Annotated in this window: 43 protein-coding genes, 1 tRNA gene and 1 pseudogene (1 of these 45 running past the window's edge); 31 read left to right on the top strand and 14 right to left on the bottom strand. The window is 58.6% G+C overall.

Features of this window, described 5'->3' with window-relative positions; translation table 11 throughout:
- On the top strand, positions 1 to 2420 hold the 3' portion of the coding sequence (gene pepN / locus LVD10_RS16170; RefSeq protein ID WP_233005742.1) for an aminopeptidase N. It extends 250 nt beyond the left edge of the window; 2420 of the gene's 2670 nt are visible here — the last part of the coding sequence; the start codon falls outside the window, past its left edge; the stop codon is at positions 2418 to 2420.
- Positions 2421 to 2470: 50 nt separating this feature from the next.
- Here the strand turns inward: pepN and LVD10_RS16165 are convergent, their stop codons facing one another.
- Positions 2471 to 3019 carry a histidine phosphatase family protein gene (locus LVD10_RS16165; RefSeq protein ID WP_233005741.1) on the bottom strand — a complete coding sequence of 183 codons (549 nt, stop codon included), beginning with the start codon at positions 3017 to 3019 and terminating at the stop codon, positions 2471 to 2473.
- Positions 3020 to 3073: 54 nt separating this feature from the next.
- The gene (locus LVD10_RS16160; RefSeq protein ID WP_233005740.1) at positions 3074 to 4648 is read right to left on the bottom strand and encodes a carboxylesterase/lipase family protein; all 1575 of its coding nucleotides are present in this window, start codon (positions 4646 to 4648) and stop codon (positions 3074 to 3076) included.
- A 263-nt stretch (positions 4649 to 4911) separates the two neighbouring features.
- Here LVD10_RS16160 and LVD10_RS16155 point away from each other — a divergent pair, with 263 nt between their 5' ends.
- The 8 genes from LVD10_RS16155 to LVD10_RS16120 all read left to right on the top strand — a co-directional run bounded on the left by LVD10_RS16155 (position 4912) and on the right by LVD10_RS16120 (position 18864).
- Positions 4912 to 7800: a BapA/Bap/LapF family prefix-like domain-containing protein gene (locus LVD10_RS16155; protein WP_237064292.1), complete on the top strand. Its 2889-nt coding sequence runs from the start codon at positions 4912 to 4914 to the stop codon at positions 7798 to 7800.
- 347 nt (positions 7801 to 8147) lie between these two features.
- Positions 8148 to 9374 (top strand): TolC family outer membrane protein, encoded by a 1227-nt coding sequence (locus LVD10_RS16150; RefSeq protein ID WP_233005738.1) that lies wholly within the window; start codon positions 8148 to 8150, stop codon positions 9372 to 9374.
- Positions 9371 to 11566: a type I secretion system permease/ATPase gene (locus LVD10_RS16145; RefSeq protein ID WP_233005737.1), complete on the top strand. Its 2196-nt coding sequence runs from the start codon at positions 9371 to 9373 to the stop codon at positions 11564 to 11566. Before LVD10_RS16150 ends, LVD10_RS16145 begins: the two co-directional genes overlap by 4 nt.
- Entirely contained in the window at positions 11566 to 12828 is a 1263-nt protein-coding gene (locus LVD10_RS16140; RefSeq protein ID WP_233005736.1) for an HlyD family type I secretion periplasmic adaptor subunit, read from the top strand. The genes LVD10_RS16145 and LVD10_RS16140 overlap by 1 nt, the downstream gene beginning before the upstream one ends.
- Positions 12829 to 12881: 53 nt before the next feature.
- Positions 12882 to 13790, top strand: a complete 909-nt coding sequence (locus LVD10_RS16135) for a transglutaminase-like domain-containing protein (RefSeq protein WP_233005735.1) — start codon at positions 12882 to 12884, stop codon at positions 13788 to 13790.
- An 18-nt stretch (positions 13791 to 13808) separates the two neighbouring features.
- Positions 13809 to 15782 carry an acylphosphatase gene (locus LVD10_RS16130; RefSeq protein WP_237064291.1) on the top strand — a complete coding sequence of 658 codons (1974 nt, stop codon included), beginning with the start codon at positions 13809 to 13811 and terminating at the stop codon, positions 15780 to 15782.
- Between the two features lie 392 nt (positions 15783 to 16174).
- A complete protein-coding gene (locus LVD10_RS16125; protein WP_237064289.1) occupies positions 16175 to 18154 on the top strand; it encodes an acylphosphatase in 1980 nt (659 codons plus the stop codon).
- A 29-nt stretch (positions 18155 to 18183) separates the two neighbouring features.
- Positions 18184 to 18864, top strand: a complete 681-nt coding sequence (locus LVD10_RS16120; protein WP_237064287.1) for a TIGR02466 family protein — start codon at positions 18184 to 18186, stop codon at positions 18862 to 18864.
- Between the two features lie 31 nt (positions 18865 to 18895).
- On the opposite strand, the gene LVD10_RS16115 is transcribed toward LVD10_RS16120, so the two are convergent.
- On the bottom strand, positions 18896 to 23650 hold the full coding sequence (locus LVD10_RS16115) for a CapA family protein (RefSeq protein WP_237064284.1): 4755 nt from the start codon (positions 23648 to 23650) through the stop codon (positions 18896 to 18898).
- A gap of 703 nt (positions 23651 to 24353) precedes the next feature.
- On the opposite strand from LVD10_RS16115, the gene LVD10_RS16110 reads away from it, so the two are divergent.
- Positions 24354 to 25610: an MFS transporter gene (locus LVD10_RS16110; protein ID WP_237064282.1), complete on the top strand. Its 1257-nt coding sequence runs from the start codon at positions 24354 to 24356 to the stop codon at positions 25608 to 25610.
- 90 nt (positions 25611 to 25700) lie between these two features.
- Here the strand turns inward: LVD10_RS16110 and LVD10_RS16105 are convergent, their stop codons facing one another.
- Together LVD10_RS16105 and LVD10_RS16100 are read right to left on the bottom strand one after the other, a co-directional pair.
- A complete protein-coding gene (locus LVD10_RS16105; protein ID WP_237064280.1) occupies positions 25701 to 27731 on the bottom strand; it encodes an NADPH-dependent 2,4-dienoyl-CoA reductase in 2031 nt (676 codons plus the stop codon).
- A gap of 209 nt (positions 27732 to 27940) precedes the next feature.
- Complete coding sequence (locus LVD10_RS16100) at positions 27941 to 28834, bottom strand: LysR family transcriptional regulator (RefSeq protein WP_237064278.1); 894 nt, start codon at positions 28832 to 28834, stop codon at positions 27941 to 27943.
- 125 nt (positions 28835 to 28959) lie between these two features.
- Between LVD10_RS16100 and LVD10_RS16095 the strand changes: the two genes are divergently transcribed.
- The 8 genes from LVD10_RS16095 (at position 28960) to LVD10_RS16060 (ending at position 36124) form a co-directional block, all read left to right on the top strand.
- Positions 28960 to 29631: a histidine phosphatase family protein gene (locus LVD10_RS16095; RefSeq protein ID WP_233005727.1), complete on the top strand. Its 672-nt coding sequence runs from the start codon at positions 28960 to 28962 to the stop codon at positions 29629 to 29631.
- A gap of 40 nt (positions 29632 to 29671) precedes the next feature.
- Complete coding sequence (locus LVD10_RS16090) at positions 29672 to 30886, top strand: acyl-CoA dehydrogenase family protein (protein ID WP_237064276.1); 1215 nt, start codon at positions 29672 to 29674, stop codon at positions 30884 to 30886.
- 61 nt (positions 30887 to 30947) lie between these two features.
- Positions 30948 to 32006 (top strand): phosphotransferase, encoded by a 1059-nt coding sequence (locus LVD10_RS16085; protein WP_233005725.1) that lies wholly within the window; start codon positions 30948 to 30950, stop codon positions 32004 to 32006.
- A gap of 24 nt (positions 32007 to 32030) precedes the next feature.
- Positions 32031 to 32807, top strand: a complete 777-nt coding sequence (locus LVD10_RS16080) for an SDR family oxidoreductase (protein WP_233005724.1) — start codon at positions 32031 to 32033, stop codon at positions 32805 to 32807.
- Between the two features lies 1 nt (position 32808).
- Positions 32809 to 33594 carry an SDR family NAD(P)-dependent oxidoreductase gene (locus LVD10_RS16075; RefSeq protein ID WP_233005723.1) on the top strand — a complete coding sequence of 262 codons (786 nt, stop codon included), beginning with the start codon at positions 32809 to 32811 and terminating at the stop codon, positions 33592 to 33594.
- 73 nt (positions 33595 to 33667) lie between these two features.
- Complete coding sequence (locus LVD10_RS16070; RefSeq protein WP_233005722.1) at positions 33668 to 34132, top strand: MaoC family dehydratase; 465 nt, start codon at positions 33668 to 33670, stop codon at positions 34130 to 34132.
- 14 nt (positions 34133 to 34146) lie between these two features.
- The gene (locus LVD10_RS16065) at positions 34147 to 35070 is read left to right on the top strand and encodes an SDR family NAD(P)-dependent oxidoreductase (RefSeq protein WP_237064274.1); all 924 of its coding nucleotides are present in this window, start codon (positions 34147 to 34149) and stop codon (positions 35068 to 35070) included.
- Positions 35071 to 35146: 76 nt separating this feature from the next.
- The gene (locus tag LVD10_RS16060; protein ID WP_233005720.1) at positions 35147 to 36124 is read left to right on the top strand and encodes an NADPH:quinone oxidoreductase family protein; all 978 of its coding nucleotides are present in this window, start codon (positions 35147 to 35149) and stop codon (positions 36122 to 36124) included.
- A 43-nt stretch (positions 36125 to 36167) separates the two neighbouring features.
- On the opposite strand, the gene LVD10_RS16055 is transcribed toward LVD10_RS16060, so the two are convergent.
- The 4 genes from LVD10_RS16055 to dinB form a co-directional block, all read right to left on the bottom strand.
- Positions 36168 to 36614 carry a hypothetical protein gene (locus LVD10_RS16055; protein WP_237064272.1) on the bottom strand — a complete coding sequence of 149 codons (447 nt, stop codon included), beginning with the start codon at positions 36612 to 36614 and terminating at the stop codon, positions 36168 to 36170.
- Positions 36611 to 37147, bottom strand: a complete 537-nt coding sequence (locus tag LVD10_RS16050; protein ID WP_233005718.1) for an RNA polymerase sigma factor — start codon at positions 37145 to 37147, stop codon at positions 36611 to 36613. Before LVD10_RS16050 ends, LVD10_RS16055 begins: the two co-directional genes overlap by 4 nt.
- 90 nt (positions 37148 to 37237) lie before the next feature.
- The gene (locus LVD10_RS16045; RefSeq protein WP_233005717.1) at positions 37238 to 37534 is read right to left on the bottom strand and encodes a DUF6116 family protein; all 297 of its coding nucleotides are present in this window, start codon (positions 37532 to 37534) and stop codon (positions 37238 to 37240) included.
- 121 nt (positions 37535 to 37655) lie between these two features.
- Complete coding sequence (gene dinB, locus LVD10_RS16040; RefSeq protein ID WP_233005716.1) at positions 37656 to 38744, bottom strand: DNA polymerase IV; 1089 nt, start codon at positions 38742 to 38744, stop codon at positions 37656 to 37658.
- Between the two features lie 86 nt (positions 38745 to 38830).
- Here dinB and LVD10_RS16035 point away from each other — a divergent pair, with 86 nt between their 5' ends.
- Complete coding sequence (locus LVD10_RS16035) at positions 38831 to 39355, top strand: peroxidase-related enzyme (protein WP_233005715.1); 525 nt, start codon at positions 38831 to 38833, stop codon at positions 39353 to 39355.
- Positions 39356 to 39460: 105 nt separating this feature from the next.
- Here LVD10_RS16035 and LVD10_RS16030 read toward each other — a convergent pair whose 3' ends face one another.
- The 5 genes and pseudogenes from LVD10_RS16030 to mutS all read right to left on the bottom strand — a co-directional run bounded on the left by LVD10_RS16030 (position 39461) and on the right by mutS (position 45833).
- Positions 39461 to 41536 (bottom strand): NHL repeat-containing protein, encoded by a 2076-nt coding sequence (locus LVD10_RS16030; protein ID WP_237064270.1) that lies wholly within the window; start codon positions 41534 to 41536, stop codon positions 39461 to 39463.
- 48 nt (positions 41537 to 41584) lie between these two features.
- A pseudogene (locus tag LVD10_RS18065) lies at positions 41585 to 41899 on the bottom strand (InlB B-repeat-containing protein); the annotation flags it as partial.
- A 413-nt stretch (positions 41900 to 42312) separates the two neighbouring features.
- Positions 42313 to 42480: a DUF1328 family protein gene (locus tag LVD10_RS16025; protein ID WP_233005713.1), complete on the bottom strand. Its 168-nt coding sequence runs from the start codon at positions 42478 to 42480 to the stop codon at positions 42313 to 42315.
- A 263-nt stretch (positions 42481 to 42743) separates the two neighbouring features.
- Complete coding sequence (gene fdxA, locus LVD10_RS16020) at positions 42744 to 43067, bottom strand: ferredoxin FdxA (RefSeq protein ID WP_233005712.1); 324 nt, start codon at positions 43065 to 43067, stop codon at positions 42744 to 42746.
- A gap of 123 nt (positions 43068 to 43190) precedes the next feature.
- Complete coding sequence (gene mutS, locus LVD10_RS16015; protein WP_237064268.1) at positions 43191 to 45833, bottom strand: DNA mismatch repair protein MutS; 2643 nt, start codon at positions 45831 to 45833, stop codon at positions 43191 to 43193.
- 91 nt (positions 45834 to 45924) lie between these two features.
- Between mutS and LVD10_RS16010 the strand changes: the two genes are divergently transcribed.
- The 12 genes from LVD10_RS16010 to LVD10_RS15955 all read left to right on the top strand — a co-directional run bounded on the left by LVD10_RS16010 (position 45925) and on the right by LVD10_RS15955 (position 57211).
- Positions 45925 to 46434: a CinA family protein gene (locus LVD10_RS16010; RefSeq protein ID WP_237064266.1), complete on the top strand. Its 510-nt coding sequence runs from the start codon at positions 45925 to 45927 to the stop codon at positions 46432 to 46434.
- A gap of 75 nt (positions 46435 to 46509) precedes the next feature.
- Complete coding sequence (gene recA / locus LVD10_RS16005; RefSeq protein WP_233005709.1) at positions 46510 to 47544, top strand: recombinase RecA; 1035 nt, start codon at positions 46510 to 46512, stop codon at positions 47542 to 47544.
- Between the two features lie 43 nt (positions 47545 to 47587).
- Positions 47588 to 48067, top strand: coding sequence for a regulatory protein RecX (locus tag LVD10_RS16000; protein WP_233005708.1), 480 nt, complete (start codon positions 47588 to 47590; stop codon positions 48065 to 48067).
- Positions 48068 to 48107: 40 nt separating this feature from the next.
- Positions 48108 to 49586, top strand: coding sequence for a glycerol kinase GlpK (gene glpK / locus LVD10_RS15995; RefSeq protein WP_237064264.1), 1479 nt, complete (start codon positions 48108 to 48110; stop codon positions 49584 to 49586).
- 99 nt (positions 49587 to 49685) lie between these two features.
- The gene (locus LVD10_RS15990; RefSeq protein ID WP_237064262.1) at positions 49686 to 50705 is read left to right on the top strand and encodes a class I fructose-bisphosphate aldolase; all 1020 of its coding nucleotides are present in this window, start codon (positions 49686 to 49688) and stop codon (positions 50703 to 50705) included.
- A 145-nt stretch (positions 50706 to 50850) separates the two neighbouring features.
- Positions 50851 to 51690: an alpha/beta hydrolase gene (locus tag LVD10_RS15985; RefSeq protein WP_237064260.1), complete on the top strand. Its 840-nt coding sequence runs from the start codon at positions 50851 to 50853 to the stop codon at positions 51688 to 51690.
- Positions 51691 to 51803: 113 nt separating this feature from the next.
- Complete coding sequence (locus tag LVD10_RS15980; RefSeq protein WP_233005704.1) at positions 51804 to 51989, top strand: Trm112 family protein; 186 nt, start codon at positions 51804 to 51806, stop codon at positions 51987 to 51989.
- A 3-nt stretch (positions 51990 to 51992) separates the two neighbouring features.
- On the top strand, positions 51993 to 52352 hold the full coding sequence (locus LVD10_RS15975; RefSeq protein WP_233005703.1) for a histidine triad nucleotide-binding protein: 360 nt from the start codon (positions 51993 to 51995) through the stop codon (positions 52350 to 52352).
- A 59-nt stretch (positions 52353 to 52411) separates the two neighbouring features.
- Positions 52412 to 55027 carry an alanine--tRNA ligase gene (gene alaS / locus LVD10_RS15970; protein ID WP_233005702.1) on the top strand — a complete coding sequence of 872 codons (2616 nt, stop codon included), beginning with the start codon at positions 52412 to 52414 and terminating at the stop codon, positions 55025 to 55027.
- A 149-nt stretch (positions 55028 to 55176) separates the two neighbouring features.
- Positions 55177 to 56415: an aspartate kinase gene (locus tag LVD10_RS15965; RefSeq protein WP_233005701.1), complete on the top strand. Its 1239-nt coding sequence runs from the start codon at positions 55177 to 55179 to the stop codon at positions 56413 to 56415.
- Positions 56416 to 56633: 218 nt separating this feature from the next.
- Positions 56634 to 56828 carry a carbon storage regulator CsrA gene (csrA, locus tag LVD10_RS15960; protein WP_091516387.1) on the top strand — a complete coding sequence of 65 codons (195 nt, stop codon included), beginning with the start codon at positions 56634 to 56636 and terminating at the stop codon, positions 56826 to 56828.
- A 293-nt stretch (positions 56829 to 57121) separates the two neighbouring features.
- Positions 57122 to 57211, top strand: a tRNA-Ser gene (locus tag LVD10_RS15955).
- Positions 57212 to 57671 lie beyond the last annotated feature (460 nt).

Genomic DNA, 57671 nt, shown 5'->3' with positions numbered 1-57671 from the left:
ACGGCGAACCCGTCACCTCAGACCGGTACCGGGCCTCGCCCGAGGGACTGTCCGTTGATATCGACCGTCCGGAGTTCGTGGTGGAGATCAGTAACCGCATCAACCCCGAGGACAATACCTCCCTGGAAGGGCTGTATCTCTCCAATGGCATGTACTGCACCCAGTGTGAGGCGGAGGGCTTCCGCAAAATCACCTATTATCCGGACCGTCCCGATGTTATGTCGCGATTCACCACCACAATCGTGGCGTCGCGCGATTACCCGGTGCTGCTCTCCAATGGCAATGAAGTCGAGCGGGGGATGCTGGAAGATGGCCGGCACTTTGTCACCTGGGAGGACCCGTTCGCGAAGCCGTCCTACCTCTTTGCCCTGGTAGCGGGCGACCTGCAACATGTTGAGGACACCTTTACCACTGCCAGCGGCCGTAAAGTCAAGCTGCAGATCTTTACCGAGGCGAAGAATATCGGCAAGTGCGACCACGCCATGCGCTCGCTCAAGAAGGCTATGCGCTGGGATGAAGAGGTCTACGGACGTGAATATGACCTGGACATTTTCATGGTCGTGGCGGTGGACCACTTCAACATGGGGGCGATGGAAAACAAGGGCCTCAATATTTTCAATTCCGCATGTGTTTTGGCGAGCCCGGAAACCGCTACCGACGCCGCCTTCCAGCGCATTGAATCGATCGTTGCCCACGAGTATTTCCACAACTGGTCCGGCAACCGGGTAACCTGTCGTGACTGGTTCCAGCTGAGCCTGAAGGAAGGTTTTACGGTATTCCGCGATGCGGAATTTTCAGCCGACATGAACTCCCGCGCGGTGAAGCGGATCGAGGATGTTTCCATGCTGCGTACGGCCCAGTTCGCCGAGGACGATGGGCCCATGGCGCATCCGGTGCGGCCGGATTCCTATATGGAGATCTCCAATTTCTACACCCTGACCGTCTATGAAAAAGGCGCTGAGGTCGTGCGCATGATCCATACCCTGCTGGGGCCGGATGCTTTCCGTCGTGGCAGCGATCTGTACTTTGAACGTCACGACGGCCAGGCGGTGACATGCGAGGACTTTGTCCGGGCCATGGAGGATGCCAATGGCGTCGACCTGCAGCAGTTCCGTCGCTGGTACAGCCAGGGTGGGACGCCGGTGCTGGAGGTCTCTGATGCTTACGATCCCGGCACAGGTGATTATGCCCTGACGGTACGCCAGTCCTGCCCCGCCACACCTGGCCAGCCGAACAAGAAACCGTTCCATATTCCATTGAAAGTGGCCCTGCTTGACGGCGAGGGTAACGATATGCCCCTGGACCAGGCTGGCAACTCCGAACTGGTGCTGCAGGTCAGTGAGGCTGAACAGACCTTCCGCTTCAGTGGCCTGGCAGAAAAGCCTTTGCCGTCTTTGCTGCGCGGGTTCTCTGCACCGGTAAAACTCCGTTACGGCTACACCGCGGAGCAATTACTGTTCCTGATGCGTTGTGAATCGGATGAGTTCAACCGCTGGGACGCGGGCCAGCGCCTTGCTTTTTCTGCGCTGGAGTCACTGCAGGAAGATTATCGTGCCGGGCGTGAGATGGAGCTCTCTCCGGAGCTGGTATCGGCTTATCGCAGTGTGTTGGAGAACCGGGAGCTGGATCCTGCGCTGGTGGCAGAGATGCTGTCCCTGCCCAGCGCACAGGTCCTGGCGGAGCAGGCAGAGGAGATTGATGCCGAGGCCATTATTGTCGCCCGGGAATTTACCGAGGTTGCATTGGGAGACGCCCTGCACCAGGAACTGCTGGCAACCTATCACGCATTTACCCGGCAGGGACCTTACCGCCCGGAAGCGGAGGACATTGCCGCGCGGCGGCTGAAGAATACCTGCCTCGCCTTCCTGGCTGCCACTGGCAAGGCCGAATACCTGGCGCTGGCCCAGGACCAGTTTGAGGGCGCCGGTAATATGACCGACAGCGCGGCGGCCCTGGCGGCCCTCGTCAATCGCGGATCTGATGAGCAGATGAATGAGGCGCTGGAGAGTTTCTACCAGCGGTGGCAGGAGGATACCCAGGTAGTGGAGTTGTGGTTCGCGCTGCAGAGCAGCAGTGCGAGGTATGGCACCCTGGAGAATGTCGAGGAGCTCATGCAACATCCTGCATTTGAGTTCAAAAACCCCAACAAGGTGCGTTCGGTGTTAGGCGGTTTTGCCAATCGAAATTTCACCCAGTTCCACAAGGCTGACGGCAGTGGCTTTGCATTCCTTGCCGACCAGGTCATTGCCATGGACAAGCTCAACCCGCAGATCTCTGCCCGGTTGGTGACGCCGCTGACCCGCTGGAAAAAATATCGTAAGGATATTGGCAGCCAGATGCATACGGCCCTCAAGTCCGTGATGGAAAGTGGCCAATTGTCAGCGGACCTCTACGAGGTGGTCAGCAAGAGCCTGGCCTGAGGCGGAACGGAATGAACCGGGGCTGTGAGAGAGGCCCCGGCCCGAGTTGCTCACAGCATCCGACTGTCCCGTTCACGACCCAGCCGCACCAGTTCCAGCCGGCCATTGGCAGCTACGAGCTCGGTAACCGATGTGTAATCAGGACGGAACTGGCAGATTTCGGGCGCATCGCGGGTGTATGCGACCACTGAATTGATGACCATGAAGTGGCAGAACACCGCGGTGTCCCGGTCGAGGCCCTGCAGGTAGCTGATAATCTCCTCGCGCCAGTGCAGCTGGTGCTGTTCCAGCTGTTGCCACTTTGCATCGAGCAGTGAGCGGATCCAGGGGCCACGCTCGGCCAGCGGCAGGTCGCGGGGAGAGGGGATTTCATTGACCGCCGGTTCAATAACGATGTCCCGTTCCAACCTGCGGGCCAGTGGTTCAGCGGTCTGCCGGGCGCGACTTTTGGGACTGCTGACCAGTGCCATGGCTGGATCCCAGTCCATGGCCCCCGCCAGCTCCGCAGCCTGGCGGTGTCCCAATTCTGTCAGCGCCGGGTCCCTTACTCCGGCGACCTTGGCGGCTTCCCCGTGCCTTATCAGCAGAATCCTTGTCACTGTACTCCCCCTTGCTACTGCATGATTGCCGGCGGCACCTGAAGACCGGGCTGGTCAGAGGTAGCGCCCGATCAGGTCGTCACCGATATCCTGCCATATCTGCGTCAGGGTTTCCCGGTCGAGGGCATGGCCCGCCGGGTGATATCCCAGGCGCCGGCTGTAACCCTCCTCGAAAGCGGGCCAGTCGGGGCCGGGGCTGCCGCTTTCCGCGAAGCTTAGCCAGGCTTCGCGGACAACACGGCTGAGCGCGTCGGCGTTCTGCTCACCACCGTAAAGTTCGCGCAGGCTGTCCTCCCCGTGGGTGCCGAATACATACCCCAGCTCCGCTGCGTGGCAGGCTCCCAGCAAGGGCTGCGCCGCCAGTGGCTGGGCAAAGTGGTAGTGATAACGCCGGCCACCGTGTGCGTCCAGCAGCCGCAGCCCCGGCAAGGTGAATACCATATCGGTCAGCATCAGGTTCCAGGTACGGCTCCATTCCGGCCAGGGGCTGCCTGTCAACGAGCGGGCGCGGCCGTGGTAGTGGTCCAGCAGGGCATTCAGTTCCGCTTCCGGCAGTAACCACTCGAGATGCCGGAAAACCTGGTTCCGGTCGAGAGTGAAACTGGCTGGGTTGGTGACACTGAACAGGTTCCATTCCTCGACATTACTGCCCACCAGCAGGGGAATTTCTGTGGCGTGGCCCTGGCGTAAGGCGTCCATGGGCGATATCGATATCAACTCTCCGTCCAGGACCGGTTTGAATGGCAATTGGCCCCATTCCCGCTCAATACGCGGGTTTGCCAGAATGTCCTTTTGGGCTCGCAACAGGTCCGTGGTGCTGGCCTGCGCAGGAGATATGCCGCCGTTGCCACGCAGCACCTCCACAAATGCCTCACCCAGCGAATTTGCTCGTGCGCGGGTCTGGAAGACAGAAGGGCTGCCGCTCTGGATTACTGCCCGCTGGAACAGCCCTTTAGCTGAAGGGATGGCCATCAGCGCGGCGATACTCATGGCGCCGGCGGACTCACCGAACAGCGTCATATTGTCGGCATCGCCGCCGAATGCGGCGATGTTGTGCTTTACCCAGCGGATGGCGGCTAGTTGGTCCAGTAGGCCCTCGTTGCCGGTGGCATCGACATCGCAGCATTCTGCCAGGCGCAGAAAGCCAAGTGCACCCAGACGGTAATTCAGTGTCACCACAATGGCACGGCCACTACCTGCCAGGTGGCAGCCGTCATATATCCGCTGGCAGCCGGACCCCATATAGAAGGAGCCGCCGTGGATCCAGATCATCACGGGAAGCTTGCTATTCGCTGATGCCGGCGGGGCAAAGATATTCAGGTAGAGGCAGTCTTCGCTTTCCGGCAACTCCCCATTCGGCCCGCGAATTTCCATCAACACTGAAGGATTCTGTGCCGAGGGCATTCCAAAACTGAACGCTTTCAGCGGCGATTTCCACCTGGGAATTGGTTCCGGTGGTTGCCATCTCAGGTTGCCAACTGGAGGGCGGGCATAGGGGATGCCAAGGAAGCGTCTCACGCCAGTGGTTTCGTAAATCTTTCCCAGAATGGGCCCCGCTGGCGCATCGATTATTGGCGTGTCCCTTAAACCGCCAATCACGGTTCCGCGGGGGTGCTGCTCCGCTGTCATCAAATTTTCCCTCTTCCCTGATTGCCCCGCCATACGGGCTCTTCCGAGTATAGCCGGCGCCTGAATTGCTCTTGAAATGTGACGGCGTACTGTCCATAAACAAAGGACTGCTCAAAATTTATTCGTGTTGGGTGGTTTTTGGGCGATTTGATTTTTCAGGGATTAGGCACCCGCCAGGACTGATAAAACAGCTAAATGCAGCAGGGCGTCACTCCGCTGTTCGTGTGGAAGGGATTCACGATGGTAAGTAGTCAGGTGACAGCATGATTGGAAAAATTTACGACAGGGAAACCGGGTCGGTCAGGGAGGCGCCACTCAATGATCTGGCGCTATCTTCGATTGGGATTGTCAGCCTGCCATTTGGCGCTGACGAGATTGTTTCATACGCCAGGGACGGCAGTGACCTGATCATTATCCTGGAGTCGGGTGAGCAGGTCGTTATCGCCAACTTCTACCAGGTCGATGAAGATGGTGAGCAGAGCCATCTGGTGCTGGAAGGTGGCGAAGAGCCGGTGATGTTGGCCATGCTCGGCGGATCCGGATATCCGATTGCTGCCGCAGCAGCACCGGCAGCTGCAACTGCGGGTGTCAGTTCCTGGCTGATCCCCGGCCTGGTGGGGCTCGGCGCGATCGCCATAGCCCTGGACGATGATGACGGCCGTGACGGTTTCAGCCAAACCGGTAATCTCACCCCGTCCGGCAGGCCCATCCCTCCATTCAGCCCTCCTGGCCCCCCACCGGATAGTGATGCTGATGCCGACTCTGATGCGGATGCTGATGCCGACACGGATGCCGATGCGGATGCTGACGCGGACACAGATGCCGACGCGGATGCCGATGCGGACGCGGATGCCGATGCCGATGCGGACGCGGATGCCGATGCCGACGCCGATGCCGATGCGGATGCCGATGCGGATGCCGATGCCGATGCGGATGCGGATGCCGATGCGGATGCCGATGCGGATGCCGATGCGGATGCCGACGCCGACGCGGATGCTGATGCAGATGCCGACGCGGATGCCGATGCGGATGCTGATGCCGACGCCGATGCGGATGCCGATGCCGATGCCGATGCGGATGCCGATGCTGATGCGGATGCCGACGCCGATGCGGATGCCGATGCCGACGCCGATGCGGATGCCGATGCGGATGCCGATGCCGATGCGGATGCCGATGCGGATGCTGATGCCGACGCCGACGCCGACGCCGACGCGGATGCTGATGCGGATGCTGATGCGGATGCGGATGCTGATGCTGATGCAGATGCCGACGCGGATGCCGACGCGGATGCCGATGCGGATGCCGATGCGGATGCGGATGCTGATGCCGACGCCGACGCCGACGCCGACGCCGACGCCGATGCCGATGCCGATGCCGATGCGGATGCCGATGCAGATGCGGATGCCGATGCCGACGCGGATGCGGATGCGGATGCTGATGCCGACGCCGACGCCGACGCCGACGCTGATGCGGATGCCGATGCCGATGCTGATGCCGACGCCGACGCCGACGCTGATGCGGATGCGGATGCCGATGCCGACGCCGATGCGGATGCCGATGCCGACGCCGATGCGGATGCCGATGCCGACGCCGATGCGGATGCGGATGCCGATGCCGATGCGGATGCCGATGCGGATGCCGATGCGGATGCCGACGCCGATGCGGATGCGGATGCGGATGCGGATGCCGACGCCGATGCCGATGCCGATGCGGATGCGGATGCGGATGCCGATGCCGACGCGGATGCCGATGCCGATTGCGATATCAACGTCAACATAGATATCGACATCGATTGCGACTGCGATGCCGACGCGGATTCAGACGCAGATGCGGACGCAGACTCTGATGCTGACGGCTACCGAGGCCTTGGAAACCTGGGCGAATTCTGTGACCCAGACTGTGACATTAAAGATGTCGATGTAGACGTTGATATTGAGAAGGACGGCTGTGACATCAATGTCAATATCGATATAGATATCGAGTGTGACGCAGACGCTGATTCGGATGCCGACGCGGACGCGGACGCGGATGCGGATGCGGACGCGGATGCGGATGCGGACGCGGATGCGGATGCGGATGCGGATGCGGATGCTGATGCCGACGCCGACGCCGACGCCGACGCCGACGCCGACGCCGACGGAGATGCGGACGGTGATGCCGACGGGGATGCCGACGGGGATGCCGATGGTGACGCCGACGGAGACGCCGACGGGGATGCGGACGGTGATGCCGACGGGGATGCCGACGGGGATGCCGACGGGGATGCCGACGGAGACGCCGATGGTGACGCCGACGGGGATGCCGACGGTGACGCCGACGGGGATGCCGACGGGGATGCCGACGGAGACGCCGATGGTGATGCCGATGGTGATGCCGATGGTGATGCCGATGGTGATGCCGACGGGGATGCCGACGGGGATGCCGACGGGGATGCCGACGGGGATGCCGACGGTGATGCCGACGGAGACGCCGATGGTGATGCCGACGGGGATGCCGACGGAGACGCCGACGGAGACGCCGATGGTGACGCCGACGGGGATGCCGATGGTGATGCCGATGGTGATGCCGATGGTGATGCCGATGGTGATGCCGATGGTGATGCCGATGGTGATGCCGACGGGGACGCCGATGGTGACGCCGACGGAGACGCCGATGGTGATGCCGATGGTGATGCCGACGGGGATGCCGACGGGGATGCCGACGGGGATGCCGACGGTGATGCCGACGGGGATGCCGACGGTGATGCCGACGGGGATGCCGACGGAGACGCCGACGGAGACGCCGACGGAGACGCCGATGGTGACGCCGATGGCGACCAGGACATTGAAGTAAGTCTCAGCGACGTCATCCCCATGGGGGACGATGAGGCTGCGATGAGCAGTGATCCTGGAGAGTCAAGCGAGAGTGGATCCGGAATGTCGCCTGACGATGAGATGGGATCCGGTCTTGACCTCGATGACCTCGTCAGCGACAGCGAATCCGGGGGAGACTCGCTCTTCTCGGGCGCTGATACCGATGATGACACTGCGGAAGGATCTGCTTCCTCGGGTAGTGGAGGTGGTCTCCAGGATGGAATGGATACCACGATGCATGCCCAGGACACTGATCCCATGCAGGACATGTGGCAACAGAACGGAGCAGACGACGTCTGATCCCAAGGAGGCTTAGCAACTGAGAAACACCGGGCCTACAGGCCCGGTGTTTCTTTTTTCGACTAGAATATTGGAAGGAAAAAATTCAACTAGTGGTCCCGGGTATAAAATGTCCGTACCGGATATCGCTAACGCCAGAGCAAGTGAATATAGTGGATTCAATGCAGCGACTATGGATAGTCACGCTGGCATCTCTCACCACCATGTGGGTGCAGCAAGCTCAATCCCAGTCCGGGGCTGACCCGGCTGACCGACCCGCCCGAATAAGTGAATCGGCTGTCCAGCAGGAAGTAGCCACTCCTCCGTCTGTGATCAGTCACTCCCAATACGCACCGCAACAATTGAGTATGACTGATGCAGTGCACCAGGCCATCGACTGGCATCCGGCCATTGCGGAGAGCGTGGGAGAACTATACCGGCGACAGGAAGGCATACGTGTCGCCCGTTCGGGATATTTCCCGCAGCTGAGTGCGGGCGTGGTGGCAGGCCAGGACAGTGAGAATGACGGCGATGGCAATGGCCACGCCTTACAGCTGTACGTCTCACAGGTGATTTATGACTTCGGCAAGATCTCCAGCGGTGTGGACCTGGCAAAAGCCGAAGTGAGTCGCTCCAGGGCAGAAGTACTCCAGGCAATTGACCAGGTTGCCCGGGATACTGCAAGCGCAGCGGTGGAAGTCCAGCGATACCAGGCTCTTCTGGAAATAGCAGACGAACAGATAGCCGGGGTATCGTCAATAGCCTCATTGGTGCGAATGCGAAGTGAGCGGGGCGCCAGCTCTCGTTCAGATGTTTTGCAGGCTCAGTCGCGTATTGAAGCCGCACGTGCATCGAAGCAGCAGGTCAGCGCTGACCTGGCCCGCTGGCGTAGTACACTGCAGAATCTCGTCAACGCCGGCGCACCTGTGCGAGTCACGATGGGCACGCCAGAAACCGTCAGGAATGCCTGTGAGGGTCCACCCGGAGAGGTGCTTGCGTCACCGAGAGTCCTGATCGCGGAGGCGTCACGTGCGGAGGCAATGGCCCGGCTTCAGGAATCCAAAGCTGACGTCTGGCCCACTCTATCCCTTGACGCGAGCTATAACCGCTACCTGGACCAGACTTATGTCGATACCAATGTACTCGACGAGAATGAGTCTGCGGTGTTCCTCAATCTTTCCATGCCCATATATCAAGGTGGGCGGCTGTCTGCAAGTAAAGAATCAGCATCCTATGCATTGAGCTCAGCTGACGCGGCAAAGGATGCTGCCCGTGAGTCTGTCACCCGGGAGTACCGGGCCGCACAGGCTCAGGCCAATGGGCTAGGACGCAGCCTGGGGATACTGGATGCGCGTGAGGATGCAATCAGCGAGACCAGGGATCTCTATAGAAAGCAGTACTCTTCTCTTGGAACCCGAACCTTACTTGAGCTACTAAATTCAGAGGAAGAGCTGCAGCAGGCGCGCCGGGATCGTGTTGAGACCCGCTTCGATCTCAAAGCGCTTGAGATCGAATGCCTCTATAACACGGGTGATATTCGCAGGGCGTTTGGGATTGAAGGGCGAGCGGTTCAGGGAGTGGAGGTGTTGCCTTGAACAACGAGACCATCCTGGAGCAGGGCCAGGCGGAGACTGGCGCTACCAATGCGGAGATGGACTATCAACCATGGCTGGAAGCCATTGTCGCCGTATCACGTCATTACCGGCTGGATTTTTCTGAGGAAAACATCCGGATAGCTTCTGACTGGGGGGTGGCAGAAAGTGTCGAGCTCGTCTTGAGGCAGATGGCACGGCAAGCAGGCCTTACAATCAAGTTTTCCCAGTTTGGTCAGTTCGAGCTTACTCCCTGGCGCTTGCCGGTCGTTGTCCAGCTGGTTGGTGGCCAGGTTGGCGTTATCGAGACAATGGGGAAAAACGGGAAACTGGGCATTCTATGGAGTGGTGACCAGGGGCTTGAAAGCAGCGTTAATATCAAAGAAATCGCCGAAAAAATCCGTCATCTGGTAATACTTCGTCCGCGGAAGACAATCAGTGATATTCGTGTCGACGATTATATCAAGCCGGACAACCGACACTGGTTCCGGAAAATCATATTGCGCGACCTGAGGCCCTATGGTCACGTAATGCTGGCGACTACGGTAGCCAATACGCTTACCTTGTCCGGGATACTCTTTGCCAAGCAGGTATATGACAGGGTTATCCCGGCAGAATCCATGTCGACCTTATATGTGCTCTTCAGCGGGGTACTTCTAGCGATCGTCTTTGATTTTACCATGCGCGTAATGCGGGTAAGAATTACCGATCTGCTTGGTAAGCGGGCTGACATTCGGATATCCGATCAGGTATTCGGTCATGCGGTGAGGTTGAGGAATTCTGCTAAACCAAAGTCGACGGGCACATTTATTTCCCAGCTCCGTGAACTGGAGCGTGTACGAGATATGGTCACATCGACAACAATTCTGGCTATCGCGGATATGCCATTCTTTTTCCTTTTCCTGTTAGTGCTTTGGGTCATTGCAGGCCCCCTTGTCCTGATTCCCCTGCTCGCCATGCTCCTGCTTGTGATACCGGGGGTTCTCGTCCAGAAGAAGCTTGCCAGGTTATCGGGAGAAGCAATGCGGGAATCCTCGCTGAGAAATGGCATGCTCGTCGAAACTGTGCAGGGAATGGAGGATATAAAAACTCTCCAGGCAGAACATCGGTTCCAGCGTCAATGGAATCACTTCAATGCGGTAACGGCCGACTCGAACCTGAAACTACGCTACCTGACCAGTAAACTGGTTACCTGGACTCACAATGTACAGTCCTCCGTCTTTGCGCTGACTGTACTTTTCGGGGCATCCATGGTTATGAGTGGTGAAATGACCACGGGTGCACTTGTTGCTGCCTCGATACTCAGTTCGAGAATGATGTCCCCAATGGCTAATATCACCCAGGTACTGAGCCGGTGGCAAATGGCTAAGTATGCTCTTGAAGGTATCGACAACATAATGAACCTACCCGTCGATCAGCCAGAGGGGAGCAAGCGAGTGCATAAAGCTTCTATCCGCGGTGACTATGATTTCCGCAATGCGGAATTCAAGTACGATCCCGGGGATAATGAACCGGCCCTTTTTGTATCGTCACTTCATATTAACCCTGGTGAAAAAATTGCTGTACTCGGAAAGAATGGCGCTGGTAAGTCGACACTGCTACAGGCGTTATCGGGTATGCTCGAGGCAAGTTCGGGCACCGCAAATCTTGACGGGGTGGAAATAGCTCATATAGATCCCGCCGATGTCAGGCGGGACGTGGGACTTCTGGCACAGGGCTCCGGGCTTTTCCATGGCACTTTACGGGAAAACCTTACACTGGGTGCCCCCAATGCAACTGACGATGAAATTATATGGGCCCTGAAGATGTCGGGGGCCATGGATACAGTAAGGAACATGCCCAAAGGGATGGACCATATGGTCCTGGAAGGTGGTGCAGGACTTTCTGGGGGGCAAAAACAGGCTCTCCTGTTGTCGAGGCTCCTGATCCGGCAGCCTTCGGTCCTGCTTCTGGACGAGCCCACGGCATCACTGGATGAGGCCGCTGAGCGGCGTTTTATTGATAACCTTTCGCGCTGGTCTAACAAGCGAACTCTGGTCCTGGCAACCCACAGGTCCAGTACGCTCAAGTTGGTGGATCGAATCCTGGTCATCGATCGGGGAAGGATAGTGATGGACGGGCCCAAAGATGAAGTGATGGAAAGACTCTCCAAACCTGACCGACAGGGTGAGAAGAATCGTGAGCAGGTAACGTGATGGACAGGGAAGAGAAGAGCCAGTGGCTGTCGCGTAACGCCGGTGAAAATGCCCGTGTCAAATCCATTCCACTCCTGGATGCCGACTACCAGGCCGGTGAGAACCAGTATGATGAGCACGATGAGTCAACCCTGGTTAATTCGACTCGGGTGGTCTGGGTATTCTTCCTCCTGATCGCTGCATTGATTGGCTGGTCATACTTTGCAACGGTAGATGAAGTATCGTCCGGCATTGGTAAGGTGGTCCCGACCTCCCGTGAACAGGTGATCCAATCCCTCGAGGGTGGAATCCTTGCGGATCTCAAGGTAAGTGAGGGAGATATTGTCGAGCGGGGACAAGTCCTGGCCCAGCTTGATCCTACCAAAGTACGCTCTAACGTCGAGGAAAGTTCTGCGCGCTATCGTGCAGCGATCGCTAGCGTGGCGCGTCTTACAGCAGAAGTCAATGGAACCAAGCTGGAGTTTCCGGAGGAACTTGATACCTATGATGAACTGAAGGCGAAGGAAAAGAAGCTCTTTAATACGAGAAAAAAAGGGCTTGAAGAATCGCTTCGTGGTGTCAGGGAATCATTGGATTTGGTTGAAAAGGAGCTTTCCATAACGCGTTCCCTGGTCAGTTCAGGTGCGGCGAGCAATGTCGAGGTTTTACGCCTTAGCCGGCAGAAGTCTGAACTGCAACTCAAAATGCGGGAAATCCGCTCGGAATATATGGTCCGGGCGCGTGAGGAACTTGCGACAGTTAGCGCCGAGGCCGAAGCGCTTTCCTCAGTGATCGAGGGTAGGTCTGACTCGCTTACCAGATTGACCCTGAGGTCGCCAGTTCGTGGAATTGTCAAGAATATTGAAGTTACTACTATTGGCGGTGTGCTGCCGCCAAATGGCCGCCTGATGGAGATCGTGCCTCTCGATGACAAGCTTTTGATTGAAGCGCGTATTTCTCCTCGTGATATTGCATTTATACATCCGGGACAGTCGGCCAAGGTAAAGATCACGGCATACGATTACTCTATTTATGGCGGTCTGGAGGGAAAGGTGACGACGATTTCACCCGATACAATCCAGGACGAAATAAACAGGAATGAATATTATTACCGTGTCTACATCCTCACTCAATCTGATGCCCTGATCAATCAAGACGGTAATCGATTCCCGATTGTGCCGGGTATGGTTGCTTCAGTTGATGTCAAGACTGGCTCCAAGACAATTTTTGACTACCTGGTTAAACCCATAAATAAGGCAAGTGAGGCTCTACGGGAGCGCTAAACAGTCAAGTTGGCAGAGTTATACAGGGGGCCATTTTGCAGGAGCGTAGCTTGATGGATATGAAGTTCTTCATCCTGGCAGGTGTATTCCTCCTGTTGATGTGGTTTGTGGTTAATGCGTCCTGGGGGCAGCCCCGTAAGGTGACGCTTACGGCTGAAGTTGTGGTCGATAATCGTTCTGACATCGATATCCGGGGTTACACGCATCGCATTTCCGTCCCGCTAAGGGATCATATGCAACAACGGCTATTGGACATCCGCTATGACTATCCAGAGCAGTTGAAGCGTAAGCATCATAAACTAGGCAATGGTGAATATGTTGAAATGGAATGGGACATCCCCGCAGGTTCACGGTCCGTTCGAACGGTTCAGTTTGACCTGGAAATCACCAGTTACGATTTTCACAAGATCGCTCCGACTCAGGAAGCAACGCCACCTGATGAGTATCTTAAGCCCAGAAAATATATTGAGTCCGATGCCGAACCTATTCGTAAACTTGCCACACATATCCGAAGGGCGTTTGACTCTGATGAGGATCGACTGAGGGCCGCATACCTGACTCCCCAGCAGCTACTCGAGTACGATGTGCAGTCGACCAAGGGCGCGCTCTACGCAGTCAATGAAGGGGAAGGGGATTGCACTGAGTATGCTGCCTTGTTCGTTGCCCTCGCACGGGCGATGGGATATCCAGCCCGGACAACTTCTGAATTCCTTATGACATCAAAACGTGAATTCAATCAGCCAAACCACCACGCTGCCGAGGTCTATATCGGGGGGCGTTGGATACCGGTAGATCCAAACCTTGCCCTGGATTCACGTTTTGGTTACGGCTTTGGTGTGGGTGGCAAGGAAAAGATTGTGCTCAACCGGGATTTTACCTGGGTCTGGTCAAACCTTTGGCCACGGGAGCTGAGGGGGAAAAGAGACCAGGTTGATGTAGATATTCACTGGAGCGTAAAGTAATCGTTCGAGGATGCCAAGATGTTTGATCATGTCCCTGCAGGTGCCGATGAGTTGTTTAAGACTGAAAATGACTTTTCAGGATCACCGTTTATCGAGAGAGAAGGTGATATCGCAACTGCACTGATCAGTGCGGAAGCGGAACGACAGAATTTTGAGGTAAGGCGCTATAAGAAGTTGGTCTATGATGTATTGCACAAAAATAACCGGGTCACTTTTCTCCAGAATAGCCCTGAAAATTCAGCTGTTTATAGCTACTGCGCCAGGCAGAAGGATGTCGCCAAGGAGATAATGGCGCGAAAGGGAGTGCCGGTTCCGTCGGGTGAGGTATTTGATGAGCCAGAGGCTGCATGGAACTACATCGAGTCCTGTAATACCAGCATGGTTCTGAAGCCGCTGGACCGTGCTTACGGATCAGGGGTAACCACTAATGTCCATTCCAGGGAGCATTTCCTCGAAGCTTGGGACTATGCCAGGCAATACGGCAGGGAGGTCTTGGTTGAGAGATGCATAAAAGGGTATGACCTTCGTGTGGTTGTCGTAGGCGGAAAGGCGGTAGCTGCCCTGTCAAGGATTCCAGCACATGTTATCGGTGATGGAAAGAGCACGATACAGCAACTGGTTGACCGCAAGAACCTCCAGCGAGAGAAAAACCCTTCCCTGCAGATTGACCTGATCACCCGATTTGATCTCCTGAAGCACAACGGGCGTTCCATGGAGGACGTTCCCGAGAAAGGTGAGTACGTGCAGTTGACGAGTGTTGCAAACACATCGGCCGGAGGGGACGCAGTACAGTTGCTGCACCTGGTTCCGCAGGAAGTTGTTGAGGTGGCGGAAAAGGCTGCTCGCTGCTTTCCGGGCCTGAACCAGACCGGTGTTGATCTGATGGTCGATGATCGGGGAGAAAAGGTGCAGTGCCATGTAATCGAGATAAACTCGAATCCCGGGATCTGTGATGCTGTATTCCCAAGTTATGGCAGTCCGGTAAATGTGCCTGGCGAGCTCCTGCGTCATGCTTTTTCCGGGAATCGCATTGAAAAATCGAATGCAGCCGAAGTAATTATCGCGCCCGCAGTGCCTTATGTTTTCGCACCGCGGTTACGTGTTGCCGCCACCGGCGAGAGCGAGCAGGCAGCATATATCAAACAAGCCGCAATTGCAGCGCAGCTCAGAGTTTCCCATATATCCCCCAGTGTCTTCGAGGTATCAGATCGTAGCGATTCGGTAATGTTTTACCAGGGCATGCCTGACAGGACCAATATCATTTCAAGGAAGGTATCCAGGGACAGGAAATGGCTCCAGGAGATCCTGGCGGAAGCGGGGCTGAACAGGACCGGAGATACACTGGAACTGTGCCAGTACCGGCTGATCGTAATTGATGGCAAGGTTGTAGCTGGTATTGATGGCGGCGCTTATTCCAGTGACGGAAAAGGTGCGGGAAATTACGCTGATCAGCGTAGGGATATCACTGAGCTGATCCACCCTGACTTTGCCAAGGCGGCATTGGAATCAGTTAAGGCGGTCTTTAACCCATATTTTGCTGGCGTGGACGTGCTTGCGGAGGATATTGAAGTATCTCCAGATGAGCAATCCTGGCGGGTTTCAGATGTGATGTGTAATCCTAACTTCATCCTGCATCACTATCCGTCTGAAGGTGTTGGTCGTGACGTTGCGGGGGCTTTGCTCCGGTCACTTTTTCCTGGTGCAGATTGGCAGCTGTCTTCGGACCGCTGTGTCTATGTCGTGGTGCGGGGCAGGGTTCAGGGCGTGGGATATCGTGACTGGGTCCAGAGAGAAGCAGTGCGACATGGTGTTGCGGGGTGGGTAAGAAACCTTCCCCACGGTGACGTCGAGATGTTTTTCAAGGGGCCCCACAGTGGCGTCGGTAGCTTACTGACATTGTGTGAGCAGGGCCCCACTCGAGCCAGAGTGTCGGAAGTTTCTGTACGTGAGCACATCCCAACTGAACAGAGGGCATTTCTGGTTTATCGATAAATCTGTACAGGCAGCACGCTACTACGGTGCTTCCCTGGTTAGCTCCATGTAACCGGGGACCTTCAATCTTTCATAAGCACCTATGTATAATTTTTGGTCGATCTTCGCCTGTATGCTTAGCTGTGTTATTTTTCAGTAGCTGAGCTGTAATTATAGGTATGTGCCAGTGACCAGGCCCAGGTAATGGTTGGGAAATTCGTGTCTCATGTCTCTTCTTTCGTGTTTCCATATTTATTGGCATATGGATCACGAACCATCACTAATCGATCAATGTAGATACACTAGAATTCGATTCTAAGGATCCTGGATCTATCGACTTTAGATGTTGTACATGGTGGTTAGGGGTCGAATTGAATACCTGTGAGTGGTTACCGTACTTGAGGATGACGTAGATGTCCGTACAAATACCCGAGGCCGCCGACAAGCTATTTTTAGTTGAAAATGACTATGAGAGTTCCCCTTTTCACCAGAGGGATGGCAATATTTCGATATCGTTGATCAGTTCAGAGGCAGAGCGCCTGGGGTTCAAAGTCAATATCTACAAGAAGATGATCTTTGACGTCACTAGCCATGGGCGAAGAGTTGGGTTTTTACAGAACAGTCCCGAAAACTCTGCTGTGTATACTCATTGTGCAAAGAATAAGAGCCTTGCGAAACGCATTCTCGATCGAGGTGGGGTCAAGGTGCCAGAAGGCCGGGAATTTGAGGATAGAGATCTGGCTCTCCGGTATTTCGAGTCCTGCAAGTGGCCAGTCGTAACAAAGCCCTTGAATAAATCTCATGGTACTGGTGTCACTACCGCGATAGATTCACGAGAACAGTTTTTAAGTGCCTGGGATTACGCCAGACGGTTTTCACGTACAGTTATTGTGGAGCGTTACCTGCGGGGTTACGATCTCCGCGTTGTAGTTATTGGAGGGAGGGCTGTATCTGCCTACGCCCGATTGCCGGCTAGTGTTATCGGCGATGGGGAAAGTACAATTCTTGAGCTGGTGGAAAGAAAGAACCAGCAGAGAGTGAAAAATCCATCTGCTGGAATATCTCCGATCAGGCGTTTTGATTTCCTGGATAGAAATGGACGATCAGTCGATGATGTGCCGAAAGCCGGAGAGTATGTTCAATTAGCCAGTGTGGCAAATATCTCTGCCGGAGGTGATGCAGTCCAGATTATTGATTATCTTGATAGCGGTGTCCTGGAGATTGCATTAAAGGCCGCAGCTTGCTTCCCTGGCCTGGCTCAGGTCGGCGTTGATCTCATCGTTGATGAGAGTCAGGACGTGGTGACCGCTGAGGTGATAGAAATAAACGGGAATCCCTCAGTTTCCAGCTCGGTATTTCCCAGTTACGGGCGCCCAGTTAATCTACCGGAAGAGTTGCTGAATTTTGCTTTTGGTAACTTGCATGTCAATGGCAGTGCCCGGGAAGATCCACTTGTGGCAGCAAGACCCTACGCTATTGGCGAAGAGTTCCGGAAATTTGCTACTGGAACACATCCCCAGAGAGACCTGGTTACCCAGGCTGCCTGCGCAATAAATCTTCGTGTAGAGAGAATCGACGATCTGGTAACCGAAGTATCTGACGGGCATGTTTCCGTAATATTCTATAAGGGGATTCCAGACCGGACCAGTGCGGTCTCGCTTAAGATTAGTCGAGATCGTAACTGGGTAAAGGAAATAGTAAATGAAGCAGGTCTGAGGAGTGAAAGGACGCCATCCCGATTAGTGGTCCTTTGTCAGTACCGAATTTTGGTTATTGACGGCCGTGTCGTCGCCTGTACCTTTGGTGGGCCCCATCATGGTAACGATGGTGAACCTTGTAGATACGAGGAATTTAGCCGAGACGTAACCCACCTGCTTCATCCCGGCTTCATCGATATTGCCTGTTGTTCTGTGGAGGCGGTATTCAGCCCTTATCTTGCTGGAGTCGATGTGCTCGCCTCGGATATCTCTGTCTCACCAGAAGAGCAGGCGTGGGTTGTCGACGGCATTTTTTGCAATCCAAGCCTGGCATTACATCACTTTCCTTCCCAGGGTGTCGGGCGTGATGTTGCAGGTTCTTTGATTCACTCACTTTTCCCGGATGTGGCCTCGACATCTGTTGCCTCGCGCTGTGTGCATGCAGTGATATGTGGTGATGTCCAAGGGGTGGGCTACCGAAAGTGGTTGAAACGCCAGGCTTTATTGCACGGTGTGGCTGGCTGGGTGCGTAATCTTAATCAAGGAGATGTCGAAATGTTACTGGAGGGCAGCCCTGTAGCCATTGAGTCCATGGTTAACCTGGCCAGGAGCGGTCATCCGCGGGCCAGGGTGTCAGACATTCAGCTAGAGGATTACCCATCACTCAGGCAGTTCAATTTTACCATGCAGAGTTAGTCTCTGTATCCTGTTTTATGTGAAGAGATATGGACATAATTAAATCAGCATTCGCAACGCCAATTCTCATAAAGGACTGGGAAAGTTCGCAATCGATTAATTCCAGGCTGATGCAGATTATTCTTGAAAAGGAAAGCACTTCACCAAAGGTACAAAGGTCGAATATAGGCAGTTGGGATTCTGGCAAGGACCTGCTCGAGTGGCCTTATGAGGAAGTTAAAGTCTTCAAGCAGAGAGTTATATCCTCTGTCCAGGAAATTACCAAGAGTGTCACGAAGGGAAGGTATGAACCCCGGCCTAATGATATGCTTGCTCATGCCTGGGCGAATGTTTCACGGGCTGAGAGCTATCGGAAAATACACAATCATGAGTCGTGTACCTGGTCGGGTGTCTATTATGTAAAATCCGATCTCGTGAAGGAAAGAAGCAAAGGCAGTGGTAATATAGAGTTTCTGGATCCTCGGATGTTATGTATTTCTACTGACCTGCCAGGTTGCAATTTTGGAGGCCTGAGTAAGGTCGTCCCCCGGGAAGGCAGGATGGTCCTGTTTCCCAACTGGCTGTATCACTATGTAAATCCGGTCGAGGATAATTCCCTCAGGATCTGCATTGCATTTAACGTCAAGTTGGAAACACAGGCGTCAAGGCGCAGGCTTGGTGGAATGCGGCCATTGGGGCTGGCTGAGCAAAGATCACAAGTGCAGGTGTGAGCTTTTCCTGCTATTTTACCCAGCCTCTTTTTCATGCTGGCGTAGTACTGGTGTCTGACATTTGCTCGAGCAGCCATGGGACAGAGCCAAAGTCTGAGTCACGTCTTGATCCCTTGAGCAAAAGAAGATCTGACTGCCGGACGAATTCCATCAGGTGACCCGCCAGTTCATCAGCTGTTGTAAAGTGTGGTCCAAGTATTGAGCCCGGTAAGACCTCGCGTAGATGCTTCATTTCCTCGCCATGTGTAATGACATGATCAACACCGCTCTCCAAGAGCGGTTTTGCCAGGCTTTGATGGAGTTCACGGGATTTATCCCCCAGGTGAACGATTCTGCCCAGTACAGCAACCTTGCGTCCCTGGCCTGTTATATTTGACTGGGCGAGTACAGAGAAAGCATTTAGCATCGAACTGACAGTAGCATTCCAGCTATCGTCAATAATGCTGATCTCCTTGCCTGCCAGTTTCATCCTGGTGCGGCTGAGGTGTGCGTCATCCAGCTCCAGGTTTTGAAGCTCTCCAGCCAGGCTGCGGAGATCCCTGCCCATGGCGTACAGTGCGCAAATAGCGGCAATGCTGTTCATCACCATCCCCTTGCTGGGTGCGGGTACCCGGTAATTCACAGTCTCATTCGGTGTTTCTATTGTTACCCAGCTTCCTTCATCATCGCCCTGGACATCCTTAATTTTCACCTCCGCATCAGGACCGGTTCCGAATATGACCAGCCTCCTGGCATGTTGCTGGGCTTTCGACTTAATGTACTCGAAGTGCTTGAGGTGATCACCAAATATAGCGATAGCTGGACCGGTCAATCCATCGAAAATGCGTGACTTCCAGCGTGCAGTATCTTTTGTAGAGCGCACATGGCTACGGGATTGTGAGATACCAATCTCAGTAACAATGGCTATGGTTGGCTTTATCAGTCGAGTTATTGGGCCTCTCTTCATCCACAGGGCACTCTGCGCAACTTCAATTACGGCTGCATCATCCTGAGTCGATAGGCTTGCCAGCATTGAAGGGGCCCCAACCCGAGAGTTGTAGTTGCCAAGACTTGTGAGCACTTTCTCCCTTCCACCAAGCATATGGCCGAGCATTCTCAGGGTAGTGGATTTCCCTGCGGTACCTGTAATGGCAATCACATCCTTGTCGTAGCGGGCCCTGGCGGCCAGGCCCAGTTCAACGATAGCCCTGATTGGATCATCAACCAGTAGCGTGGGAAATCCCCGGGGTAACCCTGGTATTGGCCTGGAAACGATCGCCCCGGCAAGTCGACCCGTCAGCTGGGACAGGCGCTTATGCATATCCCATATCTTCGTGACCGAGGAGCTCTGTTCATGATATGCCCGATCGTGGCTTGTGTGGGCAACAAACAGGGTCGGGCCCGTGACCTGTTCGATGAAGCTGATCCCTGACACCACGTTCTTTACAGCCCAGTCATCAGGAGGTGGCACCAGCCAGCTGCCGCCTGTGATGCGCTCTATCTGCTCGCCATCCCATGTTAATCCATGCTTATGATTCAGGAGGGAGCTGGGAAACTCGGTCTGGTAGACAGGCGCCTTACCACTTGGGGGGGAGGCCTTGCTGAAGTCCAGGTGTACCTGTAGCCCTTCCAGTGGGATAGGGGGTGTCCGGTCGCTTGTGTTTACCAGGCCTACGTGTAACTGCAGGTCCACACTCTGCAGGGTTCGCGAGCCCGGTGGCCTCAATCCATAGAAATCCCGGTAAATGCAGCCTTTCTTCCAGCGGCTCGTCGGTAGCTGCCAATCACAGGGATCGTGATCCATCGACTTCCCCCAGTAGGGCATCGAGGTCTGCTCGACCGGGACAGCTTGAAAGTCTATTCGGTGATCCTCATCAAGCTCAGTTTCGCAGGTCCAGAAAGACTCCACCCACAGCATTTGCCGATACTTGATCTCTCGAGGCCAGATGCGAATCCCAACCAGCTTCAGTGGTCCTATGGATTGTGGTGTAACACGGGCGTCCTCCGGCACCGAGGATACCTGCCATTCATCCCTGGTGATTTCGGTGGCGGCTTGCAGGGGGGCCAGCCGGTAAGTGGTAGTGGCCGCTACGGGAATATGTGGCGCTACTTCTCGCTCTGGCGGTGACAGGCCCAGTGTCGCAGTACCATTTTCTGTCAGGACGAAAGCTGTGCCCAGCGGTGCAGAAAGGCGGGCATACCGCCTGCAAGCATCGATGGCTTTACCATCTTTCAGTTGCCGGCTGAAGCCAAAACCAGAGCCGACTGGGACAAACGTTATGCGTTCGACCCCCCGGTGGCTAATTGCCAACCTGAACACACCGCTGTCCGCGAGTGAGTTTCGGATCGAGTCGAACAGGAGGTCGCCCGCGTCATGTATGATCGGCCTGCCTCGGTAAATCTCTGTTCCCTGAAGGACATGTGCGCTGGCTCCGAGCACTGCGTCGGCACCGGCGTCAATAATCGCGTGCCCCGTCAGGAGTTCTGCTTTACCTGGAGCCCGCTCCCGGTTTGGACCCCAATGTACGGCGACCAGCACCACTTCTGCCAGTTGGCGCGCGGCGCGGATTCGCGGCTCTAGAACGCTGGTCCAGGCATCCGGTTCTCCCAGTGGAAGATAGGCGCTCCCGGGCCTGTTTACCGTAGCCGCAAACTCTTCCTGTGTGGCATCCAGGGAAAAAATTGCCACATTCAGCTGTCCCGCGCGGCGAATCACGGGTGCCAGGGCCTGGTCGAGATTGCGGCCTGAGCCGGCATGGGCAATGCCTACCCTGTCTAGCCACTCACACTGCTCCACCAACGCATCAGTGCCGTAGTCGCCGCTGTGGTTGTTTGCGGTGGCCACTACATCCACTCTGGACTCCACCAGCAGGCGCAGCATCTCGGGCCTGGCGCGGTAATAATAGGGAGATAATTCGCCTTTCTGTGTCCCCTGTTCACCACAGGTCGCAACCACACATTCAAGGTTGATAACGGTCAGGTCTGCATTTCTCAGAGCTGGTATACGTCCGAGCACAGCTTTTCGACCCAGCTCTGCTGTGCGATAGTGCTGGCGCCGGGACAGGTTTACATCTCCGCCCCATGCTACGACCGGCCGCCCATCCGGGGGAGGTGCGGGCTTCAGGTCCTCTTCGATGGTGGCTTCTTGCCTCGCCTGGACTTTTCCTTTCCGCAGGTAATTGCGATAGGCGACATAACCGGACAGATAGTGCTCCACATCGTCAATACGAACACGGAATGCATGGTGCCTGATAAAGAAGCTGCCCAGGATCTTTGCCGGGTTCTTGTAGAACATGGCAAATTCTGGCCAGAAGTAGCCGTTGAGCAGGTAGTTTGCCCTTTTGTGCAGCGCGCGGTAGAACCATTCCAGGTCCAGCAGCTTCAGGAGGTGACGGTATTTGTCGTCTTGCGAGAGCCTCGTTACCATCTTCTGTGCCGCCATCATAAGTTCCAGCAGGGTCGGGAAGGTGGTGATACGGTTTTCGATAAAATCGAGGTAGCCCTCTACGTTCTGTATACCAAAGCGGTAGTATTTTTCCTCCGGCCGATAGAGGGTCAGTTCATTGACGCAATAACTTAACCAGTGGTCATGGGCCTGCCAGTGGTCGGCAGCGATAAAATATTCAAATGCCTTCTCGACCAGCTTCAGCCAACGCTCGTCGCCGGTCAGGCCGTAAAGCCGCATGAGCCCAAATGCCGCCTCGCCGTCATAATAGATGATGCGGAACTCTTCCTTGACTGATAACTCAGGGAACTGCAGAACATGCACGAACTTCCCTGACTCGCGGTCCTGCATGAACTCTATGCCCAGTGCCAACTGGTCCATTAGTTCACGGTACTGGTTGTTTCCTGTAAGCTCGCACCACTTAACATAAGCCAGCAGGCAGACGGCATTGCCTCCGAGCTTGACCTCGCCATCGGCCTCAACCAGGAAAGCTGCCTGTTCCCCGGATGGCAAGGCAGCACGCCTGATCAGCGTTTTCGAGAGGTAGTCAAGGGAGCGCTCTATCGCGGAGTGGAGATTCTTGTCACGGGTTACCTCCCAGGCCTCTGTCATGGCATACGTACTACTTGCGTGTCGAAGTGTGTTGTAGGTGCCGATTGGTTTGTCGAAGCATGCATGCCAGCCATATTCGAAACGGCCACTCTTCTTTACCTGGCCTGCCAGGTAGCTACTGCTGGTCTCGATCAGTCTGGTTGTGGTGGCTTCGTCCAGGTCGTCGATGATCCTTCTGCCGGCGTTTCTCCCGGGACCATAAAGGTACTCGGGCGCGCCGGATTCATCACAAAAGAGACCTTCCGTCCACAAGCGATATACTGTTTTTTCATCCGAAAAATCCGGTATGAGCTTGTTTCCATACCGCTTTCGACAGTACACATTGAAGTTCTTCTCATTGACGACGGCATGCCCAATCTGGTTTCCACCGTAGAGCATGGCGTTGCCATTCAGTTCCTGTTCGAGGAAAGCAAAACGAAATTCGTCATCCAGGGCGATGCCATAGCGGAAGTAAGATCGCTTGGTGGCACTGAGTATTTCCTTCAGCCCTGCCCAGCTCATCTTGTCGGCGCGGGTGACCCAATCCATGCGCAGCCAGCAGGGCTTGAGCTTGCCGGACCTGGTTGCCTTGCGTGCCTCGGCGGTAATAGCCTGCCATGTCTCCGTTATGCTTTCGCCTTTCACATGGCGGGTGACGGCCCGCTCTTTCCCGTCGCAAATCGAGACAAACAGTATGTGGGGGGCAGGGAGGTCTTCCAGTTTCCTCTCCACCATTGGTTTTGCTTTCAATAAGAGATCTGAGAGCGTCATTGTTCCTTCTCGCGTCCGTGAGAGATGCTGCTGACGAATTACGCGTCACGGGGTGGGGGGCCGGTTTGGTGATTGTTCAGTGCGGTACTCGGACCTGAGTCGGCAGTTTTTTCATCCCCGGTATCGCCTGGGTGGCACTATCTTTAGGCTTCGCCACGACTTCCCAGTATAGATGTCCCAGCGGACCCCGCCCCTTCGTGACGCGACTATGTCGGTACGACCGGACATGGCCGATTGGTCGATATGATCCCGTGCTGCGTGACGGTTGGGAGAGGTCGCTGGCTCGGGCTCCAGGTTTCAAGGCGGTGGCTGCCTGGCAGATCACCATTGGCGGGGGTTGCAAAACCCTCTGGCTCAGATAGTATTGCCGGATACCGTTTACAAGCTTTGATTACCCTGAAACATGTATAAGCAAATCACACCACAACAACCGATGCCGTGTACCGGCCTGCTACCGCAGGAACCGGTTGCATGCGCGCGTGCAGTTGAAGTGATTTCTGTGCGTATGACCCTGTGCACCTGTGCGGTGGTTACCACCATGTCTTAGAGCACCCGACAGAGCTTAGTGCGAAGGAAGGTGACAGGCCTTCCTCCCCAAAGAAACCCGGAAGGCTTCCCTTCCGGGTTTTTTTTTGCCGGTGGATGGGAGTGATCCACAGGAATTATTGATGGAACTGGAACGTGAAAATAGGGAGTAGTGGCCATGGATAAGCAGTGGTGGCAGAGAATGCACGGCTTTCCCCCCCTGGTCTGGATCATTCTGGTCGGCAGTTTTTTTGCCCGCGGGACCTACTTTATGGTGTGGCCTTTCCTGGCGATCATGCTATATGACCGCTTCGCGTTGGGTGCCGCTGAGATTGGCGTCATCCTGAGTGTAGCGGCAGTTGCTGCTGCACTGCTGGGCTTCTATGTAGGCACCCTGTCGGATCGCTATGGCCGCCGTAACCTGCTGCTGCTCGGTACAGGCCTCAATGGCCTTGCGTTTATACTTTTGGCCCGGGCAGGGGCGCTTCCGGTATTTATAGCGGCGATTTCCTTATGCTGTGTTGCACAGTCTATCTGGCAGTCGCCGTCAAGCGCGCTGATCGGTGACTTGCTGCCGGAGCAGGGCACGCGCGAGCTGGCGCTGCAGTTTCGTTATTTCCTGGTCAATGTAGGTGTCGCGTTCGGCCCCCTCGTCGGTGTCTGGGCTGGTCTTTCGGCACAGCAGTCGACTTTCGGGCTGACTGCGCTGAGTTACCTGGCTTTGACGGTGGCGATCGCCTGGGGCTTTGCGTTTACCAGCACCGGGAGAGCTGCAGGCAAGCGCCGGAACCCCGACGCCACGCTTTCGAGTACGATCGCAGTGCTGCGGAAAGACCGCTTGTTCCTGCTGGTAGTGCTGGCCAATGTTCTGACCTTTTTTATCTATGCGCACTTTGACTCCAGCCTGGTGCAGTACCTGAAAAGGAGCGGTGCGCCGGAAGTTGTCGAGCTGATCTCCAGCATGATCCTGGTCAATGCCCTGACCATTGTGCTCCTGCAGTTCCCACTGTTGCGGCTGTTGGGGCACTGGTCTGTGCACCAGCGCATTGTACTGGGCCTGGTGGTCCTGGCGGTCGGCCAGTTGTGGTTTGCGCTCAACCCGATGGGCTGGGTCGCAGGCTGGCTTGGGGCGAGCTTTGTGGTCAGCCTGGCTGAGACGGTCCTGTTCCCGACGATGAGTATCCAGATCGACCAGATGGCGCCCGCAGATCGCCGCGGCAGCTATTTCGGAGCGGCAGCTTTCTATGCGCTGGGCTGGTCGGCCGCACCATTGTTCGGTGGACTTGTCATTCAGTGGTGGGGTGGGTCGGTTCTGTACTGGATCTGTTTCGTGCTCTGCGGCGTTGTGCTGCTGATGTACAGGTTGTCAGCGCGCTGGCAAGTTCCTGCTCAAGCGGGAAAAGAAAAAGGCAGGGTCCTTGCCCTGGAGGGATGAAGGGGGCAGTAACACTGGAGCTGTTTCCCTGGGCCATGGACCCGGGGTAGCCGTGACGCCGGCGGCGTCACGGCTTTTGTGGGTCCGGTATCAGAGGCCGGCCGCGAGGCGCGACCCCTGGTCGATTGCACGCTTGGCATCAAGCTCGGCTGCCTCGTCGGCGCCGCCGATCAAGTGGGAGTTGATGCCCATTGCGGCCAGGGATTCGTGGAGCTCCCGTGCCGGCTCCTGTCCGGCGCAGATAATGATGTTATCCACCTCCAGTAGCCTGGTTTCCTCGCCCTCGCGGATATGCAGGCCCTGGTCGTCAATTTTCTCGTAGGTGACGCCGGGCAGCATTTCCACCTGGCGGTGCTTGAGGCTGGTGCGGTGGATCCAGCCGGTGGTCTTGCCCAGCCCCTTACCCACCTTGGAGGTCTTGCGTTGCAGCAGGTAGACCTTGCGCGGCGAGGCAACAGAGTCGGCGGGCTTGAGACCGGCACGATGGTCCAGGCGGATATCTACGCCCCACTCGGCAAAGAACTCATTCTTGTCACTGGCGATCAGCTCTCTGCTTTCATCAACTTCATGAGTCAGGTACTCAGCCACATCAAAGCCGATTCCACCGGCGCCGATAATTGCCACTTTTTCGCCTACGGGCTTGCGGTGTTTCAGTACGTCCAGGTAGCCGAGCACTTTTTCGCTCTCGACCCCGGGAATCGGCGGTGTGCGGGGGTTGATACCCGTAGCGATAATAACCTCATCGAAGTCCTTCAGGTCTGCTGCCGCTACACGTCGGTTCAGTTCCACCTGGACCCCGGTCAGTTCCAGTTTGCGGCCGAAGTAACGCAGGGTTTCCTCGAATTCCGCTTTGCCCGGAATGCGCTTGGCCACATTGAACTGGCCACCGATCCGGTTATCGGCCTCGAACAGGGTTACCTCGTGGCCCCGCTCCGCCGCAACAGTGGCGGCAGCAAGTCCGGCCGGGCCGGCACCCACGACCGCAACTTTTTTCGCGGTGTCCGTCGGCAGGTAATTGAGCTCGGTTTCGTGGCAGGCACGCGGGTTGACCAGGCAAGAAGTGAGCTTCATTTCGAAGGTGTGGTCGAGGCAGGCCTGGTTGCAGCCGATACAGGTATTGATCTCGTCGGCACGATCCTCCGCTGCCTTCTGCACGAATTCCGGATCCGCCAGGAATGGTCGCGCCATGGAAACCATATCGGCGTGGCCCTCGGCCAGCACCGATTCCGCCACCGCGGGCATATTGATCCGGTTGCTGGTAATGACCGGAACACTGAGGTGTTTCTTTACGCGTGCGGTGATTTCGGTGAACGCGGCCCGCGGGACACTGGTGGCGATAGTGGGCACGCGGGCCTCGTGCCAGCCGATACCGGTGTTGATGATGTTGGCACCGGCTTTCTCAACAGCCTGGCCCAGGGCTACCACCTCCTCGAAAGTGCTGCCATCCTCTACCAGGTCCAGCATCGACAGGCGGTAGATGATTATGAAGTCCTCACCCACGGCCTCACGGATTCGGCGCACGATTTCCAGTGGTAACCGGATACGGTTCTCGAAGCTGCCGCCCCAGCGGTCGGTCCGCTTGTTGGTGCGGGAGACGATAAACTGGTTGATGAAGTAGCCTTCCGAGCCCATGACTTCAACACCGTCGTAGCCGGCCTCGCGGGCGAGGGTGGCACAGCGCACATAGTCATCGATCTGGCCCTCGATCTCCTCGTCGCTCAGCTCGCGCGGGGTAAAGGGATTGATCGGCGCCTGGACCGCCGAGGGCGCTACCAGGTTGGGATTATAGGCGTAACGGCCAGTGTGCAGGATCTGCATGCAGATCTTGCCACCTTCATTATGTACAGCGGAGGTGATTGCCTGGTGTTGCTGGGCCTCTTCAGCAGTGGTCATCTTCGCCGCACCCTGGAACACGCAGCCCTCTTCATTGGGGCCGATACCGCCGGTGACGATAAGGCCGACACCACCGCGGGCGCGTTCGGCATAGAAGGCGGCGAGCCGGTCGAAACCTCCCGGGTGCTCTTCCAGGTTGGTGTGCATGGAGCCCATCAGCACCCGGTTCTTCAGTTGCGTGAAGCCCAGGTCCAGGGGGGCGAGCAGGTGAGGGTAGGTCTGTGACATGGCAAATCTCTCTCTTTACTCTTCTTCTGGCCAAACCAGTTGGTGACCGAATCGTCGAACGTTGTTCTGGGGCTCTGTCGGCCGGATTTGCCTCGCAGAATAGCAGCGGCCCCCGGGCCGGGCAGTGACCATATCGGCCGAAATCTTTGGCCGGATTGGGGGCGGGGTGCTGTCTTGATTGGGCCCGGAGGGTGCCGGACCGGGAGGGATCAGGTCTGGAAAAGCTCCATCAGCTCCCCGCGCAGCCAGATGCTGGCGGGATCCTCATGCTGGTTTTTGTGCCAGAGCAGATGCCAGTCCAGCTGGGGTACCTGGAATGGCAGTTCGAACAGGCGCACCGGGTACTGGTTGGCGAGGATCGCTGGAACTGTCAGGGCCAGGTCGGTGCGCATGACCACTGCCGGTGCCACCCGGTAATGCTGCACCCGCAGGCGGATATCGCGCCGGCGCCCCAGCTTGTTCAGGGCAATGTCCACCAGCCCGGGGCCGCTGCGCCGGCTGGAAACGTGGACGTGCTCCAGCTGCAGGTACTGCTCCAGTGTCAGGCCGTCTTGTTCCGCCAGTGGGTGGTCGCTGCGTAACATGCACAGGTAGCGGTCGTTACTGAGGCGCTGCTGGTGCAGCTGTGGCGCGGAAACCAGCGGAATGTCCAGCCCGAAATCCAGGGTGTTGGCCGCAAGCTCTTTCACCAGCTGGTCCCGCGGCACATAGAAGGACTCCACTGAGATGCCCGGGGCCCTTTCCTGCAGGCGCTCCAGCAGACGCGGTAGCAGGAGGGTTTCGGCCATGTCATTCATGGACAGCCGCAGTGTCTTGCTGGCGGTAGCGGGATCGAACTGGGCCTGCTGGTTGAGGCTGCCCCCCAGAAGAGCCAGCGCCTGGTGGACCTGGGGCATGATGCGCTCGGTCAAGGGTGTGGGGTTCATGCCACTTGGCGTGCGGGTGAACAAGGGGTCATCCAGGCTGCGGCGGAGCCGGGCCAGGGCATTACTGACGGCGGGCTGGGTAATATGCAGTTGCTCTGCGGCCCGGGTCAGGTTGCGCTGGCTGTAGATGGCGTCCAGCACCAGGAAGAGATTCATATCCATCTGTTTGAGTTGCATGGTGCGCCCTGCTGTTGCCCGCTGCTGTAATCACGGCCGTGAATGGCTGGATATTCGCACAATAAACTTTAATGATTCAACTGGCAGCGTTAGGGTGAAATCCTGGTTGACAGGGGAGAAGCAGATTGGCCGAGTTCTTTACCGTGCGCCACGGGCAGGCTTCGTTTGGCGCCGCTGACTACGACAAGCTTTCCGAGCTGGGCTGGCGCCAGGCGCGCTGGCTGGGCGAACACTGGATGGAGCAGGAGGCGGGCTTCGACCGGATATTGTGCGGGGACCTGAGACGCCACCGGGAAACCGCCAGCGGGATCTGCGAAGGAGCTGGGCTGGACCATGCCCGCGTCGAGCTGTTGCCCCAACTGAACGAGTTCGATTTCCAGTCAGTAATGCGCACCTATGGGGAGCTGGATCCCGCGGCGATACCCGATCGCGGCGCCGGGCGGAGCGATTACTACCGCTTCCTGAAAAAGGCCATGGGTGCCTGGATTCGCGATGAGATCGCTCCGGGGGAGAGCTGGGCTGCATTTGAACAGCGCATCGGTGAAGCCCTGGCCGTCCTGTCGGACAGTCCCCGCGGTAGCCGCACGCTGGTGGTGAGTTCCGGAGGTGCCATTGCGATGATGGTGCGGTCGGTGATGGCGGCCGGGCCCGAGGCGGTCATCAAGCTGAATATGCAGATCCGCAATACGGCGATCAGCCACTTTTTCTCCAGTCCCGGTGATATCAGCCTGCACAGTTTCAACCATATCCCCCATCTCGAACGCCACGACCGGCGGGAATTCATAACTTACAGCTGACCACTTCCGGGTCGGCCCCGAACAGGTAAGGAAATCGATCATGCACTTCGAATATTCCGACAGGGTCCAATCTCTTCTCGAGCGCCTGCGTGCGTTTATGCTCTGCCATGTGTATCCGAGCGAACAGGCTTTCCTGGAGCAGCTGCAGGCGAACCGCTGGGGTGAGCCGCCGGTGATGGAGCAACTCAAGGCCCGGGCGCGGAAAGAGGAACTATGGAACCTGTTCCTGCCGGACCGCAGGTTTGGTGCAGGCCTTACCAACCTGGAATATGCGCCGCTCGCCGAGGAAATGGGCAGGGTGCTGTTCGCTTCCGAGGTATTCAACTGCAGCGCCCCGGATACCGGCAACATGGAAGTATTGGCGCAATACGGCAACCCGGAGCAACAGGCGCGGTGGTTGCAACCTTTGCTAGATGGCGAGATTCGCTCTGCTTTTGCCATGACCGAGCCGGCCGTGGCTTCATCGGACGCGACCAATATCGAAACCTCGATCGTGCGCGATGGCGACGACTACGTCATCAATGGGCACAAGTTCTATATCAGTGGCCTGATGAACAAGCGCTGCAAGATCATGATCGTGATGGGGAAGACAGACCCGGACAACCCGAACCGGCACCAGCAGCAGTCGCAGATCCTGGTGCCCACCGACACCCCGGGAGTCCGGATTGTGCGGCCAATGACGGTCTTCGGATATGACGATGCGCCCGAGGGGCATGCGGAAGTCGTGTTCGAGAATGTGCGGGTGCCGGCAGCGAACCTGATCCTGGGTGAGGGGCGGGGATTTGAAATTGCCCAGGGGCGCCTGGGCCCGGGCCGTATCCATCACTGTATGCGCCTGATCGGCCTGGCGCAGCGGGCGCTGGAGATGATGTCGCAGCGCGCTGAGCAGCGCGTGGTGTTTGGCCGGCCGATGAGCAAACAGGGGTCGGTGCGGGAGGATATTGCGCGCTCAGCCTGCGAAATCGAGCAAGCGCGGTTGCTCACCCTGAAAGCGGCGGACCAGATGGACCGTCACGGCAACAAGGCGGCCAGGGACCTGATTGCCATGATCAAGATTGTTGCCCCACAGATGGCCTGCAATGTAATCGACCGGGCGATCCAGATCCATGGAGCCGCGGGCCTGGGGCAGGACCTGGTGCTGGCCCACGCTTATGCTTATGCCCGCACAATCCGGCTGGCCGATGGGCCAGACCAGGTACATATGATGCAGCTGGGCCGCAACCTGGCCGCCCGCTACGGTGCCCTTGTGAAGTAAACCCAACAAACCTGAAAAAAAGAGATAAAGGGTGGCGCGACAGCGCCCCGGGGAGGTTGAGATGACAGAGAGCAATACCCTGGAAGAGCAGTCCGGTATCGACCAGTTACCCCTGGAGGCCCTGGGACAATACCTGGCTGACCAGCTCCCGGGCTTTTCTGGTCCGATCAGGGCGACCAAATTTTCCGGAGGCCAGTCGAATCCCACATTCAGGCTGGAATCGCCGTCCGGGACCTATGTCCTGCGGCGCCAGCCGCCGGGCAAGCTCCTCAAGTCCGCCCATGCGGTGGACCGCGAATTCCGGGTCTTGCGCGCACTGGCAGACACGGCGGTACCGGTGCCGCAAGTCCTGCACCTGTGTGAGGACCGCGAACTGATTGGCTCCATGTTTTACATCATGGAGTATTGTGAAGGGCGCATCTTCTGGGATGCGGCGCTGCCGGAAGTGGATAACGACCAGCGCTCGGGTATTTACGAGGAGATGAACCGGGTACTGGCCGCCATGCACAGTGTAGACATCGAGGCAGTGGGGCTGGCGGATTACGGCAAGCCCGGGAACTATTATCAGAGGCAGTTTGATCGTTGGAGCAGCCAGTACCGGGCATCGGAAATTGATCCGATTCCCGCGATGGACCAGTTGATCGAGTGGCTGGACGGGCACCTCCCCGGGGACGACGGCCGTGTAGCTCTGGTGCACGGTGATTACCGGCTCGACAATATTGTGTTCCATCCGGAGCGACCACAGGCCACTGCCGTGCTGGACTGGGAGCTGTCGACGCTGGGGCACCCGTTTGCGGACCTGGCATACCAGTGCATGCAGCTGCGCATGCCTGCCAGCGGCGAAAAAATGTCGGGACTGATGGGGGTGGATCGGCAGGCGCTCGGCATTCCCTCTGAGGCGGAGTATGTGGCCCGTTATTGCCAGCGAATGGGTATCGAGAAGATCGACAACTGGGCATTTTACCTTGCGTTCAGCTTTTTCCGCCTGGCTGCGATTATCCAGGGGGTGGCCAAGCGTGCGCAGCAGGGCAATGCGTCCAGCAAAAATGCCGCGCGGATGGGCGCCCTGGTGGACCCGGTGGCCCGGTTCGCGCTGGATGTGATTGAAAAAGAATACTGACAGGAAAAGTACGGAGAATCGATGATGTCCACGAACCTTTTTGACCTGAGCGGCAAAATAGCGCTGGTAACGGGCGCCAGCCGGGGTATTGGTGAGTCTATTGCAAAACTGCTGGCAGAGCAGGGCGCCCACGTCCTGGTTTCAAGCCGCAAAATGGAAGGTTGTAAGGCGGTGGCCGATGCCATCGTCGATGCCGGTGGCCAGGCGGAGGCGGTCCCCTGCCATATCGGCAATATGGAGGATATCCAGCGGGTGATTGGTGAGATCCGCCAGAAGTTCGGACGCCTCGATATCCTTGTTAATAACGCCGCGACCAACCCCTATTTTGGCCATATTCTCGATACCGACCTGGGCGCATTCCAGAAGACTGTCGATGTAAATATCCGCGGCTACTTCTTTATGTCAGTGGAGGCGGGCAAGCTGATGCGCGAGCAGGGTGGTGGGGTTATCGTGAATACCGCCTCGATCAATGCCCTGCAGCCCGGCGTGGGCCAGGGCATTTACTCCATTACCAAGGCGGCAGTAGTGAATATGACCAAAGCCTTTGCCAAGGAGTGTGCCCAGTTCAATATCCGCGTAAATGCCCTGTTGCCGGGACTGACCAAGACCAAGTTCGCCGGTGCCCTGTTCTCCCATGAGGATATTTACAAGACTGCCATCGGGCACATACCCATGCACCGCCATGCGGAGCCGGAGGAAATGGCTGGCACAGTATTGTACCTGGTCTCCGACGCCTCCAGTTATACCACAGGTGAGTGTGTGGTGGTCGATGGCGGCATGACGTCCTGTGGAGGGATCTGATATGAAACTGGACCCGATTCTGGATTTTTCCGGCCGTGTGGCGCTGGTGACCGGGGCTGCCAGCGGTTTCGGTGCCCTGCTGGCCCGTGAACTCGGTGCCCGGGGTGCGGGGCTGGTGCTGGGCGATATTAACGAAACCGTCCTGATGGCGCTGGCAGATGAGCTGGGCAGTACCGGGGTAGAGGTGCGGGCGCAGCGGTGTGACGTGTCTCGGGAAGCTGACTGCGCGGCACTGGTGGATGCGGCTGCGAAGGCGTTCGGGCGGCTGGATATCGCAGTCAATAATGCCGGTGTGGCGCCGCCGATGATGTCGGTGGAAAAGACCAGTGAAGAGGAAATGGATCGACAGTACAACATCAACCAGAAAGGGGTTTTCTTTGGCATGAAGCACCAGTTGCCGCTGATGAAAAAGCAGCAGTCGGGTACTGTGCTGAACGTCTCTTCCATGGCAGGGCTGGGCGGTGCGCCCAAGATCGCCTCTTACGCGGCGGCCAAGCATGCCGTTATTGGCCTGACGAAAACTGCGGCAATTGAAAATGCCAGCCATGGGATTCGTGTCAATGCCGTCTGCCCGTTCTTTACCCTGACGCCGATGGTGACGGATATCGAAACCCCGGATGGGGTGAGCGCGCAGGACTTCCAGGCATTCCTGGCGGCGGGCTGCCCGATGAAACGCCTTGCAGAGCCGGATGAGGTGGTCAGTGCCATGCTGATGTTGTTGTCCCCGAAGCTGACCTACGTTACCGGCCAGGCACTGGCGGTAGATGGGGGCGTATCCGCCTACTGAAATACAGACCGTTCAAGTCCGCCTGGCCGCGTTGAATGGTGAGTATGGGATCAACAGAGAAAAGGAGCGGCATATGCCAACAGCGATTCTCAGTGATGACCTGCAGCAGTTTATCGGCCACGAACCGGAGCCCACAGGCTGGATGACTATCGACCAGTCGCGTATCAACGCGTTCGCCGACTGCACCGGGGACCACCAGTTTATTCACGTGGATCCGGAAGCCGCCAGTAAAACCCCATTCGGTTCCACCATTGCCCATGGCTTCCTTACCCTGTCCCTGCTATCCCATTTTGCTGAGCAGCTGCAGATCGGCATCGACGGGATGAGGATGGCGGTTAACTACGGCCTGGACCGGGTGCGGTTTATCAACCCGGTCAGGGTAAACCAGCGCGTCCGGGTCCGGGCCCGGGTGATGGATATTGTCGAAAAGGCCCCGGGGCAGTTCCAGGTCAAGCTTGAGATGACCATGGAAATCCAGGGTGAGGAAAAGCCAGCCCTGATTGCCGAATGGTTGGTAATGCAGTTTACCGGAGACTAGCTGAGGAACATTCAATGACTATCCGATTTGATGGGCAGGTTGCGATCGTCACCGGGGCCGGCAATGGTCTTGGCCGGTCCCATGCGCTGGAACTGGCCCGCCGCGGCGCGCGTGTGCTGGTAAACGATCTCGGGGGTGCCCGGGACGGTAACGGTGCATCGATGAGCGCGGCGGAGCAGGTGGCTGAGGAGATCGTCGCGGCCGGCGGTGAGGCCATTGCAAGCGGTGCCAATGTTTGCGACTACGAGCAGGTAGAGGGAATGATCGCGGCCGCGGTCGAAAACTGGGGACGGGTCGATATCCTGGTGAACAATGCCGGGATCCTGCGGGACAAGTCATTTGCCAGGATGGCAATCGAGGACTTCCGCAAGGTAATCGATGTGCACCTGATGGGCTCGGTGCATTGCACTAAAGCGGCCTGGCCGCAGATGCGGGAGCAGAGTTATGGCCGGATCGTGATGACGACCTCGTCGTCCGGTCTATATGGCAATTTCGGGCAATCCAATTACGGAGCTGCGAAAACCGCCCTGGTCGGCCTGATGAATACGCTGTGCCTGGAAGGAGAGAAATACGGAATTCGCGTGAACTGCCTTTCCCCGACGGCCGCCACACGCATGACCGAGGACCTGATCCAGGACACGCGTGTACTGGACCTGATGACCCCAGAATCGGTAACCGCTGGCCTGGTCGCGCTGGTCGCCGGGGAAGCACCAAACCGCACGATCCTGTGTGCGGGAGCGGGCGGTTTCGCCCAGGCCCGGATCCTGGAGACCGAAGGTATTTACTTGCCGCCTGGTGAGCAGACCGGCGAGAACGTCCTCGCGGCCCTCGAGGAAATCGGGGATGAGACCGGGCAGCGGGAACTGGTCGGCGGCTTTAACCAGACCCTCAAGTTCGTACAGAAGGCCGCGGAAGCGCTCGAGGTTGACCTGGCGTGAGCTACCCGTATTACCGGGTGTAGAACGACACCGCCTGGTCGGTGTCTAAAATGATGAGTTGACGAGGTTTTGGCTGATGCGCGCACTGATATGCAATGAGTATGGACCGGTAGAAACGCTGGTGATTGAGGACCGCGAATCCCCTGTCCCCGGTGACACGGAGGTCAGGATCGATGTGCGGGCAGCGGGGCTCAACTTCCCGGATGTACTGGTCATCGCCGGGAAATACCAGGTAAAGCCGCCGTTGCCGTTTATCCCCGGTGGCGAATGCGCCGGTGTAGTGAGCGCCGTGGGCAATAAAGTCAAACGCTTCCGCGTCGGAGACAAAGTCATTGCCATGCCCGGCATGTCGGCGTTCGCGGAGCAGGTAAATGTCGACCAGAACCTGTTGGTACCGATGCCTGAAACCCTGAGTTTTGAGCAGGCGGCGGGTTTCTGTATTACCTATGCCACCTCCTACTATGCGCTGAAGCAGCGCGCTGCGCTGCAAGAGGGCGAAACCCTGGTGGTCCTGGGAGCCGCAGGGGGCGTTGGAGTGACGGCAATCCAGTTGGGTAAGGCGCTGGGAGCGCGTGTGATTGCCTGCGCCTCGAGCGCCCGCAAGCTCGAATTCTGCCGGGAGGCGGGAGCCGACGAGCTGGTTGATTACAGCCAGGAGGATCTGAAGGCGCGCATCAAGGAGCTGACCGGTGGCCGCGGTGCCGATGTGATCTTTGACCCGGTGGGAGGCGAATATACCGAACAGGCCTATCGCTCTATCGGTTGGTGTGGGCGCTACCTGGTAATCGGCTTTGCGTCCGGGGATATCCCCCACCTGCCCATGAACCTGCCTCTGCTCAAGGCTGGCGACATCATGGGCATATTCTGGGGCAGCTGGGCACAGCGGGATCCCTCTGCCAACCTGCAGAACTTTGCCGAGTTACTGCAGATGGTTGAGGAAGGGCGCCTGAACCCGATAACCACTGAGGTATTCAGCTTTGAGGAGTTCCGCGACGCATTTGCGGCAATTACCGAGCGCCGTGCCCGTGGTAAGGTGATCCTGAGCATTACCTGAGCGAGCACGGCTCCTGATTGACAGCCAGGGTGCCGGGCCGCTGTCAGGGCGTCGGCAGCAGACGGCAATGCCGGCGCGCTTTCCGGGCCAGGTCCGCGGGAAGACGGGCATCCAAAACTCCCCGTTGCTCTTTTCGCCACTGCTCACACAATGTCACGTAGTTACCCGCTCGCACCTCCCCGCGGAGAGCAAACCACTGGTCCCTCTCAACGGGCGTTGGTGCCTTTTGCTGCATCTGCCAGTTTTCCAGCGGATCTGTGCCGGTGCCAGTTGAGCCTCCGGGAGTCAATGCACCCAGGTACCGGGCCGGGTGAATCAAAAGTACCAGCACGGCTACAGCAGCGAAGCTGCCGGCGGCACCGGAGGCAAGACGGCTGTTACTGGGGGCCGGCTTGTACTGGCTGGCCTGCTGCAATATACGCTCATCCAGGTTCTCCGGCGAGGCCAGCTGGCTGGCCGCCTCCCGGTACTGGCTTTCCCAAACACTCATACAGTCACCTCCGCGATACGCCACGGCTGCCGCCGCGGTCCATGCAATATCTCCCGCAATTGTTCCTTGCCGTCATGGTAATGATCGCGACATTGTTTCAGCGAGATTCCCTCGATATCCGCAATTGTGGCCAGTGGCAGCTGGCACTCCATGTGTAGCAGGACAATATTCCGAAGCCGGCGGGGCAGTTGCTGGATGGCCTCCAATAAGGGGGCCCCGGGTGGCCCGGCCCTGGAGGTCGCCGGGCTGGTTTCCAGTGTTTCTTCCGGATGGCGGCGCAGCAATCGGTTGAGGCGGATAAATAGCCAGCTCCGCAACAGGCGCCCCTGTAAGGCGGGAGGATGCTCGAGCAGGCTGGTCCATAGCTCCTCGAGGACTCGACTGGCATAGTTGAAATTCATCTGTGCACAGTAACGATAGAGCGAGTCCTTGTACCGGGAGTACAGGTGCTGGAAGGCCCCGAGGTTGCGTGTCGAGTGATAAAACTCGAGCAGCGCCTCGTCGTTAAGGTGCTGGTAATGTTTGCGGGACAAGTTATCGCGCCTCCGTGCGCTTCCCAAATCCGCTCGTAAACAATTCGGTTGCGAGCATGGGCCGGCCGATCACTGGCGGCCGGAAACCGGTCATCTTTGCCCGTCGTCTTTTCGCTGTGAATGCTGTGCGAAAGAATGCTGACGTTTATCGCTGTTATCCCCGTCGGCGTTGCTGCGGGGTAAATCACTGCTTGTGGGTTTCCTGCGGCTGCCCAGGTAGAGAGCGGCCAGTCCCAGGAGGACCTCATCCACGAACGGCAGCAGGTCGGGGACAAACAGATCGACGATGAATACAGCGCAAATCCACTTGAATAACTGTGGGTGCCTGAGTCGACGGGCGTATGAAAGGAACCAGCCGACCAGGGCGCTCGGGAGCACTTTTTTCATGGCGTTCCCGCCTCCTGCCTCGGGTGAGTATAGTTGGCTGGCCGAAAAGCTTTGTTTTAGTAGACTCCGGCTACGCCAGATTTACTGACTGGTACGTGCCGACTGGTTTGGAACCGCTGGTTCAGGCATTGGATACGTGGCGGTTACGGTATTTCAATGGTAGCGGCAGCTGTTCCGGCCCCATCTCGGCACGCAGATCCTTCAGTTTGACCCCCAGCCCCAGCAGCCGGATCGGTTCGGCACGCTTGTCCCAGCATTGCTGGAGGAGGTGCCGGAATTCAGTGGCACGCGCGTTCTGGCTGGAGCGTTCCTGAGTCATGGTGGAGAAGTCACTGTACTTGACCTTTACCCCGGCGCCGCTTATTTCGTAGCGTTCGCCCAGTTTTTCCAGCCGCTCGAGCAACCTTATATAGAGTTCAGACATCTCCTGCTGCCAGGCCTCCAGCGTGGGCAAGTCCTCACTGAAAGTACGCTCCACGCTCACACTCTTGCGGGAGCCATCGCTCCGTACCGGACGGTCATCAATACCCCGGCAGAGGTCGTGGAGACGGCTGCCAAACTTGCCAAACAGCTGGCTGAGCTCGACCCTGGTGAAATTGCGCAGGTCAGCGCAAGTCCGAATGCCGCGGCGATGCATCTTCTCTGCGGTGACCCGTCCCACGCCGTGGATCTTCTCCACAGGCAGGCGCAGCACAAACTCGTCGACCTGGTCCGGGGTAATGACCGTCAGGCCATTGGGTTTTTGCCAGTCACTGGCTATTTTGGCCAGGAATTTGTTGGGGGCGACGCCGGCCGAGATGGTGATGTTAAGGGAGGATTCCACCCGTCGGCGGATTTCGCGGGCGATCAGGGTCGCGCTGCCCTGGCAATGTTCGCTGTCTGTGACGTCCAGATACGCTTCGTCCAGGGACAGCGGTTCCACAGCATCGCTGTAATCAGCGAAAATTTCCCGGATCTGGGCACTTACCTCCCGATATTTTTTCATATTACCGGGTACTACAATGAGGTCAGGGCACAGTTTTTTTGCCTGCGAACTGGGCATGGCAGATCGGACCCCGTAGCTCCGGGCCTCGTAATTGCAGGTCGAGATCACCCCGCGACGGTCACTGGCACCCCCTACGGCCAGCGGCCTCCCGCGCAGGTTGGGGTCGTCACGCATTTCTACCGAGGCGTAGAAGCAGTCGCAGTCGCAGTGGATGATCTTCCTCATGCTGGGATTATATACAGTGCTGTTGCCGGTCGGGAAGGCTGATTAGCACCCTGACTGGTAATTCACGGCGCTTTGGGAGAAGGATTATGAGTCGGATACCCCTGGTGCAGAGACCTGCCGATGAAGCGGTGGAGAAAGTCTTTGCCGAGATCGAGGATGAGCTTGGCTCTATCCCCAATATGTTCCGCGCCTACGCGCATCACCCTGAGCTGCTGCGGCTGAAATGGGAAAAGTTCAAGGTGTTGATGATGCATGGTTGCCTGTCAGTCAGGTTGAAGGAGAGTATTGCCCTGGTGGTGTCCGCGGACAACCGCAACGAATATGGCATAGCCAGGTACAGTGAGTTGCTGCAGGAGCGGGAGGTGGACCCAAAGGAAATCCTGCAAATCCGGCTTGACCCCGATCATGCGCACCTTTCCCCAAAGGAGCATGCACTGCTGGAACTCGCGCACCACGCCAACCAGACCCCATACGACCATGGGGAGAAGTATATTGATGCCGCCCGGCGGGAGGGGGCCAGCGATATGGAAATCGTCGAGGCTCTGGGTGTTATGGAGTTTATGACCGGTGCCAACCGGTTTCTGGAAGTGCTGGACGTTACCCTGGATTAACCTGGGCTAGTCGGCGAAAGGTTGGCCAAGGGGGGGAGTGGTCGAATGCTAGCTGGCAACAGGGGCGCCGCATGGCGCCCCTGCCTGTTTCTTGGATTGGTTGGCTTATTTGGAAACGGTGACCAGCTCACCGGATTCGAAATCAACCTGGACCATCTGATTGAACTTGGCCCCGAGTAGCTGTCCGCTCTCGGTTATGGCCAAATCCAGGATGCTGCGGTTGTCCACCAGGCCATAGCCGAAATATCGCCAGGGCATTGCTGAACAGCTGCCGGCTTCCAGGTCAAAGCGCAACAACTGATCGCCGGTAATCCACATCACCGGCCGGGCCGGGTCCATGGTGATACCCTGAATGCCTCCTATATTGATATCCATGGCATCCTGCCCGTTTGCGTCCAGGCAGCTGTCGAGAAGCAAAGTTAATTCGCCCGTTTCCGGCGAGTAGCTATGAATATCGCCATTGGCCTGCGATGCGATGTACAGGTTGCCCGAGGCGTTGTCCATGGCCACATCCACCGGGACATTGATGCTGCTGGAGGAATAGACGTTGGTAATCACCTTTGTAGCGAGGTCCACGGCCATAATTGCGTCGTTACCAGTTTCGGTTACGAGCAGCCGGTTCGAAGGAAGGTCCAGGGTGCTGCCGGTAAACTGGTAGGACGATCCGGCGCAATCGTTGGTGGAGGCAGTTGCCGGGGCGACAGGGGTAACTTGCCCGGTTTCAACGTCCACTTCAACTACGGCGTGATCGAACGTGGCGAACAAGCGGCCACCCTCCGGGTCGTAATCCAGGTCGCTGGCGATATGGTTGCAGTCGTGGTCGAAGTACGTGATGACATCTCTGTCGCCGGTTAGCAAGTCAACCGAGAACAGCACTGCCCTGGCATTGCCGCCGTCGTCTAGCAAGAACACCCGGCCGTTGGCCTCGTCAAGTTGCAGTGCGCGGGGGGCCAGCAGGTGTTTGCCGTTGCCCACGCCGTTTGAGGCAAACTCACTGCGAGTGCCGGTCTCAAGGTCGACAGAGAATATATAGTTGTAATCTGAATCGGAGACCAGGAGTCGGCTGTTTACCTCGTCCACCCCAATGGAGCTAACCTGGGCAACATTGAACTCAAGTTCGTCGGCTTCCAGTGACAGCACCTCTTGAGTTCCTTCAATCAGGTTGGCACGGGCAATTCCATCGTAACCGGCCATGTATGCCCATGTTTCGGTGCTGTCGAGGTCAATTCCTGCGAGGAGGAGGTTGAAGGCATCAGTTACAGCCTGGGAGTCTGCGCCGTCATAGTCGACCAGTTGCAGGCTGTCATCCCCGTTGTCATCGCCCCAGTGGCCGTTAAAAAGCAGCATTCCATTCTCAGCCAGCGCAAAATTATCTGACGCTACTTTTTTGCCGCTATCAGTGGTGCCGTCGACAACTGTGGCCATCGTAGAGCTGCCAAAGTCATAACGCAGGATCACGGACTTGTTCAGGGAATAATCTGAGGCAGAAAAGTAGGTCAGCAGAATGAAAAGGCCACTGTTGTCCGAAGAAACGTGGGTCTCACGTACGTTGGCGAAGGACCATTCGGCGGGGTCCAGCTGCAGGGGATAGCCGATCAGGAACTCTTGCTCTTTCGTATCCAGAGAGATGCCGGTGATTTCCAGCTGGTCGCTGAACAGGTTAGTGCAAATCATCTGGTCCCGGTCGGTGCGCAGTCCCAGCCCCTGGCAATATGGCTGGTCATTGAATTTCAGGGATTGGTAACTGTCATCGTCCAGCCCCATGATCACGATCTGGTCGTGCCAGGGCTGTCCTACCAGGCGGCGTCCTTCGGTATCCATTACAAACTGGATCGGCACGGCTCGCCTGATTACCTGTGCGCTGTCTGCAGACGACTCCACATTACCAGCTTCATCCTCGGTCTCCACCACAATAGTGGTATCTGCATTGTCGCTCAGCTCTATCGTCGCTTCCCACTCAACCTGGTCGCCGCCGGTGTCCGCGGTACCCGAGCCCACAGGTGAGCTCGAAGAGAGGGGAGAGGGATACGCAAATGCCTGCACAGCCGTTGATGAGAGGGTTGCCTCTACACCATTGACTCTTACTGCAGTGATCTTGTCAGAGTCACTTGCGACGCCCTTGACTGTCAGGGTATTCGCATCGCTGCGGGAAACTGTCCATGGGAACAGGATGGATGCCACAGGTGCGTCAGGATCAGATCCCCCCGAACCGGAGAAGCTGAATTCGGCATTGACTTGGCAAGCACTGGTGATAGGGCCGGTTGTATAAGCCAAGCCATCCAGGCTGCCACCGCAGCCCGTGACAGAGCTGACTTCATAGCCAGTGTCCGGTTGCAGTGTAAAGGTTGTGGTTGCTCCAGTATCAACTTCGACGCTTGCAGGAGAGATACTTCCCCCCGTGCCGGCCTGCGCGGTTACCGTGTACTGCGTTGGGGTCTGGTCCGGCGGGTTGTCAGTCGATCCTCCCCCTCCACCGCCGCCCCCGCCGCAGGCTGAGACTGTAAAAGTAAATACGGAACAGCTTAGCCACTTTTTCCAGTTCATAGGTTTTGTCACTCTTTTTGTTGTGCTTGTGCCCGGGTATTTATCATTTCTGTAAATGTTTTGGTAGTACCAGATAGCCTAATTGCATGGCCCAGCCCCTGATCCCGATAGCTGGCTAGTCCGTGAGCGGAGCGGGTGGATCCCAGTCACTGCCACGGATAAATGGGCACTATCCCCGTGCCCGGGGTTTGCTTGTGAACGGGTGCATTCTTTGTTGCGGATCGGTTCAATTTTTGATCGGGCGCAGTTGGCAAAATGGATTTGGCAATGTGCCATGGAGGCATGTGGCAGGGGCGCGTGGAAGAGTATCCGGAGGATGGGAAGTTTATTTTTTTGACAAGGATTTTTCGGCGATATGGTCGAGTGAAACCCGGAAGTGTGGAGGGCCTGGGCTGGCCCTCCAGAACGCTCTATTACTTGGGGGGTCTCTTGCGGCCGAAGATCAGTGCCAGCACGAACAGCACCAGGAAGATAAAGAACAGGACCTTCGCCGCATCTGCAGCGACACCGGCCACGCCGCCGAATCCGAAGAAGGCGGCAATGATCGCAATCACGAAAAAAATAATTGCCCATCGCAACATAGTCAGTCTCCTCTGATACCGGGAGAAAATAAGCCAAGTGCACTGAGCCGGCCGCTGTCGATTGGGCACAGGCCATCGCGGATGGCTCATGGACAACAGTTATAGGCCCAGAATCGGGCGCTCACCAGCAATTTTGTTCCCGCCGGTGAAATTCAGGGGGGATAGGGTGGCGGATCAGGGGAGAGATAGGATGGCGGAAACAGAAACGGGCCGCCCCGGGCGACCCGTTTCACAATAAGGTGCTGTCTGCCTGAAAGGGGGAGTTAGCGCTCCAGGTGCTCAAGCTTGCCTTTCTTGCCGTCCCACTCTGCAGCATCAGGGAGAGGGTCCTTTTTCTCGGTGATGTTGGGCCATACCTCGGACAGTTCCGCGTTCAGCTCGATGAACTCCTGCTGGTCATCCGGCACCTCGTCCTCGGAGAAGATGGCGTTGGCCGGGCACTCCGGCTCGCACAGTGCGCAGTCAATACATTCGTCCGGGTGGATTACCAGGAAGTTGGGGCCTTCATAGAAGCAGTCCACCGGGCAGACTTCCACACAGTCGGTGTATTTGCACTTGATGCAGTTTTCCCCAATTACGAATGTCATGCTTGTCCCTCGATGATGCGTCAGTCTCCGGGAGCGCCAGCCCCGGGGTATTTCTGTGAGTTGCGGATTTTAGCAACAACTGGCGCGAATTATAGTGGCTTTTCAGTCGAATTGGTTGGGTGCTTATAACAAATTGCGCAGGGCGTATAGCTGTTCCAGTGCCTGGCGCGGAGTCATTTCATCCGGGTCCAGTTCCGCCAGGGCGTCCACTGCCGGGTGGCTGGGGGCGCCGAACAGCTCCGCCTGCAGCGGTGATGCCGCCTCCGGGGATACCGCCTCCGGGGATAACGCCTCCGGGGATAACGCTTCCGGGCCACCGGTCGCCGCTTCGGCTCCTGCCAGCTCTGGGCGCTCGCCGGATTCCAGCGCCTGCAGCCGCTGCCGCGCCTCCACCAGAACCTCTCCCGGGATACCCGCCAGTTTTGCCACCTGCAGGCCGTAGCTCTTGGATGCCGGCCCCTCCTGGATGCGGTGCAGGAAGACGATGCTGTCACCGTGCTCGGTGGCATTCAGGTGGATATTGGCCGCCTCGGGGCAGCGCGCGGGCAGGTCCGTCAGCTCGAAGTAGTGGGTGGCGAACAGGGTGAAGGCACGCACCCGGTCGGCCAGGAAGTGGGCGCAGGCCCAGGCCAGGGACAGGCCATCGTAGGTACTGGTGCCGCGGCCGATCTCGTCCATCAGCACCAGGCTGTTCTCGCTGGCATTGCGCAGGATGTTGGCGGTTTCGGTCATCTCCACCATAAAGGTAGAGCGGCCCCCGGCCAGGTCGTCGGCACTGCCGATGCGGGTAAAGATGCGGTCCAGCATGCCGATACGGGCGGAATCCGCCGGTACGAAACTGCCGCAGTGGGCCAGCAGGGCGATCAGCGCGGTCTGGCGCATGTAGGTGGACTTACCGCCCATGTTGGGTCCGGTAATTACCAGCATGCGGCGGTCGTCGCGCAGGTCGATATCGTTGGCCACGAAGGGCTCGTCCAGCACCTGCTCTACCACCGGGTGGCGGCCGGCACTGATATCCAGGCCCGGCTCGGCGCCGAGGGCAGGGCGGCACAGGCGCAGGTTGTCGGCACGCTCTGCCAGGCAGGCCAGCACGTCCAGTTGCGACACGCCGGCTGCTGCGGCCTGCAGTTCGGCCAGTGATTCGTTGAGCTTGACGATCAGCTCCTCGTACAGTGCTTTTTCCCTGGCCAGGGCGCGGCTCTTGGCCGACAGGGCCTTGTCCTCGAACTCCTTCAGCTCGGGCGTGATAAAGCGCTCGGCATTCTTGAGAGTCTGGCGGCGGATATATTCGGCCGGCGCCTTGTCGCTCTGGCCGCGGCTGATCTCGATAAAGTAACCGTGCACCCGGTTGTAGCCGACCTTGAGGGTGGGAATCCCGGTGCGCTCTTTTTCCCGCTGTTCCAGCTGCACCAGGAAGTCGCCGGCGTTTTCACTGATAGCGCGTAACTCGTCCAGCTCGCTGTCGTAGCCTTCGGCAATCACGCCGCCATCGCGGATCACCACCGGCGGGTTCTCGACGATGGCCCGCTCCAGCAATGTCACGGTCTCCGGCCATTCGCCGATCTCGCGTCCCAGTTCGCGCAACAGTGCCGTGTCCATCTCTGCCAGCTGACGCTGGATTTCCGGGAACTGCGCCAGTGACTGCCCCAGCCGCGCCAGGTCGCGCGGGCGTGCAGAGCGCAGGGCCAGGCGGCCCAGGATGCGTTCCATATCCCCCACGGGCTTGAGGGCGTCCCGCAGGGGTTCGAAGCCATAGCTGTCCAGCATGGCGCCGATAGCATCCTGTCGGTTGTTCAGGGTGGTCAGCTGGCGCAGGGGATTGTTCAGCCAGCGTCGCAGCAGGCGGCTGCCCATGGCGGTCTTGCAGGTATCGAACACTGACAGCAGGGTATTGTCGTCGCCGCCGGAAAGGTTCAGGTCGATTTCCAGGTTGCGTCGGCTGGCGCCGTCCAGCGCCACTGTGTCATCGCTGGTCTCGGTCTGCAGGCTGCGGATATGCGGTAGCTCGGTGCGCTGGGTGTCCCGGGCATATTGCAGCAGGCAGCCGGCGGCAGTCACCGCGGCGAGCATGTGGCTGCAGCCAAATGCCTCCAGGTCCATGGTGCCGAACTGGTTGTTGAGGAGGCGCAGCGCGCTCTCGTGATCGAACTCCCACGGGGCGCGCCGGCGCAGGCCCGGCAGGCGCGCGACCTCAGCCGGCAGGGTGACATCTTCCGGGGCCAGCAGCTCTGCCGGGGCGTGTCGCTGTACCTGCTCGGCCAGGGTCTCGACAGTTTCCACTTCCTGCACCACGAATCGGCCGGTTGCCAGGTCCAGCAGGGCCAGGCCGTAGCTGTCACCCAGGTGCGCCAGGGCGCCCAGCAGGTTATCGCGACGCTCGTTCAGCAGTGCCTCATCGGTTACTGTGCCCGGGGTGACGATCCGCACCACCTTGCGCTCAACCGGCCCCTTGCTGGTGGCGGGGTCGCCGATCTGCTCGCAGATGGCTACCGATACCCCGGCCTTGATCAGGCGTGCCAGGTAGCCCTCTGCCGCATGGTAGGGGATGCCAGCCATGGGAATGGGCTCGCCCCCGGACTTGCCGCGGGCAGTCAACGTGACATCCAGCAGCTCTGCGGCCTTCCTGGCATCGTCGTAGAACAGCTCGTAGAAATCTCCCATACGGTAGAACACCAGTTCCTGGGGGTGTTCGGCCTTGATGCGCAGGTACTGCTGCATCATCGGGGTATGCTTGGCGTTGTTCGTGGCAGTCGCGGCTTGCGGCATGGGGCGTACTTCTTGTCCGTTATGAGGTGGATTTTGCCGGGGTCCGGGGGAAGGCGGTATTCTACCGATTCGGATAGCAAGGAATAAACAGATGACGGATATTTCGGGGCTTGCTCGGGAGCTTGGTGAAGAATTGCACAAGCGGGACTGGAAGGTAACTGCGGCAGAGTCGTGCACCGGTGGTGCAATCGCCGCCGCAATCACCTCGGTGCCGGGCGCCTCAGACTGGTTCGAGGGCTCGGTGGTCAGCTACGCCAACTGGGTCAAGCGCGAGCTGATCGCGGTCTCCGGGGATGACCTGGAGGAGCTGGGCGCGGTCAGTGAAGAGGTGGCCCGGCAGATGGCCTCCGGCGTGCTGGGCCTGATGGATGCCAATGTCGCCGTTGCGGTCAGCGGGATCGCGGGGCCGGACGGTGGCACTGAGGAAAAGCCAGTGGGCACGGTGTGGATCGCGCTGGCCCATTCCGAGGGGCAGGAGCCGGTTACCATTGATGCCAGCTGCTTCCATTTCGAGGGGGACCGCGCGGCGGTGCAGGAGCAGACCGTGGCCGAGGCGCTGCGGGAACTACTGGCGCTCGTGCGCGAGCACCCGGAAGATTGATTACTGGTTGCTTATACAGTAATCCTTCGTTAAGCTTGCCCCCAATCAACAACGCTTAAGTACATGGGAAAGGTCATGGATTCCAATAAAGACAAGGCATTGCAGGCGGCGCTGTCTCAGATCGAGCGCCAGTTCGGCAAGGGTACCGTTATGCGTATGGGGGACAAGGAGCGTGTGCAGATTCCCGCGATCTCCACCGGTTCCCTGGGCCTGGACGTGGCCCTCGGCATTGGCGGCCTGCCCCGCGGCCGTATCGTGGAAATCTACGGCCCGGAGTCTTCCGGTAAGACCACCCTGACCCTGCAGGTCATCGCCGAGGCACAGCGCAAAGGCGGCACCTGTGCGTTCGTGGACGCCGAGCACGCGCTGGACCCCATCTACGCCGAGAAGCTGGGCGTGAACGTCGACGAGCTGATCGTCTCCCAGCCGGACACCGGTGAGCAGGCCCTGGAAGTGGCCGACATGCTGGTGCGCTCCGGGGCGGTGGATGTCCTGATCGTCGACTCGGTAGCGGCCCTGACCCCGCGCGCCGAGATCGAGGGCGAGATGGGCGATTCCCACGTGGGCCTGCAGGCACGCCTGATGTCCCAGGCCCTGCGCAAGCTGACCGGTAACATCAAGAACACCAACACCCTGTGCGTGTTCATTAACCAGATCCGCATGAAGATCGGTGTGATGTTCGGCTCCCCCGAGACCACCACCGGTGGTAACGCGCTCAAGTTCTACTCCTCGGTACGCCTGGATATTCGCCGCATCGGCTCGGTGAAAGAGGGCGATGAGGTGGTCGGCAACGAGACCCGGGTGAAGGTGGTGAAAAACAAGGTGGCGCCGCCGTTCAAGCAGACCGAGTTCCAGATCATGTACGGCCAGGGTATCAACCTGCTTGGCGAGATCATCGACTACGGCGTCAAGCATGGGCTGGTGGACAAGGCCGGTGCCTGGTACAGCTACAAGGGTGACAAGATCGGCCAGGGCAAGGCCAACGCGGTCAAGTTCCTGAAGGAAAACCAGGGTATCCGCGATGAGATCGAGGGCCAGCTGCGCGCCCAGCTGCTGGGTGACCTGGTTCCCGCACAGCCGGAAGAGGCGGTGGAGTCCCCGGAAGAGTAATTCCGGGGAGCAGGGAGAGTAATCAGGACGGCCCCCTTTACCCGTGTTTTCCCAGCAAGACCCCGCTCAGGCGCTGTTCGGCGCGGCGCTTGAGATGCTGTCGCGCCGCGAGCACTCCTGCCAGGAATTACGGCAGAAGCTGGCGGCCCGCTTCCCCGATGCCGATTTCGACGCGCTGTTCCAGCGCCTTCATGAACTTAACTACCAGTCCGACCAGCGCTTCGCCGAAGTGTTTGCCCGTTCGCGTGTGCAGCGCGGCCAGGGGCCCTTGCGGATCCGTCGCGAGCTCCAGCAGCGCGGTGTGGACGCCTCTTATATTGAGGCTGCCATTGAGCAGCTCGAGGTGGACTGGTTCCAGTTGGCGGAGGAGACGCTGCAGCGCAAATTCCGCCAGCCCATCGACGATGCACAGCCCCGGGAACACCAACTGAAAGAGCGCGCACGGCGTCAGCGCTACCTTGCCTACCGGGGCTTCCCTGCGGATGCGATCCAGTGTGCACTGGAGGCAGAACTTTTCCCCTGAGGCTGTATACTCGGGGAAAAGATAAGAGCAAGGAGCCCCCATGATTCTTTCTGTTGATCAGGGCACCACCGGAACCACCGCCTTTGTCTTCGATTCCCACGGCCGCCTCCTGGGTCGCAGCTATTCCGAATTCCCGCAGTATTACCCCAAGCCCGGCTGGGTAGAGCATGATGCCAATGAAATCTGGCAGGTGACTCTGCGTGTCTGTGCCGCAGCAGTGGAGCGCGCAGGCATCGAGGTGGGCGAGTTGTCCGCGATCGGTATCACCAACCAGCGGGAAACCACGGTGCTCTGGGACCGCGAGACCGGCGAGCCGGTCTGCCGGGCGATTGTCTGGCAGTGCCGGCGGTCGGCCGAACTGTGCCGGGAACTGGAGCGTGCCGGGAAAGCCGAGTGGCTTCTCGAGCGTACCGGCCTGGTACTGGATGCCTACTTTTCCGCCAGCAAGTTACAGTGGCTGTTTGGCGAGCGCCCTGAGTTGCTGGAGCGCGCGCGTGCCGGGGAGCTGGCGTTCGGCACCATCGACAGCTGGTTGATCTGGAAGATGAGTGGCGGCCGAGCCCACCTGACCGACCATACGAACGCCAGCCGGACGCTGCTTTACAACCTGGAGCGGCGCGACTGGGATCCGGAGCTAATGGACCTGTTTGGTTGCCCGACAGGGATCCTGCCGGATATCCGCCCCTCCGCCGGGCTGTTTACCACCACCGACCCCGGGGCATTCCTGGGGGCTGAGGTGCCCATCTGCGGCGTGGCCGGCGACCAGCAGGCCTCCCTCTTTGGCCACGGCTGCACATCCCCCGGCACCATCAAGAACACCTACGGCACGGGCTGTTTCATGCTGGCTTACGCCGGTGACGAGCGCCCCGAGGCGCCGACCGGACTGCTCACCACCATCGCCTGTGACGCGACGGGGGCCCCCGCCTACGCGCTGGAGGGCGCCGTGTTCAATGCGGGTTCTGCGGTGCAATGGCTCCGCGACGATATGGGCCTGATCCAGCAGGCCGGGGAGACTGAAACCATCGCCAGGGGGGTGCCGGATACCAAGGGTGTATACCTGGTGCCGGCATTCAGCGGCCTGGGCGCCCCGCACTGGGACCCGGGCGCCCGCGGCACCATCTGTGGCCTGAGCCGGGGCTCCGGCAAGGCAGAACTGGTGCGTGCAACCCTGGAGTCCATCGCCTACCAGAGCGAGGAGCTGGCCCAGTTGATGGCCGGGTCCCTCGGTGTCGACACCACGCACCTGCGTGTCGACGGCGGGGCCAGTGCCAATGACTTCCTGATGCAATTCCAGTCGGATATCTCCGCAACACGGGTGGAGCGCCCGCGCCAGATCGAGTCCACGGCGGTGGGTGCGGCACTACTGGCGGGTATCGGCGCCGGCATATGGCCCGCGGGACAGCTTCCGGATTGCCTGCTGGAGATCGAGCGGGACTTCGTGCCGCGCATGCCGGAACAGCGGCGGCGGGAGCTCCTGGAGGGCTGGCGCCGGGCAGTAGCGGCGTGCCGTGCTTTCTGAGCCGGCGCTACGCCAGGAGAACCGCTAGTCGCGGCCAGTGGCCGCGATGAGTGTGAAAGTGCCTATCCTCAAGTCAGGAGTTGATGAGAGGTGATCAGCGTGAATATCAGTGATGAACTGCAGGCCACGATCGGCGACATGGTGGACGGCCGCCGCGGCATTCTTGCTGCGGACGAGAGCAGTGGCACCATCGCCAAGCGCTTCGCTTCCGTGGGGGTTGAATCCACGGAAGAGCACCGGCGCTTCTACCGCTCAATGCTGCTGGGTACAGAGGGGCTGGGTGACTATGTCAGCGGGGTTATCCTGTTCGAGGAGACTCTTGGCCAGAAAGATGACGGGGGCCGGCCCCTGCCAGAGGTGGCCTGGGGCCAGGGCATCGTGCCCGGCATAAAGGTCGACAAGGGCAAGGGCCCGCTACCGGGTGCACCGGGTGACATGATTACGTTCGGTCTCGACGGCCTGGAGGAGCGATTGCAGGGCTACCGCGAGCAGGGGGCCCGCTTTGCCAAGTGGCGCGAGGTCTACCCGGTAAGCCCCTGTAACCCGACGCAACTGGGCCTGGCAGCCAATGCCGAGATGCTCGCCCGTTATGCCGCCGTGTGCCAGTCCTGCGGGATGGTACCCATCGTCGAGCCGGAGGTGCTGATGGACGGCGATCACAGTATCGAGCGCAGTGCCGAGGTCAATGAGGTGGTATGGCACGAGGTATTCCACGCACTGCACCGGCATGGCGTGGTGCTGGAGTTGATGATCCTCAAGCCAAGTATGGTCACACCCGGCAAGGAGTGCGCCAAGGCGCCGCCCGAACAGGTGGCCGAGTACACCATGCGCAGCCTGCGTCGCGGAGTGCCTGCGGCGGTGCCCAGCATCAATTTCCTGTCCGGGGGGCAGGGGCCGGAAGAGGCCACGGCGAACCTGAATGCGCTGAACCAGCTGTGGCACGCGCCGTGGCAGTTGAGCTTTTCATACGGGCGCGCCCTGCAGGAACCGGCACTCAAGGCCTGGGAAGGTAAGAGTGGCAATGCCGGCCGCGCCCGGGCCGCCCTGCACAAGCGGGCGCGGCTGAATCACCTGGCCATGCTCGGCGAGTACGAAGAATCGATGGAAAAGGAATCGTAGAGATACGGCTTTCCGGGGTGCGGCTATCCGGGTTACGGCTTAGCGGGATACGGTCGCCAGGCCCGGCAGCTCAGCACCGGGCCCGCACCACAATCAGCACAAAAACAGTACGACACAATAAAAATAACGTAGCGAGGAGAGAGTGATGCAATTCATGTCACATGGAGACCAGCTGCATTTCCGGCGCTGGTGGGTAGAGGGAGCGCTCGGCGTCGTGGTGATCTCCCACGGGCTGGGTGAGCACAGTGGCCGTTATCGGCGCCTGGCGCGCGTTCTCAATAGCGCGGGTTACAGTGTCTATGCCCCGGATCACTACGGTCACGGCCTCTCGGCCGGGCGGCGCGGCCACATTGATGATTTTGCCCGCTACAGTGAACACCTGCATGACTTCATCCGCATTGTACGGCGGGATAACCCCGGGCGGCCCCTGCACCTGCTGGGGCATAGCATGGGCGGTGTCATCGCCTGTGGTTGCGTTGTGCGCTTCGGTGGGGTCGACAGCCTGGTGCTCTCCGCGCCAGGATTCCGGGGCCGTAATGAGCCGGGCGCGCTGGAGCGGCCGCTGATCAGCCTGTTGTCGGGGCTGGTGCCAAAGTTGTCCCTTTCCAACCGCCTGGATCCACAGGACCTGACCCACGACCAGGCCGTGGTAGATGATTACCTGGCCGACGACCTGGTCCACGACCGGGTTTCCATGCGTTGGTTCGCCAGCTTCCTGCGGGAGCGCGAGTTCCTCCATGCCAATCTCGACAGGATCACCGTTCCCTCCCTGTTGCTGCTGCCGCGGAGTGACCGCATGGTGGACAGTGACACCAGCCTGGCCTGGTTTGAGTGCTTCGGGAGTGAAGAGCGGCAGGTGAAGCTGTTCCCCGATGCCTTCCATGAGGTTTTCAATGAGCCGGAAGACGGGCCCCGGGCAGTGGAATTGCTGCTGGCACACCTGCGGGCCGGCCAGGAAGTGGGTGCCATTGAAGCCTCCGCCTGACCTGCCGGTGAACCGGGGCCGGTGAGCGGTCGCGGAGGCCGTGAAAATGCCCGTTAACCGTTGTACCATACGCGGTCGTTTTTGGCCCCGGGTGGGCCCTGAGGGTGTGGAACATGGATAAGAAACTACTGAGTCTGCTGGTTTGCCCGGTAAGCAAGGCGCCACTCGAGTATGACGAGGAACGGCAGGAACTGGTCTGCAAGGCCAGTGGCCTGGCCTACCCGGTACGTGACGGCATCCCGGTGATGCTGGAGTCCGAGGCGCGCCAGCTGACCGCCGAGGAAAAACTGGAAAAGTAGCCCATGAGTGAGCCCAGCGTCTTCAGCCGCATTCTTGCGGGCGAGATTCCGGTCGACAGGGTGTATGAGGACGAGCAGTGCATCGTTATCCGGGACCGTGCGCCCAAGGCGCCGACGCACCTGCTGATCATCCCGCGCAAACCGCTCGTCAATGTGTCGGACGCGACTCAGGAAGATCGCCTCCTGATGGGGCACCTGCTGTGGGTAGCCGGGGAGCTGGGCCGCAAGCTGGAGCTGGATGGATTCCGCCTTGTGGTCAATAACGGCCGCAGCGCCGGCCAGACCGTCTTTCACCTGCATATTCACCTGCTCGCCGACCGGGAAATGCGCGAGCAGGACCTGGCCGACGACCCGGGCAACTGAGTGGCCCCGTCGGTCTCACCGTTTAATCAACCTTTACCAACGAAGTGGAATTACGCTGGATGAAAAGCGCACAGATACGCGACGCCTTCCTGAATTATTTTGCCGAGCAGGGGCACACAGTGGTGCCCTCCAGTTCCCTGGTGCCGGGCAACGACCCGACCCTGATGTTCACCAATGCCGGTATGGTGCAGTTCAAGGACACTTTCCTGGGCCATGAGCCGCGCCCCTACAAGCGCGCGGTCAGCTCGCAGCGCTGTGTACGCGCCGGTGGCAAGCATAACGACCTGGAGAACGTCGGTTACACCGCCCGTCACCATACCTTCTTTGAGATGCTGGGCAACTTCAGTTTTGGCGACTACTTCAAGCGCGATGCCATCCGCTTCGCCTGGGACTTCCTGACCAAGGTGCTGGGCCTGCCGGAGGAGCGCCTGTGGGTCACCGTGCACATCAGTGATGACGAGGCCGCGGATATCTGGTTGAAGGAAATGGGGGTCAGCCCCGACCGCTTCTCCCGCCTCGACGAGGACAATTTCTGGCAGATGGGCGACACCGGCCCCTGTGGGCCCAGCTCTGAAATATTCTACGATCACGGTGCGGATGTGCCCGGTGGCCCACCCGGATCGGACAACGATGACCTGGATCGCTACATCGAGATCTGGAACCTGGTGTTCATGCAGTTCGAACGCTCTGCCGATGGCGAGCTGCACCCGCTGCCCAAGCCCTCAGTGGATACCGGCATGGGCCTCGAGCGTATTGCTGCAGTGATGCAGGACGTGCATTCCAATTACGAGATCGACCTGTTCCAGGCGCTGCTGAAAGCCGCCGCGGAGATTGTCGGCTGCAGTGACCTGGAGGAAAAATCCCTGCGGGTGATTGCGGACCATATCCGTTCCTGCTCTTTCCTGATCGCCGACGGGGTATTGCCCTCCAATGAGGGGCGGGGATATGTGCTGCGCCGGATCATCCGCCGCGCAGTCCGCCACGGCCACAAGCTGGGCCAGGAAGACATTTTCTTCTACCGGCTGGTGAACGCCCTGGCGGAACAGATGGGTGACGCCTACCCGGAGCTGCGTGACAAGCAGCAGCTGATCGAGGACACCCTGCGCAAGGAAGAGGAGCAGTTTGCCAAGACCCTGGATAAGGGCATGTCAGTGCTGGACGAGGCACTGTCCGGCCTGGAGGGGACTGAAATCCCCGGTGAGCTGGTATTCACCCTCTACGATACTTACGGCTTCCCGGTGGACCTGACCCAGGATATTGCCCGGGAGCGTGACCTGACCCTGGACATGGCTGGCTATGAGGCATCCATGGAAGCCCAGCGCGAGCGCGCCCGGGCGGCGGGCAAGTTCAAGCATGATTACACTGCGACCCTCGACCTGGAAGGCAGCACTGAATTCCTTGGCTACGATGCCACCAGTGCCCGCGGCAAGGTAGTGGCCATCGTCAATGAAGGCGGTGAGCAGGTTGATACCCTGGTGGAGGGCCAGGAGGGGGCTGTGGTCCTGGATCGCACGCCTTTTTATGCCGAGTCCGGAGGCCAGGTGGGTGACTGTGGTTACCTGCAGGCCAGTGGTGGACGCTTCGAGGTGCGGGATTGCAGCAAGCAGGGTGGCCATCACCTGCATACCGGCAAGCTCCTGCAGGGCAGCCTGTCAGTAGGCGACGAGCTGGAGGCCGAGGTGTCCGCGGATGTGCGCCAGTCCACCGCGCTCAATCACTCCGCGACCCACCTGTTGCACGCTGCATTGCGCAAGGTGCTGGGTGAACATGTAACGCAGAAGGGCTCGCTGGTGGATTCAGAGCGCCTGCGCTTCGACTTTTCCCACCCTGAGGCTGTGACTGCCAAGCAGCTGCATGCCATTGAGTCGCTGGTGAATGCCCAGATCCGTGCCAATAGTGAGGTGCTGACCGAGGAAACGGATATCGAGAGCGCGAAGGAAAAGGGCGCCATGGCTCTGTTTGGCGAGAAATATGGCGACACCGTGCGGGTGCTCTCCATGGGCGAGATTGAGGGTGGCGGTGCCTTCTCTGTAGAGCTTTGCGGCGGTACCCATGTCCAGCGTACCGGGGACATCGGGCTCCTGCGTATCGTCGGGGAGAGCGGCATCGCCTCGGGCCAGCGACGTATCGAGGCGGTGACAGGCGCACACGCCCTGGCCCTGTTCGATGAGGCGCAGCAGCGCCTGGAGCACACGGCGGCGCTGTTGAAGACGCGCCCGGATATGCTGGCAGAGAAGGTCGAGCAGTTGCTGGCCAACAACCGCAAGCTGGAAAAGGAGCTGTCCCAGCTGAAGACGAAGCTCGCCAGTGGCGCAGGTGGAGACCTGTCCGCCGAGGCGGTGGAAGTGGCGGGCCACAAGCTGCTGGCGGCTTCCATTGAGGGCGCGGATCCCAAATCGCTGCGGGACCTCGCCGACCAGATGAAGAACAAGCTGGGTAGTGGCGTCGTATTGCTTGCCGCACCGGGTGAAGAGAAGGTGGCCCTGGTGGCTGCCGTGACGAAAGACCTGACCGGCCGGGTGGCTGCTGGAGACCTGATGCGCTTTGCCGCCGGCAAGCTGGGCGGCAAGGGCGGCGGTCGCCCGGATATGGCCCAGGGTGGCGGCACTGATGTAGCGGCGCTGCCGGGTATGCTTTCCGACGTGCGCAGCTGGGTCGAGGAGCAGCTCTCCTGAGAGTCCGATGGGCAAGAGCGGGCGCCGCGCAATAAATCGGTTGATTTTGCCGAAAATTAGTGATTTAGTGCGCGGCTCGCAAAAACTGGCAGTTACTGTGCCAATAAGCCTGGCCTGGTGACGCTGGCAGTAAGGAAACACAAAAATCCATGAGTTTGTTCGTGCAGAAATACGGTGGCACTTCGGTGGGCTCGATCGAGCGCATCGAAGCTGTCGCCGACAAGGTCGCCGCATTCCGGGCACAGGGCCACGAGATGGTGGTGGTGCTCTCGGCCATGAGTGGCGAAACCAATCGCCTGATTGACCTCGCCTACCAGGTGCAGGAGAAGCCGGATCCGCGGGAGCTCGATGTCCTGGTGTCCACCGGGGAGCAGGTCACTATCGCGCTCCTGAGTATGGCGCTGAAGAAACGTGGCTATGACGCCTGCTCCTATACCGGCGGCCAGGTGAAGATTCTTACTGACAACTCGCACACCAAGGCCCGGATCCAGCAGATCGATGTGGAGCGTATGCGCCGGGACCTGGATGCCGGTCGCGTGGTGGTGGTGGCAGGTTTCCAGGGTGTGGATGAAGAGGGCAATATCACCACGCTCGGGCGCGGTGGCTCAGACACTACAGGTGTGGCCCTGGCGGCGGCGCTGAATGCCACCGAGTGCCAGATCTATACCGACGTGGATGGGGTGTATACCACCGATCCCCGTGTAGTGGACAGTGCGCGGCGGCTCGATCGCATTACCTTCGAGGAAATGCTCGAGATGGCCAGCCTGGGCTCCAAGGTGCTGCAGATTCGCGCGGTCGAGTTTGCCGGCAAGTACAAGGTACCCCTGCGTGTCGTATCCACCTTCGAGGAAGGGGAGGGCACGCTGATCAGTCTGGATGAGGAAGACACCGAAATGGAACAACCCGTCGTTTCCGGCATCGCATTCAACCGCGACGAGGCAAAACTGACGATCCGCGGCGTGCCGGACACTCCCGGTGTGGCCTGCCGGATCCTGGCGCCGGTGGGCGCGGAGAACATCGAAGTGGACGTTATCGTGCAGAACATCAGCTCCATTGATGGCACGACAGACTTTACCTTCACCGTGCACCGTAACGACCTGGCCAAGGCCAAAGAGGTCCTGGAGAGGGTGGCTGGTGAACTGGGCGCCAGGGAAGTGGTTGCAGACGACAAAATCGCCAAGGTTTCGATTGTCGGTGTGGGCATGCGGTCCCATGCCAATGTGGCCAGCCGGATGTTCAGTGCGCTGGGCGAGGACAATATCAATATCCAGATGATTACCACGTCTGAGATCAAGATTTCCGTGATCATTGACGAGCGCTACCTGGAGCTTGCGGTGCGGGCCCTGCACAGCGAGTTTGAGCTGTCGGAGCCCCGTGCGGCAGGCTGAGTCTATAACCAGCTGTAAGGGGGCGGCTGACTTCTCATAGCAATTTCGTCATGTGGCGTAGAGTCCGACCCATTGAGAATTTGTTCTTGTGGTCAATACTGACAAGAGTGATGGGCAAAAACCTCCCAAAACATGCCGCCATCCGGTTATGATGACCGTGGGAAACTCGAATCATTTTGAGTTCTCCCAATCACAGGATGATCAAGGAGAAGTAGGTAATGCTGATTTTAACCCGCCGGATTGGCGAGACGCTGATGGTCGGTGACAACGTCACCGTGACCGTGCTCGGCGTAAAGGGAAACCAGGTGAGAATCGGTGTCAACGCGCCCAAAGAAGTAGCCGTGCACCGGGAAGAGATATACCAGCGGATCCAGAGGGAAAAGCAGTCGCCGGGTGATGCCGAGCAGGAGTAGCTCCTCCCGAGCAGAGAAGGGCCGGTTCGACCGGCCTTTTTTGTGCCCCCCGCTCCGGTGTTGCACCGGGAGCATTGCCAGTCTCCCGCCAGCCTGCCTGAATCGTCGCCGGCCTGCGCAGAATGTATACAGTCAGGCCGCTGGCGCTAAAAAAGTTATTGATTCCCCATTGATTTTTGCCCTCCCGTTGGTATGATGCCGACCTCTTTCGGGGGGTGCCCAACGGGTCGCCCGCCAGGATCCCGAAGCGGGATTCACCTGCAGCCGCGAGGCGGCAGAACAATCAGATTTACGGTGAGATGGCCGAGTGGCTGAAGGCGCGCCCCTGCTAAGGGCGTATGGGTTAACACTCATCGAGGGTTCGAATCCCTCTCTCACCGCCATATAGAAAACACCCTCTTCCGAGAGGGTGTTTTTTTTGCCCTGCAGCGCGGGGCCGGGAGGGCTCGCCCTCCCGATCGGCTTTGTCGGTATGGTCCAGGGGATTCCTGCAAAAACTACTTGCCGAGACGGAGCTGGCCGCTATAATGCGCGCCACTTCGAAAGGGCCAGGTGGTCCTTCAGGGTCGGGAAACGACGCCTTCGGGTATCGGTTTTCAGCCCTGAGAAAGCCTTCGAAAAAAGGCTTGCCAAGCACGAAGCGGTCGCTATAATGCGCGCCACTTCGGAAGGGCCGGGCGGTCCTTCAGGGTCGGGAAAAGACGCCTTCGGGTATCGTTTCCGGCGCTGAAAAAAGCCTTCAAAAAAGGCTTGCCAAGCACGAAGCGGTCGCTATAATGCGCGCCACTTCGGAAGGGCCAGGCGGTCCTTCAGGGTCGGGAAAAGACGCCTTCGGGCATCGGT

The sequence above is a fragment of the Microbulbifer zhoushanensis genome (assembly GCF_021729055.1).
Taxonomy (GTDB): Bacteria; Pseudomonadota; Gammaproteobacteria; order Pseudomonadales; family Cellvibrionaceae; genus Microbulbifer; species Microbulbifer zhoushanensis.
This window is presented reverse-complemented; position numbering and strand designations above follow the sequence as displayed.

What these genes read in the sequence shown, in the direction of transcription:
- LVD10_RS16120 (WP_237064287.1), top strand. Translation starts at nt 18,184, where the DNA reads ATGGACATAATTAAATCAGCATTCGCAACGCCAATTCTCATAAAGGAC.
- LVD10_RS16115 (WP_237064284.1), bottom strand. Translation starts at nt 23,650, where the DNA reads ATGACGCTCTCAGATCTCTTATTGAAAGCAAAACCAATGGTGGAGAGG.
- LVD10_RS16155 (WP_237064292.1), top strand. Translation starts at nt 4,912, where the DNA reads ATGATTGGAAAAATTTACGACAGGGAAACCGGGTCGGTCAGGGAGGCG.
- dinB (WP_233005716.1), bottom strand. Translation starts at nt 38,744, where the DNA reads ATGAGGAAGATCATCCACTGCGACTGCGACTGCTTCTACGCCTCGGTA.
- LVD10_RS16130 (WP_237064291.1), top strand. Translation starts at nt 13,809, where the DNA reads ATGTTTGATCATGTCCCTGCAGGTGCCGATGAGTTGTTTAAGACTGAA.
- LVD10_RS16100 (WP_237064278.1), bottom strand. Translation starts at nt 28,834, where the DNA reads ATGCAACTCAAACAGATGGATATGAATCTCTTCCTGGTGCTGGACGCC.
- LVD10_RS16055 (WP_237064272.1), bottom strand. Translation starts at nt 36,614, where the DNA reads ATGAGTGTTTGGGAAAGCCAGTACCGGGAGGCGGCCAGCCAGCTGGCC.
- LVD10_RS16110 (WP_237064282.1), top strand. Translation starts at nt 24,354, where the DNA reads ATGGATAAGCAGTGGTGGCAGAGAATGCACGGCTTTCCCCCCCTGGTC.
- LVD10_RS16125 (WP_237064289.1), top strand. Translation starts at nt 16,175, where the DNA reads ATGTCCGTACAAATACCCGAGGCCGCCGACAAGCTATTTTTAGTTGAA.
- LVD10_RS16035 (WP_233005715.1), top strand. Translation starts at nt 38,831, where the DNA reads ATGAGTCGGATACCCCTGGTGCAGAGACCTGCCGATGAAGCGGTGGAG.
- LVD10_RS15965 (WP_233005701.1), top strand. Translation starts at nt 55,177, where the DNA reads ATGAGTTTGTTCGTGCAGAAATACGGTGGCACTTCGGTGGGCTCGATC.
- LVD10_RS16065 (WP_237064274.1), top strand. Translation starts at nt 34,147, where the DNA reads ATGACTATCCGATTTGATGGGCAGGTTGCGATCGTCACCGGGGCCGGC.
- LVD10_RS16135 (WP_233005735.1), top strand. Translation starts at nt 12,882, where the DNA reads ATGGATATGAAGTTCTTCATCCTGGCAGGTGTATTCCTCCTGTTGATG.
- csrA (WP_091516387.1), top strand. Translation starts at nt 56,634, where the DNA reads ATGCTGATTTTAACCCGCCGGATTGGCGAGACGCTGATGGTCGGTGAC.
- LVD10_RS16150 (WP_233005738.1), top strand. Translation starts at nt 8,148, where the DNA reads ATGACTGATGCAGTGCACCAGGCCATCGACTGGCATCCGGCCATTGCG.
- glpK (WP_237064264.1), top strand. Translation starts at nt 48,108, where the DNA reads ATGATTCTTTCTGTTGATCAGGGCACCACCGGAACCACCGCCTTTGTC.
- LVD10_RS16060 (WP_233005720.1), top strand. Translation starts at nt 35,147, where the DNA reads ATGCGCGCACTGATATGCAATGAGTATGGACCGGTAGAAACGCTGGTG.
- LVD10_RS16070 (WP_233005722.1), top strand. Translation starts at nt 33,668, where the DNA reads ATGCCAACAGCGATTCTCAGTGATGACCTGCAGCAGTTTATCGGCCAC.
- recA (WP_233005709.1), top strand. Translation starts at nt 46,510, where the DNA reads ATGGATTCCAATAAAGACAAGGCATTGCAGGCGGCGCTGTCTCAGATC.
- LVD10_RS16140 (WP_233005736.1), top strand. Translation starts at nt 11,566, where the DNA reads ATGGACAGGGAAGAGAAGAGCCAGTGGCTGTCGCGTAACGCCGGTGAA.
- LVD10_RS16025 (WP_233005713.1), bottom strand. Translation starts at nt 42,480, where the DNA reads ATGTTGCGATGGGCAATTATTTTTTTCGTGATTGCGATCATTGCCGCC.
- LVD10_RS16080 (WP_233005724.1), top strand. Translation starts at nt 32,031, where the DNA reads ATGTCCACGAACCTTTTTGACCTGAGCGGCAAAATAGCGCTGGTAACG.
- alaS (WP_233005702.1), top strand. Translation starts at nt 52,412, where the DNA reads ATGAAAAGCGCACAGATACGCGACGCCTTCCTGAATTATTTTGCCGAG.
- LVD10_RS16160 (WP_233005740.1), bottom strand. Translation starts at nt 4,648, where the DNA reads ATGACAGCGGAGCAGCACCCCCGCGGAACCGTGATTGGCGGTTTAAGG.
- LVD10_RS15975 (WP_233005703.1), top strand. Translation starts at nt 51,993, where the DNA reads ATGAGTGAGCCCAGCGTCTTCAGCCGCATTCTTGCGGGCGAGATTCCG.
- LVD10_RS15985 (WP_237064260.1), top strand. Translation starts at nt 50,851, where the DNA reads ATGCAATTCATGTCACATGGAGACCAGCTGCATTTCCGGCGCTGGTGG.
- LVD10_RS16075 (WP_233005723.1), top strand. Translation starts at nt 32,809, where the DNA reads ATGAAACTGGACCCGATTCTGGATTTTTCCGGCCGTGTGGCGCTGGTG.
- LVD10_RS16085 (WP_233005725.1), top strand. Translation starts at nt 30,948, where the DNA reads ATGACAGAGAGCAATACCCTGGAAGAGCAGTCCGGTATCGACCAGTTA.
- LVD10_RS16010 (WP_237064266.1), top strand. Translation starts at nt 45,925, where the DNA reads ATGACGGATATTTCGGGGCTTGCTCGGGAGCTTGGTGAAGAATTGCAC.
- LVD10_RS15980 (WP_233005704.1), top strand. Translation starts at nt 51,804, where the DNA reads ATGGATAAGAAACTACTGAGTCTGCTGGTTTGCCCGGTAAGCAAGGCG.
- fdxA (WP_233005712.1), bottom strand. Translation starts at nt 43,067, where the DNA reads ATGACATTCGTAATTGGGGAAAACTGCATCAAGTGCAAATACACCGAC.
- LVD10_RS16105 (WP_237064280.1), bottom strand. Translation starts at nt 27,731, where the DNA reads ATGTCACAGACCTACCCTCACCTGCTCGCCCCCCTGGACCTGGGCTTC.
- LVD10_RS16090 (WP_237064276.1), top strand. Translation starts at nt 29,672, where the DNA reads ATGCACTTCGAATATTCCGACAGGGTCCAATCTCTTCTCGAGCGCCTG.
- mutS (WP_237064268.1), bottom strand. Translation starts at nt 45,833, where the DNA reads ATGCCGCAAGCCGCGACTGCCACGAACAACGCCAAGCATACCCCGATG.
- LVD10_RS16045 (WP_233005717.1), bottom strand. Translation starts at nt 37,534, where the DNA reads ATGAAAAAAGTGCTCCCGAGCGCCCTGGTCGGCTGGTTCCTTTCATAC.